Raw genomic sequence first — 57,671 nt, forward strand, 5'->3', positions numbered from 1 at the left:
AAAAATTTCTGCTAAGTTGAATTCTGTATAAATTAAGCCAGATTCTATTTGTTTAACACCATTGGCATGATCCCAAGCTCTAATCTCGTCTTTTGGAGCGCGATCTTCATCAAAAACATCTTTACTGCACAGGGCAATAAACTCGTTTTTAAATTCGTCCAATTGGTAATCAATACATGATGTTGCTAAAACGCTGAGCAAATAACGATTGGTTAAGCTCAGATTTGTTAAAAAGGTGCTTTTCCAGTACGACACATATTCAAACAGTTGAGATCTTGAAACCGCACCAGCTTCATATTGGGCAAATACCACCTCAATTGCCGAACCTTTGCCATACATAGCCAAGTGACTATCTAAAATGTAGTCAGATAATATTTCGGGATTTCCGTCGGCTAAAATATAAAATACGCTTGGGATCAATTCTGTAAGGGTATCGCCAAAAACACTTTCAATAGGGGTTAAAAAGGTATCTTGGCAGGAAAATAGCTCAAGCACTTTATCTAACGCTTGGCTATGTTTCATTTCCGCAAGTAAAAAGGTGCCATAAAATAAAGTACTTTGTTGTTTTGTGGTTAACAGAGCAGGATCTGTAATAAAAACATCAATTGTATTGAGAATTTCTGGGCACACAACTGACCAATGCGCTTTTGCTTGATTGATACCATCTATTGGCAAAGAGTCGTTATCTGTATTTGCTAAGGCGTGTAAAATTTGTTCTAAGTTCATCTGTTTAGTTTAGTGTGCACTCATGTGCTGGATTATAACCTATTGCGCGCACCACTGCAGTGTTGGATTAGAGCCTGTCGTGTTTGAAAGATTTTACATGTCTGTCGTACATCACAATCGAGCTACACACACCCACATTTAACGAATTATCCATAGCTATTTTTACAAAATCTAAATGGGCTGTGTGTTTATTGCCAGCTAAATGCTCAGCTGGTATATCTTTGTGTAACTCAGCAAAATGTTGTTTTATGCTGTTAAGTTCATTCTGGCTAAAACCTTTTAACTCTGGGCCAAAAATGTAAGTGGCGTTTTCTGGGTGTTGATAGCTTTCTAAGTATTTAGCTTGCTCTTCCATTTCAACCACCACCAAAGTGGTTTTAGCGGGTAAGTGTTTTAAGAAATCTTCAAGCGTTGCAAAATACAATACGGTTAAGTTAGACATACCGTCTTGTGTATCCATTTGGTGGGTAAATTTATGAATATTGCCTTTGTATTTATCGGCAATAAAACCGCCTATTACAATAACTGACGATACTGAAAAGTTTTGCCCGCTGCGCATAACAGTAGCTAAATTTTCACGGTTTCTCGGATTCAACAATACAAAATTACACACCATAAGTAGTTACGCCCAAAGCAAGAATTTACAACGCCGCGAATTTAACCCCAGCCGATACTAGAATGCAACCTCAGTGGCTTATACCGCCAATTCATTAATCTAAAGGATAAACGTACCTGTTCAACTTTTGTTTCTAACAATTGAAGCACCACAAAATGAAACTAATAGAAAAAACAGCAAATGCTTAAGTCTTTTACTGATTGGGCAGCTGCGGCTGTCTTTTGTATATGCGAGAAAGGATTAAATTGATTTTTATCCATTAACACTTTATGTTCTGTTTGCTCAACTTTGTCTAGCGAGTTAAGCAAAGTAGAGAAATTGTGAGATGTCATATCCACAGGAAATATAAATAATTAATAATCAAGGAATATAAAATGTTTAAAACATTAAGAGTGATTGCGGTTGTACTAGCAGCTGTTGTTATGAGTGGTTGTGCTGGCCTAGGTACAATGAAACAAGTGCAATTTCAAGACAACGCTAAACCAGACACTGCAATGGTTAACATTGTACGCCGCGCGGTATTTATGGGCGATGGCGCAAAAGTTGAAGTATGGGATGGTGAGCAATTTATTGGTACTTTAGGTGCTGGTGAACTTTTACAATACGAAGCAGAGCCAGGCGAACATACATTTATGGTTTATGTTCAAGGTTCATGGGGAGTTGCTAAAGGTGAATTAAAAGCGGGCAAGTCGTACTTCTTGAAATTTAATATGTCTGGTTTTGGCCCTGTCAGTTTAGGTGTCGCTGATTCATATGATCCTAGAATTGCAGAATGGAAAACAATGAAAACAATCACCATTGATAAAAAAGCTACGAAGAAAGTACCAGAGAAATATATTGAAGGTGCGAGAAAAATCTTAACTCGAGTTGAAAATGGTCAAGCTAATGTAACTAAAATAGCAGACGGTCACGCTCTATAAATCAAATTAATTAAGCGTCTGTTTGCAGCTCAATACAGGCGCTTAATTGTTTAGGTTTGCCAATCATGAAAGATTTTATCAAGCAAAAATTTAATGCCATTCAAACACAAACAGCTCATAGCTACGCTGAGTTAATATCAGAAATTAACGCTAAATTATCTGTTGTTACAGAAAGTGTCAATGGCCTACCATTTATCGCGTCAGCAGAAAAATCAGCTATCAGTCAGTATGACGAAAAACATTATTTTGTCGTGCCGTACAAACTTTCCGAGCATGGCATTGCCTTGCACACCATGCGCTGTTTACCTGACGGCGTACCAGAAATTAACGACCTCCCCAAAAGGCGTGTATTTCATTTTATTAATCAGCATAGTGAACACCAGTTAAAACAACTCTTGTTAGAACAAGCTGAAGAAACGGTAACAGCTCAGCATCAAGGGCAAACAAGTGGTTTAGAAAAATTAGCCAATGATATTGATAAACTAGACAATAAATTAACTTATGGACTTTTGTTAGTGGGTGGTTTGTCTGCTTTAGTCAATCCGCTGCTGGGCGCTTCTATCGCCGCAAAAGCTATTCTGCCGAGCGCGTCAGGTTTGCTCAATAAGCATGGTTTACGGCCGCTTGGTGAAAAACTCACACAATCTCAGCTAAAATCACAAATAGACCAAGCAAAAACTCAAGTGCAGCGTGAGTTTGCTGCTAGCAATACGCTAAAAATTTATAATCCAATTTTGCAAGAGTTATACTTAGCACTTAACACCAACGAAGCTGAGCATGATCCCTTATTTGATTTTGACTTGTCGTCATTGGCAATAAGCTCTGAAGACAGCGGTAGTTGGCGCAAACTGACTATCACCGCGCTAGCGCATTTATACAAAGATATTATTAACGACCCTAAAAAACATCAAGCCGCCCGACTGGGGCCTGAAGATTTAAGATGGCTGAAAGTACTATTTGCTGAAATTGGTGAAAGTCAAAAACAAGGCAAATAGCTAAATATGGTTATACGGTTGAATCCATACTTTATGGTAGGGTAGGTTGCAATATCAAAGGCGGCTATGAGCGAGAAGCGGAAACTCGCTCAAACACGTTTTTGGACAATACCGAGCTAGCTAATTTGCATTAATGGTAGAACTTCGGGTTAAAACTTCATCGCTAACGCCACCTCACATGCTAAACGAAGACACAGATAAAATTGTATCCATTCCTGTTTTGTGGTCTTAGAGGTGTTTCCCCATGTGAGCCAATTTGAATTGCTTTCGCTCATATTCGTCGTATGTCTTGAGCCCAAAGTAGATTCTAACGGGATTGCCTTTACCGTGAGGTATAGGCTGTCCATTGTCCTTGTTATCAATTTTTAAGTGATATTCACAATTAATTGTTTCGTTTCCGCTTGGGGTAACTAATAGAGGCTTTTTGAAGATGGTAGAAACTTTATTACTTCCTTGTCTTGAACATCCCAATCTTTTCCCTAATCTGTGCGTATATTCTGCAATTATGTTGAGATCTGCTTGGTTTTGGTTAGCATCGGTGGAGATTAAGTGATATGCCTGATTCAACGCATTTAAGCCGTGTGATAGCTGCTCTTTATAGTCAAGATAGGTACCCACTTTGATTGTTGACAGTGTGTTTATTAAGTTGGGATGAAAATCGAGATATTCATAGTTCATCTTTGACCATGAAATAAACTCGCCAATGTTACTGTTATGGTCTGAAATAAACTTGGAGTTTTTGGTGAGAGTGTCAGTCCATGAATCAGTGTGTAAGTCAGCAGCAACATTTGGCCATTGGTAAGAGTCAGATATCACAAATGAATAATGTCTAGGGAGATTAAGCTGCTGATGATTAATTAAGGAAATCAATCTTTGTGTATCGTTGTTTTTAACGAAGTTTAATACGACTTTATTTAACTCACTATAGGCTAATTGGTACAGATCCCAGTTGTCGTTCGCAATATCTAACAGCCTGTCATTTAATGAAGAACCAACTTCACCGAAGTCGAAAAAATCGGTTGGGCATTCAACGTGCACATTGTTTGAACGCTCATATACTGTAAGATATTCTCTTAGACATTCAGCTACACCCTCAATATCTTCATAAATGTTGGCTGAATTGAGGCTGTCGACGCTGTATAAAGATAAGTAAACCTTGGCAGCATCACTCATTTTCGTCTCCCTAAGTCTGTTACTTCTTCTCCTTTCATTAATGTTTTTAGGTCGTAAGCCTGCTGATCGAAAAATCCATCTGGCCATGAAGATAGTTGACCATTCTCACCTATGCTGATTTCTTCCACGGTACTTTCACTATCTTGGGCTCCTGAAACATAATAAACCTTGAAGCTGCCAGCTTGATAATCATCATCTAAGCGAGCTCCAACACGGATGCCATTAAGTAAATGGTCACTGTGTGTTTCTATAATGACTTGAACTCCAGCTAATGCTGCTCTCGCGATTAATCGGCCAATGTAGCTTTGTCCTCTTGGATGCAAGTGGGCTTCAGGGTTTTCTATGACTACTAAGCCACCCGGTTTTGTTAGTAATAACGCACAAACAATTCCTAACGAATAGCTTAGACCAAACCCCATGTTTAAAGGATTCGTTTTGCGGGAGCCATAAGCCTGAAACTGAGCATGGCTAATTTCGGCATTATTTACTGTATCGGCTTCAAAGTTAAATCCAGGCGAAATTTCTGCCATCCAGTTAATGATATTACGTCTGACAGTGGGGCCTTCATCTTCTTTCAATATTCGCTTATCGGTTGGAGATAAGCGCTCCCCATTATTGGTAAGATCAGTAAGCACTTCATAGGTATACTCACCCTGAGCTCCTAACCAATAACGAATAGATTCATCGTGACGGTTTTCTAAATATGAACGTGGGCCAAACCTCTCAGCTTGTAAAAACTGAAAACCTTTATCTAAAAAGTAGTGCTCTGATAATTCTGAAGCAGTGACATCCATCTGTTTGTTTAATAAGTGATTTTTTAATGTTCCTTGTTCAGCTGCATTGTCAAAACCCCAAGAGCACTTGTTTTCATCGAAATATACAGAGAGTTTTAAACTATTATCTTCCCCTGCATGCGCAGAAAATATTTCTCTTACCGTGCCGAGTTCAACTAAATTATCATTGAGTTGGGCTTGATGATTGAACTTACTTTGAAAAGGAATAGCCAAAGCTTGGATTGCCGTACTTTTCCCTACGGAGTTGTTACCGCAAAAAACAGTTAAGTTCCCTAGTTCTTCGAATTTACAATGTTTGTAACATTTGAAATTTGTTAATTCTATTTTTGTTATCATGATTTATGTTCCAACCTAGCTATTGGCTTTATATCGATTTTGCAACCAGTAGTTTGCTCTAGAATATTCATAATCGATTCAAAACGGTAGTTAATAGTAACTTTCTTACCAGTTGAAGTAGAGAGTGCATAATGTAATCCTCTATCTGATTTTGCATAAACTGGACTTAACCATTCAGCATATTCTTTTGAATCATTATTAATTGCCTCATACAAGCACTGAATAAAATCAGCTTTCTTCTCTCTTATTATTTCTTTTTGCTCATTATTAATATTGGCAAACAGAGTGACCAGAACTTCAAAGAGAGGTTTACTTATTGGTTCTTTTTTCTTTGGGTTGTGAATTTTCTTGAAAGCACTTTCCCCGAATAACTCTAAATTGAAGTTAAGGCTAGATTCAAATCGAGATGTGAGAGACACAATTATTTGGGAGTCGGATTTATAGTCGACTTCATTATTGTCGTTAGTTACTTTTTGGAAGTCTTGGTCATTAATCCAATTCATAGTTTTATTTAAAAAATCATCATATTTTGAATTTCTAAAGTCTTTGTACCCGAAGATTAAAAAAGCTAACCCGCTTAAACATACTTCCAAATCTTTTTGGCGTTTTGGATTGACAGTATCATTTGTCGCTGAAATAAATGTGTTACTAGATGCAAGGAATTTTAGATAAAAGACACTGCTACCAAAGTTAATTGCGGAGCGAATTTCTTGTTCACTTAGTTTTACACCATAAGTATTTATACGGTGGAAAAGTTCTATAATGAATTGATTTACTGTACCTTTGTTTTTAGGTTCTTCTTCCATATCAATAACATAGGCAGTAATCTCAAATTCATTGATTGCGCGAGTTAGTTTCCTGTCAACAAACTCAGTAAAACGCAGCCCGTTTGCTTCATAAACGGGGGAATCTTTATCTAATTTTAATGGGAAGTCACCCATCATAAAGTCTTGGACTGTAGTGATACGTTGTAGACCATCAATAACTACCCAATTGTCATTTTTGCGCTCACCAAAATAAAAAATCGGGAGTGGCAATCCCATTAAAATTGATTCAATGAGTTTAGATTTCTTTTCATCATTCCATATTCTGTCTTTGCGCTGGTAATCGGGCTGTATTTCGATCTCTTCGTAATTAAGACGTTGGTAGAGAGCGTAAAGGCTTGGGGTTTGACGTCTAATATTGGGAACGATGAGCTCCAAATCGTCTTCATCATTTTTAGGCTCATCATCAGAGTCATCTTCGTCATTAGTTTTGTTCCCATCGTCAACACCGGTTACAGAAGATAGATCCACAAGGTCTGACATATCAAACTCATCATTCCTAGCTAGATCTGTAGAACTTTCATTTTCCTCGCTATCGTTTTCACTAAAAGAAATTGTAGCCGATTGAATAGATTGATTGATTTTATTCAGGTTTGCTAAGACATCGCGAATATTCGTTTCAACAAGGAAACCGGGTTGTTTAATGTGTAGCGACCTAATTTCGTTGTCTAGGTTAGTTAGCGTTTCATCAAGTTCTGCAGCTAACCGCCCTAAGCTAAAACTTTTATTGAAAGCCAAAGTTTTACGAATTTGGCGTTGCTCTTTTAAAGGCAGTTCTTGAGTTTCGCCTATTGGATGGTAAAAGCCTTCTCGAAGGACTAAATGTTTACGTCTCTCAAACTTAAAATATTGAATATAAGGAAGGTTAGCAAAAATTGTTTCTGGTTGATGTCTGCTTGTAAATGAACCTTGCAAAGCTTGCTCTACATTACAGTATCCATCTTTAATTAGGCTGGCATAGATCGATTCTAATTCACGAATGTTTCGTTTTAATTCGCGCTTTGAATCCTCAGACTTTACAACATATCTACCAGATTCTCGGTCAATTGAAAGAATTGTAATATCCGCCGTGGTTTCGGTGATAGCTTTCAATGGAAGGTTAATAAGCTGTTCTATATCATTGAGCACGTTGTCAAAAGTCATGAAGCACCAAGTAGCTGAAAGGTATTGGTGCTATGTTAGCATAGCGTGTCAATGCGTGTCATATGTATCCCAAGGCACGCAATAAAGTTTTGCTTAAGAATCATAGAGTTTTCAAGAAATCTTTGATTGTTTTGGCTATAGCTTCAGACATTAAAAATGGCACACCATTCCCAATGGTCTTAAACATATTTGATAAAGTCATATCTTGAGGTAGTTCAAATTCTTTAGGTAACGACTGTATTGCAAGCGCTTCTGATGCTGTTAGGCGGCGAGATTTATATGGATGCAAATGAACTTCATTGTTGCCATATGCTGCTGTTGGTGAATACCTCCATCGGTGCAACCTTTTAAAAGACTTGCCACTTACATCACCCTCTTCAATAGTCTGCATTTTTGGCAGACCTGATTTTGGTTTGAAATGATGTTTCGAGTTCGGATGGTTATAAACGTCATTTTTTCTAAACCAATGCTCAATAGTTAATGTCTCTAAGTCTTTGAGGTAACTTGGAGCAGGTAGGTTGCTATCAAGATCGTAAGGCGTAGTGTTCGGCCATAAAGATTTTTCAAGAATGGCAGTACTATCAAACTTTAGATATTTATTCCATGTGAAATTCTGAGTCAGTTTGTTTTTTTGGCTACGCTTCACTTTAGATTGTTTAATACCAAATAGTAAAATTCGGTCTCGATCTTGAGGACAGCCAACTTCAATGCAATTGATCAATCTGTCAGTGAGTAGATATCCGGCCCTTTCTAATTTTCCTTTCATTTCCTGATAGAATACAGAATGCTTTTTGTTGGTTAGCAAACCTTTTACATTCTCGACCAAAAAGAAATCAGGCTTAAACATGATAATTGCATTGATATACGATTCCGTTAGCTTACCGTGATCACCATCGCGCCCACGGTTTTTACCTGCAACGGAGAAATCAGGGCAGGGGGGGCCACCAATGAAACCTACTAGACCATCTTTTTTAGCGTCAGTTAAAAATTGCTTTAGCCGTTTTTTGGGAGGGCCGGCTAAGAATTCATCGATGCTTCCAAGATGGTGCTCATATTGAGGCTCAGGAAGGTTCATTTTTTTGCGAGAATACTTGTATGCATCATAAAAAGGTTTATAAAATTCATTTACAAACCTTATATCAAAGCCAGAGCGCTCGAATCCGAGATCTAAAAATCCAGTACCTGCAAAGAACGAAAAAATAATTGGCTGTTTGCGAGTTATAGTATTAGCTGTATTAGAAGTGGTTAACAAGCGGTATTTCCTTAGTCTTGTATTCTAATCAATCAGTATTTTTGGACTGAGTTGATAGAAAGAATCCCGGATGATAACTTATCCAGCATGAGTTGATAAAGCTAAATTTATATGGAGTAAAACTGCCAACTGAATCGTCACTAGTTATGTTATCACTACGCAGCCATAATAAAATTGGTCAATACCGCAATGGTGGTATTCATCCAACCTCAAATTATTGACTCATAGTGGGGCAAAAGTGAGTTAGAGTCGAACGTCCGAAAATGGCACGCAGTCGATATTAGGTACTATTGCAAACCTGTTTTAGGTCGGCGATTTAAAAAACTAGCAGCTAGAAAGTTACAGTTAAGTTCGTTTTTCTTATCAAGTAATAAAATTAATATATACTCAGTTTACAGGCGAAGGAAAAGGTGCCGGAATGAGTAAATATATCGTTAAGTCAACAATGATGATCGGGTTGCTGCTAACATGCTGTAGCCAAGCATCCGAACCATTCAATGATAACGAAATAGAGAGAATACAGGTTGTAGCTCGAAAAAAACTTGAATGGATTCAAGATGTGCCGCTACCAGTTACGGCGATTACACATCAGCGCATGAAAAGTTTTGGCATACGAGACATTGCTGATTTACCTGCGCTTATCCCCTCATTAAAAGTCACTTCAAATGCAAACCCTTTTACTGCAAGTTTTAAAATTCGTCGTGTTGGTAATGAAGGAAATATTCCCGATTTCGAACCAATAGTCGCGCTATTTGTTGATGGCGCTTATCGTCCACGTTCAGGATTAGGTTTGGGGGATTTAGTTGACATTGAACGTATAGAGGTTTTACGCGGGCCTCAGTCTACTTTATATGGAAAAAATGTTTCTGCTGGGGTTGTAAGTGTGATTACCGCAAAGCCAACAGCAGAATCTATTTCGTTTGCCGAGCTGACAACTGGCTCTGACGATTTAATCGCTTTTAAAGGTTATGGAAATGGTGCATTGAATTATGATGTTAATGGAAGAATAAGTGTTTCTGCGACTAAACAAAATAGTCGAGATATAAACCTAATTGGTACAGATTCTAATAATCTCAACCAACACTCAATAAGAGGCCAACTGTTAATCACTCCGTACAATAATCTACAAGTGCGAGTCATCGCAGCTTATGTCAACAGGGATATGCTACCAGCGCAAGCGGGGATGTTCTATGGCGAGCGTTTAGTTGAATTAACCAACCAAGTTGTAGCTAATCCACAATCGTTTATTGATAACGGCCAAGGTTTAATTGATGGCGTTATCAACCCCAGTGCACAATTCATCTTAGACAATAATCCAAGCAATCGAATTGGTCAGGCTTTCGATACATTAAGTTTTAAGCAGCGTGCTCATGAGTTAATTACAGATATTCAATTTGATGCGGATAAATTTACTGTGCATTCAATTACAAGTTTTGATCAGTATAACTTTATCCAAAGTTGGCGGGACGCTGCACAATTGGGGTTAGATGTACTAAATTATCGAGATCGCCAAGCTGCAAAATCTTACAGCCAAGAATTTCGTTTGGAGCACAAGATTGGAGCTGATATCGATGCTGTTTCAGGTTTGTTTTACTACCAAAGTGATTTTAGACGCGGTGACCACAACCACGCTGAATTTACCCTTGGTTCAGCAGCTGATGAAGTCGGTGCGGCGCTAGGATATCTTTTGTTGCCTGCGGACAATAGCAATTTAGGTTTACCTATTCTAGGACTACCTGGTGATACAGGGAATTACCATCAAGTTGCCAAAAGTTATAGTTCAGGCATTTTTAGCCAAGCGTCGTGGCAATATTCAGATGCTGTTTCACTAACTTTGGGCATACGTTTTATAGATGAAACAAAGCAAGTTTCACTTGAAAACCACTCAACTACCAATATGCCAGAGCATTTAGTCAGCCAGTTACCTGTATTGGTAGATCGCTTAACATCTCCACAACGCTCATTTGTTGGTAAAGATAGCTGGCAAGCGCTAACCGGTAACTTTACTGCAAAATATAGGTTGGATGTTGATACTATGTACTACGCAACTGTGGCTAGTGGTTTTAAAGGTGGTGGTTTTAATGGCGGATTTGGCAATACACCCGCTGAAAAAAGACCTTTTGAGCCAGAGCGTGTTTTGAATTATGAGTTAGGGATAAAAAGTAATGTGCTTAATGATTCATCCCTTAACGTTAGTGCTTTTCAGACCGAATACTCAAATTATCAAGCCGCTTCATTTATCGGATTACAGTGGCTAGTTAATAATGCCGAGCAGGTTAATATTCGTGGTGTTGAAGCGGAATTTCATGCACCTATTAATGGGAACTTCACTGCAGATATAGCTGCGTCATATGTAATTGCTAAATATGCACGTTATACACAAGGGTCTTGTTACACCAACCGCTTGCCGACCGATGAGGTTACCGGTGGCTGCGACCTGAGCGATGACACCTTACCATATGCGCCTAGACTGAATGTTAGTTTTGCTGGACGCTGGCAGCAAGATCTGAGTTTTGCTTCTGTTTATGCCAATTTAGGCATACATTGGCAGAGCAAACAAAATGTGACTGGCGAATTAGACCCTAAACATGGTGTTGAACCGAGTTATGCTGTAACAAATGTTCGCTTAGGGCTGAAAAGGCATAATTGGGAGTTTGCGCTTTGGAGCAGAAATATAGCTAATAAAACATACAATATACATAAATCACAATCAAACTTATTTGCTTCATTACGAGATGGCACCTATCAAAGTTATCTTGGTGAAGCGCGGGCTATAGGTATATCACTGTCAGCGCAATTTTAAATCTATTGGCTGTACAGTCTACATTGGACGGTAATCAAACATATGCAAAAATTTGAGTTTAATCTAGGAAGTGCAGGTGCATCTTTAGCTGTATTAGTCGCAACTTGTTTAGTGGTGCTTGTGGTGTTAAATGCAGCACAAGATAGAGCAGTGTCAAATCAAATGGACGCACAGTTAAACGGCCTAGTTGCAACGATTAACTTAATGCAAGATAGCCAAGTTAATTTAGCTAAAGTGACTGCCAACACCCCTCAAATTCTCGAATTATCCATCAAAGTATTAAATGAACCAGACAATTTATCTGCACGTGAGATGCTGGAAAAACAATTAGATTTTGTTGCAATTCGTCATGACTATGTTGCTTATGCTTTGGTGTCTCCCGATCTTAGGTTTGCAGCTATGGCCAATGAAGAAGTGGTAGGCAAACCCTTGTTAAACGTATACTCACGGGAGCATGCCCAAAAGGTTATCGAAACAGGAGAGACAATTTCGACTCGACCATTATTCTCAAAGTATCACCAGACTTTTAAGTGGGGAGTGTATCCCGTCGGTACCCCCTACCAAACAACCTGTGCTCCAATCAGTCACAGTGGCGTTACTTATGGCGCTTTATGTCTTATTTTATCTGCAGAAAAATCACTGTACAAATTGTTAGAGGTGAGTAAATCTGGTAGCACAGGCGAGGGTTATTTAATTGCTGAAGACGGAAGAATAATTTCACCTACACGTTTCATCAGCGCCGACAAACCCAACAAAAAATTTATGTTAACTTCAAACGTCTACGCACGCGTACCTACCGAACAATCTGATGCAAACGAACCTGCCGCTTTAACTTTGGTTGCGCAAACACTGTTGAAAAATCAGGGGGAACCGACGAAATATCTTAAAGACTATACTGATTATCGCGGCATAAATGTTGTTGGCAAAGGCATTTGGTTACCTGAATTTCAGATGGGAGCAATTGTTGAAAAAGATTTAGCAGAAGCTTATTACGTCAATAAAATCGCTACATTTGTAGTGATTGGCTTAACCGGAGTTGCGGCTCTGCTTATATTGACGTTGAAGCTAAAAGCGGACCAATCTAAACGAGAAATCGCGCGCGAAGAATATTTGGGGAGGGTTTTCCGCGAGCATACCCCAAATGGTATTGCGATGTGGGATCTGGAGGGGAAATTACTGCTATGTAACTCAGTTTATAAGGACATGCTTAATCTCAACCAAGTTGAGTTGCTAGGGGCTAATATTTGGGAAGCTTTACCAACTGAATTGGTTAATTTATATAAATCATTACAGCAAGTAATGTTAGACAAACAACAAAAACAGCAACAGCATTTCCATATTAAACAGGCAAATGGTGAGACATTAACCGTAAATATCACAACTTTCCTTGTGAGAAACGAACAGCATGGACCAATTGTTGGAATAGGCACAACTTTAGTAGATATTACATCGCAAATTAAAGCACAACACGCGTTGGAAAATATCAATCGTGAACTTGAAGAGCGAGTTGCCACTCGTACACATGAACTTTCTGTCGCGCGTGATGCGGCTGAATCAGCCGCACAAACAAAATCAGACTTTTTAGCGAATATGAGCCATGAAATTCGCACCCCAATGAACGCGATTATTGGCATTTCGCATCTAATGCACAAAACGACTCTTAATGCCCAACAAAATGATTATCTAACTAAAATTCATAATTCGGGCAAACACCTACTCGGTATTATCAATGACATCTTAGACTTTTCTAAAATTGAAGCTGGAAAGCTATCAATTGAACACGTTGATTTTGAGCTAGGCAAGGTGTTAGATAATGTCGCTAATTTAATAGCCGAAAAAGCCAATGCCAAAGGTTTGGAATTTGTATTTGATATAGACCCAAATGTACCTTATCACTTAAATGGTGATCCTTTACGTGTAGGGCAAATTTTAATTAATTATGCCAATAATGCGGTTAAGTTTACCGACCACGGCGAAATCATTGTTTCAATATCTGTACTTGAGCATAAAGAAGACAAATATCTCCTTAAATTTAGTGTGATTGATACAGGGATAGGTCTAACCCCTGAACAGAAAAACAAACTGTTTCAATCTTTTCAGCAGGCTGATATGTCAACGAGCCGTAAATATGGGGGAACCGGACTTGGCTTAGCAATATCAAAGCAACTGGCCCAGCTGATGGAAGGTGACGTTGGGGTTGAAAGTGAATACGAGAAAGGCAGCACGTTTTGGTTTACCGCTTGGTTAGATAAAAGTAAACGTCATTTTAAGTCTTTAATACCAGAGTTTTCTTTACAAAATTTACGAGTTTTAGTTGTTGACGATAACGATGTAGCCCGAAATGTCATTGAATCGTTATTGGTCAACATGATGTTTAAAGTTGATCAAGCAGATAGCGGTGAGCAAGCACTGAAGATGATCAAGCAAGCAGAGCAAGACAATGATGCTTATGCTGTCGTTTTATTGGATTGGTGCATGCCCAAGTTGGATGGAATCGAAACCGCTCAAGGAATTCATGCGCTACAGCTTCAGTCACCACCACAATTGATCATGGTCACTGCCTATGCCAGAGAAGAGATTGTTCAACAAGCGCAGGCTGCGGGTATAAAAGAAACACTACTCAAACCTATAAATCCTTCCGGTTTGTTTAATGTGTTAATGCGCATACTTGGTGGACATTATCAAGAAGACAATCAGCATTCTAGTGATGATTGGGACTTAAACGCAAAACTAGATTTAATTCGCGGAGCATCCGTATTGGTAGCAGAAGACAATGAATTAAACCAAGAAGTTGCGATTGGCTTATTAGAAGACGCTGGTTTTGTTGTAACAATAGCCAATGATGGCAAAGAAGCCCTTGCCTTGTTAGCTGAACATAAATTTGATGTTGTATTAATGGATATGCAAATGCCTGTGATGGACGGGCTTACCGCGACCCAAGAAATACGAAAAATAGAAAAATACAATATGTTGCCCGTGATAGCTATGACTGCAAACGCAATGCAACAAGATAAAGAAAGATGCACTGCGGCTGGTATGAACGGACACATTGCAAAACCAATCGACCCTGAAGAGTTATACAAAACTTTATTGCATTGGATTCAACCGAGTGGAGATAGAAGCCTTAATCCAAATACAAAACGCGTACCAATAAATGCTAAAGACATGGATGAGCAGCCGCTACCTGATATAGTTGGATTGGATGTGCAATTAGGACTAAAACGCGTGCTAGGCAAACCGGCGGCTTATATTGCAATGTTGCGAAAATTTGCAACAACACAAAGTGATACTGTTACTAAATTGGATAATGCGTTGAGCGCACAAGATTTTGTAACCGCTTCTAGAATTGCTCACACAGCCAAAGCTGTCTGTGGAAATATCGGGGCGTCTGAATTGCAACAAATTGCCCTCAAAATGGAGCAGAATCTTAATCAAAATGAGATTGAAGATATCGCTAGTTTAAATCATTTATTTGCACAAAAACTTACGAATTTGCTTTCTGAATTACAAAGGTTTTTACCAGAAGAAAATCATCCTGAAAGCGTGGATGTCGAGTTTGCTCAAGCACAAAAAATTGTCGATAAGTTGAAGAATTTGTTAGCAAATGATGACAGTGAAGCGTGTGATGTATTTGATGAAAACAAAGCTGTAATCAAGAGTATATTAGCGAGTGCGTCTTTTCATAAATTCGATAATGCGATGCAGCAATTTGATTTTCAGCTTGCGTTAGTCGAGCTTAATCAGTTGAAATTAAAAGTGGGCGGTAACTCCCACAGCCTTGAAGGAAACGGGGAGTGAGCATATGAGTAGCAATAATTTATTGGTTTTACTCGAAAAACGCCGACTGTCGACCAAGTTATTTTTTGGTTTTGCAACACTATTAACCGTCGTTCTGTTTGTCGGTATTAAATCCATTTCGAGTGTTCAACAAATGAGTGCGGATACTCGCGATTTATATGAGCAAAAACTGCTTGGGATTTCACATGTAAAGGAGGCCAACGTAAATTTAATTTTAATGGGCAGAAGTGTAAGGCAGATGGTACTTGCTCTGGATCAAAATGAACGTGCAATCGCTAAACTTAAGCTCGAACAAGCTGCCCAAAATGTACAAAGCCAATTAGATAAAGCGCGCGCGAGTATTTTTCTTGAACAAAATTATAATTTGTTAGACAAATTTGACCGAGAGTTCGCTGAATATAAACGCAATATCGACCAAGCTGTTTCTTTAATAGAAGCAAGCCCATTAGAGCAAATTACTGCTAGAGAATACATCTCTAGTTTACGTTACAGTGAAGTTGGTGATGCGGCTGATACAACATTGGACAAAATTGTTGATTTGAAAGAACAAGCTGCGAGAGAAATGGCAACCGCTATGGCTGACAGACAACTGCAGACGGAGCAATTCCATATTGCCTTCATGTTAATCAGTTTAATTTTTGGCATACTTATCGCGTTGTCTGTAACTTGGTCGATAACCAAACCTGCAAATAAACTGAGACGAGCGATTGATCAACTTGCAAGTGGCAAGAGTGACACAATCATCCCATATACCGACTATCCAAATGAAACAGGCAAAATCGCTCAAGGTGTTGCTGTCTTAAAATCACTTTATACACAAATGGATGAACAAAAGTGGTCAAAAACCCACTTATCAGAGATAGCGACATTATTACAACAAGCAGATAATTTTCCTCAATTAGCACAAGAATTTTTATCCAAATTATGTCCACTACTTAACATTGGTTGTGCCGTTATGTACCACCAAACCGAACAAAAGCTTAAAGCTATTAAAGGATATGGCTACCATACTTTGTCGCAACAAGCTCAGAGTATCGAGCTTGGAGAGGGGTTAGTTGGTCAGTGCGCGTTGGAAAAGTCAGCTATTACTATAGTTGATCCGCCAAACGACTATATGGTTATTGAATCTGCGTTAGGCAGTGCCAAACCTAACCAAATTATAATTCTGCCAATTTTGCACAATGAAGAACTGCTAGGTGTATTAGAGCTTGCTACGTTCCAAGAATTTAGTGCGAAGGAATTAGATTTACTCAATCACTTAATGCCAATTTTAGGCATGAGCATGGAATTATTAGAACGTAATCTACATACGCAAGATTTGCTTTCTGAAACTCAGGTTCAAGCACAAAAAATGGCACAACAAGCTGCTTTGTTAGAACAACAATCAACCGAGATGGAAGCCCAGCAAGCAGACTTAATGCAAACCGAAGCTTGGTTTAGAGCAATTGTTGAAACTGCGCCAGATGGTATGTTGGTCGTAAACGCGCAAGGTACAATAATTTTATGTAACCCTAAAGCTGAAGCACTATTCGGTTATTCATCAAACGAGATGTTGGGCATTAATGTTGATAGCTTATTGCCCGAAGCCGCTAGAGCAGGCCACGCGCAAAAGCGAGCCAGTTTTATGCAAGCCGGCACGAGTAGAGCAATGGGCGCAGGACAAGATCTGTTAGGAATACGTAAAGACGGCAGTGATTTTCCTGTCGAAATCGGTTTAAGTGTGCTGCCGGATATGGCCGGTCGGGGAGTCTGTGCTTGTGCTTCAATTCGTGATATCAGTGATCGAATTGCAGCACAGAAACAATTGCAACATGCAAAATTTTTAAATGAGCAAGCGTTAGAACTAACCCAAGCTGGTTATTGGCATGTGCCTATTCTCAATTCGGATGGTTACTATAATTCGTCTGAACAAGCCGCATCTATCTTTGGAGACATCCCAAATGAAAATTGGCGTTATCATTTGATGGAACATTGGTTTGTACAGGTAGAGCTGGGAGATAAGCAGGCAGCTGAAGCTGCAAAAGCCAGCTTTGAAGCGGCAGTAACAGGTAAAGCGCCAAGATACGATGCTACATATGCTTATAAACGTCCAATTGATGGGCGAATTGTTTGGGTTCACGCAATAGGGCAAGTTGTACGTAATGAGCAGGGCGAAATATCAGACCTATACGGTGTCGCTGTAGACATAACAGCCAGTCGGTTAGCTGAACAAGCGTTACAAAAAGCCAAAGAAGTTGCCGAAGAAGCTACACAAATGAAATCTGATTTTCTAGCTAATATGAGTCACGAAATTAGAACTCCAATGAATGCTATTATAGGTATTGCTCATTTAATGTTAAAAACTGAGCTTAACCAAAGGCAAGCGGAATACCTGAATAAAATACAAAATTCTGGCCAACATTTATTAGGGATCATTAACGATATATTAGATTTCTCTAAAATCGAAGCGGGCAAATTAACCATAGAGCATACTGACTTTGAATTGGCTAAAGTGCTAGACAATGTTGCTAACTTAGTTGGTGAAAAAGCGACGGCCAAAGGATTAGAGTTAATTTTTGATATTGATGCACACGTACCCTATTTTTTAAATGGTGATGCGTTACGCATTGGCCAAATTCTGATTAACTATGCTAACAACGCTGTTAAGTTCACCGAACAAGGTGAAATAGTTATCTCAATTAAAATTGTCGAGCAAACAGACCAACAATATTTGCTTAAATTCAGTGTAGCGGATACTGGTATAGGTTTAACTGAAGAACAAAAGAGCAAACTATTTCAATCATTCCAACAGGCTGATATGTCGACAAGCCGTAAATATGGTGGCACAGGCTTAGGTTTAGCTATATCCAAACAGTTAGCTGCACTAATGGGTGGAGAAGTTGGTGTAGACAGTGAATTTGGCAGAGGCAGCAATTTTTGGTTTACTGCGAAACTGGCTAAGAGTCGCAAACGGTTTAAATCTTTAATCCCTGATTTCTCGTTACGTGGACAAAGAGTGTTAGTGGTTGATGATAATGATACCGCGAGATCTGTATTGGAGTCTTTGTTAATAGGCATGGCTTTCCATGTTGATCAAGCAGATAGTTGCGAGCGTGCAATTGATTTAATCCACCAAGCTGAACAACAGGCTCAACCCTACGCTGTTGTTTTGTTAGATTGGCGTATGCCTAATCTCGATGGTATAGAAACGGCTAAAGCCATTAGTGCATTGCAGTTAGATAGCTCTCCTCATTTTATTATGGTGACAGCTTACGGGCGAGATGAAGCAATGCAAGCTGCCAGTGCTGTTGGGATAGCAGAAGTTATATCTAAACCTGTAAATCCATCTATTTTATTTGACACCTTAATGCAGCTGTTAGGGGGCCATTATCAACAAGTTAACCAACCTAAAGAGACAGAGTTTGACTTAGAACAAAAACTTAACTTAATCAAAGGTGCTGAAATTTTAGTTGTTGAAGATAATGAACTAAATCAAGAAGTGGCAACCGGGTTGTTAGAGGATGCTGGATTTGTCGTTACGTTGGCCAATCATGGTAAAGAAGCTCTGGTTAAATTATCTGAAAAGCCGTTTGCAATCGTGTTGATGGATATGCAAATGCCCATAATGGATGGTGTGTCTGCAACTAAAGAAATAAGAAAACTTGAAGAGTTTAGCATGTTGCCTATTATTGCTATGACGGCTAACGCAATGGCACAAGATAAAGAGAAATGTTTAGCCGCAGGTATGAATGGACATATTGCCAAACCGATAGATCCAGAAGAATTATACCAAACACTATTACACTGGATTAAGCCGAGTGTTAGCACAACTGAAGCTTCCAAAACGCTGGAAAACAAAAATGCCCAACAGAGGTTGCCACAAGCGAATGAACCTAAGATACCAATTGTTAATGGTTTGAACATTGAACTGGGTTTAAAACGTGTATTGGGCAAACAAGCTGCTTATTTGTCTATGCTAAACAAGTTTGTTATGAGCCAAGCAGATGCCGCTGAACTGTTAAATAAAGCACTCGAATCTGGCGATTTTATTTTGGCCGAACGGATTGCACATACTGCTAAAGGAGTATGTGGCAATATTGGCGCGACTGAATTGCAGGATATTGCAGCGACTTTAGAAAGTCGAATTGCCAATCGGCAGCTGCAAGATATAACTAAATTACAGCAGCAATTTGGCCAAAAACTAACAAGTCTATTGTCTGAATTACGCTCCGCATTACCACAAAAGGTCGATTTTGAAATCCAGCATGTGGATATAACTGGCGCAAAAGCTATCTTTAGTAAATTACAACGAATGTTAGCAAGTGATGACAGTGAAGCCTGTGAAGTCTTCGAGCAAAATAGTTTGGTCATTCGTAAGGTGTTAGCGAGCCATGTGTACACAAGATTTGAACATGCGATCCAACAGTTTGATTTTCAACAAGCACTGGCTGAACTTAATCAACATTCCGCTGAAATTGAAGCCGTGTTACAGCCAGTTGAAAGAACCTAGTTGTTTGATTAAGAACAATTAATTTGCCATACAATGAATTTGTGGCGCATAATCAAAGTTGCCAGCGTAGGTAAATATTATCGCAGGCATGCAGTGGGAATTGAAGCAAAGGAGAAAAGTAATGGTTGAGCAGGATAACTATCCGACAAAAGCAACAATTTTAGTTGTAGATGATACTCCAGATAATCTGACCTTGATGGCAGGGTTATTAAAGTCACTATATAGAGTAAAAGTTGCAAATAGTGGAGAAAGAGCATTAAAGATAGCTCAAGCAGACCCAGCGCCTGATTTGATTTTATTGGATATCATGATGCCAGGCATGGATGGATATGAAGTCTGTCAGCAACTCAAGGCTGATATTAAAACGCGTGACATACCTGTAATATTTCTAACTGCTAAAACAGAAACTATTGACGAGACTACTGGCCTAGAATTAGGTGCAGCTGACTATATTACCAAGCCTATTTCGCCACCAATTGTACTTGCTCGAATTAAGACCCACCTTTCTGTCAAATCAGTTCAAGATTTTCTTAAAGACAACAATAAATACTTAGAGTCTGAAGTGGCGCGCAGAACTTCCGAAATCACAGCCTTACAAGATGTCACTATTCATGCAATGGCATCTTTGGCGGAAACTCGTGATAACGAAACTGGCAATCACATTCGTCGCACTCAATACTACGTAAAAACGTTAGCTGAAAAATTAAGGTTTCATCCAAGGTTTGCTCACTTTTTAAATGATGATGAAACGATAGAGCTTTTGTTCAAATCTGCTCCATTGCACGATATAGGGAAAGTTGGCATACCCGATAGAATTTTATTAAAACCGGGAAGGTTTGAACCTGAAGAGTTTGAAATCATGAAAACGCACACAACTTTAGGACGAGATGCCATTATTCAGGCCGAAGAGCATTTGGGTGTGCAGTTGCCATTCTTAACATTTGCAAAAGAAATCGCGTATGGGCATCAGGAAAAGTGGGATGGCTCAGGATATCCAGAGGGACTATCAGGTGATGACATTCCAATATCTGCACGTTTGATGGCTGTTGCGGATGTGTATGATGCATTAATTAGTCGTCGAGTATATAAAGACCCTATGCCTCACGACAAAGCGGTACAAATTATTATCGATGGTAAGGGCAGCCATTTCGACCCAGATATGGTTGATGCGTTTATTGATCTAGCTGATGAATTCAAAAATATTGCCGCTCGTTATGCCGATAGCGATGAAGATATGGAGAAAAAAGCAGACTATATGGCCAGTGCAACGGGTAAAAACGCCTAAAAATTTTAGCGAGTAAAAACGGAATCTATGAAACTTACTAAAGACACTAAGATATTGATAATCGACGATTTCGATTCAATGCGGCGTGTGACATGCTCCCAATTACGCAGTCTTGGCGCAATGAAAATTGTCCAGGCCAAAGATGGTAGCGAAGCAATGAGTTTGTTATTAGAGCAATCCTTTGACTTAATACTGTCTGATTGGAATATGCCTGTGATGAGTGGTTTAGAACTGCTAAAAGCAGTAAGAGCTAATAAAACTTTGTGTCATATCCCGTTTATTATGCTAACTGGTGAAGCTGGTCGAGAGCGGGTGATTGAGGTTATCGCTTGTGGGGTCAGTGAGTTAATTGTCAAACCATATAGCACAAATTGTTTAGCTCAAAAAATAGATAAAGTTTCTCGTTGGAAACCTCGTAAACCACCTAAAAAAGAGCCAGAAAAAACGACTCATGAGCCTGTTGAAGCTATCGTTCCACCAACTGAAGCCACTAAAGTTATCAGCTATAAACCCACGATTCTAGTAGTCGATGACAACTCAGACAATGTGGCCTTGTTACACCAACTATTTAAAGATGAGTTTAGGGTATTAATCACCTTAAATGGCAAGCGAGCCTTAGAAATTTGCACTTCAGATAACCCACCAGATTTGGTGTTGTTGGATATCATGATGCCTGACATGGATGGATTTGAAGTCGCAACTAAAATGCGTGAACACCCAAATGGTGAAAATATTCCAATCATATTTGTGACAGCAATGGAAGGTGTTGAGGCGCATAGTAGAGGGTTAGCATTAGGCGCAGTAGATTTTGTGACCAAACCTATAGAGCCTAATTTGTTGGTTCCCAGAGTACGCAATTTTTTACGTTATGTGCGTTTACACAAACAATTGCAAGACGATTACGACACTTTGCAAGAAAATGCACAGCTGCAAGAACAAGTGGAATTTACCTCTAGACATGATTTAAAAGGTTCACTTGCTGCTGTGATTGGTTTAATTCAATCGCTTAGTGAAGGGAGTTCGCTGAAGAGTAAACAGCTTGAACAATTGCATATGGCTGAAGAGGCTGCATTGCAGACTCTCAATATGGTTAACTTGTCTACCGAATTATACAAAATTGAAAAAGGTAACTATCAACTTAATGCCCAGCCTGTAGAAATCGGTGAAATATTACGACGTATCGTCACTTTAACCCGCAATACGTTCGCAACCAAAAAGCTGACAATTTTGATTGATACAGATGTCACTGGGGATGAGCATGCCCCTCAAATATTAGGGGATGAGATGTTCTGTTACTCCTTATTTCAGAACCTAATTAAAAATGCCTGCGAGGCAGCGCCTGAACAGAGCAAAGTAGAAGTGGCTCTTCACAATGAATCGCCATTGTGTGTAACTATTCGTAATTTTGGGGTTGTGCCAGCAGAAATTAGGGCCAATTTCTTCGATAAGTTTGTCACCCATGGCAAAGAAGATGGAACAGGGTTAGGGACTTATTCGGCTAAATTATTAACTGAAGCTCAAGAGGGGCAAATTGCACTTGATGTTTCAGATGAAGATAACAAGACGACTATATCAGTGCGCTTACCTAGAGTGTGAGATATAGAAGACTAGTATACTAGCTAGCCTGCTAGTCGTATTTAGCATTTTCAGTTCGAACTTCTTTCGCACCTGCAAACGCCTTATACAGCTTCTTGTGTGCAGCTAGTGAAAAGGTATCGTCTCGATTCGGATATTGTTTAATCCATTCAATCAGCATAGCTAAATTATCATCTTGCGCTTGTTTGCTTGGGTATTTATGCGGCTCCCAAGGGCGGTTTTTTGCATTGGTTATGCAGTCAGCCACAGCTAAGTTTAAAAATATCAGCTTGTTTACTTGTGGCATTACATATTCAAGTAAATCAGCATAACAACCTTCAATCACCCAGTTGCTATTTTGCTGTAAAAAGTCATCGATAAACTTAACCGATTGTGCCATCGGCATACGCTGAGGCGGTGTCGTATCTAACCAAGCAATTGTGTCTAAATCTAAATGTGCTAACCCTTGGGTATTTGCTAATTGTTTTGCTAGGGTTGATTTACCTGAGCCTGAATTTCCAAAAATAATAACTTTATTCAAAATAGTTCCTTATCAAAGCGTGTTGAGTTAGCGGTTATATATCACAGGCATTTGCATTTTCCATCTATCCCATAGCTCAGCTTGGTTGATTAAACTTAGCATAAAATGTGCAACGTTAATTCTGCTGGTTGTGCCCGCATTAAAAATAACATTTCGAATGGGTGCTGGGTATATATCGTATGCACTGTCGCTTATTTCATTTATTAAGGTATCAGGCCGCACAGCGACCCACTCAATAACATTCTGTTGTTGAGGGTAGTTTGTTTGCAAGTAATCAGCGGCGGCTTCGTTGTCGGCATGTGGTGGGATTAAATAGCGAATAATACTTATGGCTATTGCTTGTGACATAGGTATTTTTTCACCAGCTTGTTGATTTTGCTTGCCCGATGAATTCATTAAAATAAATTTGGTTGGCACATCGGCATTTTCTTGTCGAGTGTGCTCAATAGCTTGGCACAATCGCTTAACTGCATTGGTTACAAGGCGACGAGGCTGGCCATAAATCCCTTTAAAACTGAGATTGTGCCCTAAACAACAAACTACCGCGTGACAGCCTTTTACTTGAGTTTGTAATTCTTCATCAGTTAAATCAAGCAGGCTTGCTTGTGTTATGTTTAACCTTGAATTTTGTTTCTGGCTATTGGGCAAATATTCAGTTGAGCGAACAATAATTTTAACCCTTTGACCTTCAGCCAGCAGTTTTTCAACGACTAATCTGCCAGTAGCACCACTTGCACCTACAACTAAGATTGTCATATATCTCTCCATATCGTTATGTACTTCGGCTACTTTACCTATACAATAATTAAATTAATACGCTATAAAATGTATGGTTGGTATACAAAAACGCATGAACTGGAATTCAATAAAATTCGATTGGAACCACATTCGCTCATTTTTAGCCACAGCGGAAGAAGGTTCCTTGTCGGCTGCTGCCAAAGCGCTTGGGTTAACTCAACCTACACTAAGCCGGCAAATTTATGCATTGGAAGCTGAGCTGAAACTTATGTTATTTGAGCGAGTCGGTCAGCGTTTAGTATTAACCGAAAGTGGCGTAGAGTTATTACAACATGCCCGTTCAATGGGCGATGAAGCGCTAAAATTTTCACTAGCAGTAACAGGGCAATCACAACAACTTGAAGGAAGGGTTACGCTTTCTGTTAGCGAACTAACGGCAACTTATGTATTGCCAAAAATTTTGCGCACGATTCGCCAGTTAGAGCCCGGTATACGCATTGAAGTTGTAGTAACTAATAACACCAGCGATTTAAAAAAGCGTGAAGCTGATATCGCAATTAGAAGCTATTATCCAAAACAAAATGACTTGATTGCTAAAAAACTTGGCCAAGAAGTTATTTGGTTATACGGCACAGCTGAATATCTACAAGGCTTTTCTGCTGCCAGCAAACTATCCGAGTTAACGGATATTCAAATAATCGGATTTGACGATTCAAACACAGTAATTGATATTCTGAATCAACAAGGCTGGGCACTTAGCCAGAAAAATTTCTCATTATTAACTTCGTTTCAACCTCTTCAAATTGAGTTGTGCAAACAAGGACAAGGTTTAGTTTTTATGCCAGAAGATATGGGCAACCGTGAGCCAAACTTAGTCAAAGCTTTTGCGGATATGGGCGCAACCATGACATTGGATGTTTGGTTGGTAAGCCATCAAGAACTGCGCACCAGCTTAAGAGTGCGCAGAGTTTTTGATTTAATCGCACAGCAATATAGCAGTGCGGTTATGGACAAAAGTTAAATACTTGTAAATTTTCATTGTGTGCTGTATTGTTTAAACAACGTTGTTTTTCTTTTGTTCAGCACCATTGGAAAATTTATGAATACAAATAATATATTAAAATTAAGCCTAGTTGCGTTGGCAACTAGTTCGTTAAGCGGTTGTATACTCGATAATAAAGCAACTATCGACGCGTCGGATGTAGAGGTTATTGGACAACCAACACCAGAGCCGACACCATCACCTGAAGAGCGTGTCGCTTTAACAGAAATGGTTTATCTAAATTTTAACGAGCAAACCGGAAGCACAGAAGCTATAAATCAAGTTAATCAAGCTGCTTATAGTGTAAGCAATACGTTTTTAAAACCAGAGCGAGTGTTAGGTGTGCAAGGGAATGCATTACGCACCGATGGTTTTTCTACTTGGGTGACGGGCAACCCTGATTTAGCCAATTTATCTGAAATGACCATAGAGACTTGGGTTGCATTAGAAAGTTATCCGAGTGACCACGAAACCGGCCATGCGAATTTATCGCCAGCCTCGTTCATTTCAAAAATGAAAGATGGCAAAGGTTTTAGTTTAGATATTAATACATTTGGTCAATGGCAATTTAATGTATCAATTGACGGCACTATGTATAACTTACCAGCACCAGAAGTTTTCCCTCTGTATAGCTGGAACCACGTAGCCGCTGTGGTAGATGGTTTTAACGGTAGTATCAAACTTTATTTAAATGGAGTAGAAGTCGCTTCAACAGAGGCTAACCCTATTGGTGGTGAAATTGACAACGTTGATTCTAGTTTACTCATTGCAAAAAGTCATGCAACCACATCTTCTGGGCCTTTTTCAGTGATTAATGGATTAAATGGCGCTTTTGACGAAGTTAAGATATATCAAGGCAGTAAATTGGCTGAAGCATTTACCGCAAACATTCAGATAAAAGATGACAATCATCCGTTAGGTACAATCTCGTTGGAAACACCGGAGAGCCGTTTTATTGACGACCCACTTCGACCTATTTTTCACGCTATGCCGCCAGCCAATTGGGCTAACGAACCACACGGTTTAGTAGAGTTTGATGGCAAGTATCACATGTTTTACCAACGTACTCCTAACGGCCCTTTTAAAACACAAATGCATTGGGGCCATATGATGTCGGATAATTTTGTTAATTGGACACATATGCAAGATGCACTTTGGCCTGAGGTAGAACAGGGCGGTACTAACGGGTTTGATATGAAGGGTATATGGTCAGGTGATGTGGTTGTTGAAGGTGACACAGCCTATGCGTTTTACACCAATGTGAATCATACTGGGCCTTTTAACCCAGGGGTCGCGGTCGCAACCAGTCAGGATAACGATCTAAAAAACTGGACAAAGTTAGGACCGATTATTGATCGAACTGGGGTTGATGATATGCGCGACCCTTATCTATGGAAAGACGGCGATACTTGGCACATGATAGTTGGCGCAATAAAGAGCGGACATGGTGCCTTGCTGCATCTATCTACCTCTGATATTTCGGACATTAACAGCTGGCAAAGCAGTTCCTTCATGGCTGATTTTTCAGTTCTTACAGCCCCTGATGGCTCAAAAGACGGGTTAGCCAGTGTTTTATGGGAAATGCCTGTTTTTGAAAAAATTTCTGACGACAAGTATATGCTGTTAGTTAATCCGGTTGGCAATGGTTATAAGCCTAGAGGTTTATATTGGATTGGTAGTTGGACCAATGGGCAGTTTGTTCCGGACAATACCCAAGCAAAATATTTAGATTTAATTGTCGGCCATATATCCCCAACGGTTGCGCGCAATGCTGATGGCCTATTAACAGCAATTGGTATAGTCGACGAAAGACGTTCATCTGAAGCTCAATTAGCGGCAGGTTGGACTCAAACTTTTTCGGCGCCTCGAGTTTGGTCGTTAGCAGCAGACGGTGCGACAATTCAACAAGCGCCGGCAGCGCAGTTGAGTGATTTACGTTTAAACAACAGTGTACGCGAGCAATCTAACTTGGTAGTGAATGGCGAAACTTTGCTAGAGGCGAAAGGGCGCCGTGTAGAAATTATCGCTGAATTAGATGCCAGCGAAACAGCGAACAAGTACGGTGTGGTAATTGCTGCTTCTGCTGATGGCGAAGAAAAAACGGTTATTTATTACGATGCGATCAACAAAAATATTGTATTAGATAAAACAAAATCAACCACTTCTAGCAGCGCGTTTGAGTTAACCGAACAAGCGGGCAGTTATGACGAAACCGCTTTTGGTAAACCAGAAAAATTCCATATATTTGTTGATGGTTCAGTAGTAGATGTATTTATCAACGACAAAGCTGCCTTTTCTTTTAGGATTTATCCAACAAAAGATGACAGCAACAATATAGCTCTGTACTCGCAAGCAGCAGATACCAGATTTACCCAAGTACAAGTGTATCAATTGGCTGACATGCAAAATAAACGCACCTTTATTGCTGCGAAAGCTGATGCCGATGGCATTGTTGAAGAAAAAGAAGATGGTGAAATTATTACCGTTAGTGTTGCCAATAACACCTTTGCGCAAACGCTCAATATTGCTGGCTGGCAAGCTACAAACTTACCAAATGGTGTGAGCTTAGCTAGCATTAATCGCATTGACGACAAGACAGCTGAAATTACCTTATCTGGCAATTCGAGTGATGACTTTGATGCCAATATTTCTAATATCGAGCTGAGTATTGCGGCAGGTCAGTTTGTCTCTATGCCTGTTCCGGCAGACGTTAGGGGATTCGGCCCAACGATTACCGCTGAAGTTGAGGTGGTCACCTCTGCCGAGTTAACCATAGGTGGAGATACGCAAGCTAGCATAAGTGAAGGTTCTGAAAGTGGTCAGACTATTTCCGTTGCGTTAACCAATAACACCTTTGTCGACCCTGTTGATAAAGCTCATTGGACAACACAAAACTTACCAACAGGTCTAGATTTTACTTTAACTAGAGTCGCTGACAATCAAGTCGATATTCAACTTTCAGGTACTGCTGAGGGCTATCAAAACCAAGATCAATTGGTCACCTTTAGCATAGCACCGCAAGCTTTTACTCAAGTTGATCCTGAATTATTTGGTCAAGCAGCAATGTCGACTTCAATTTTGTTTAAAGCCAACAAAGTATTTAATGCAACTTTGCCTGCTGACGGTCAAAACAATTCTTTGGTGATTGGTAGATTTGACGGCGCACAAACGACGCTTGCACAAGGCTGGTCGGCTTCTGGTGATTTTGCAAACCCTGCTACCGAAGGGGTTTGGCGTGGTACAACAGTAAATAGTGCGTCGGCACAAATAGGTGATGGCGCAGTAAGCACCTGTGAAATGAATGGTAATGCCAAAGGATGTGACCCAAGCACTGGTCGTTTAACTTCGCCAATATTTACCTTAACGAAAGACAACTTATATACCTTGCTCGCGGGTGGCGAAAACAATAGCAAGGCTGTGGGTATTCGAGTGTTAGATACAGCGGGGAATTTATTACATAACTATTCACCAGCGAGTTGTGGCCCTGCAAATATTGACGGTGATGACGATTGGACGGTAATACAAGCCAGCGTATTAAAAGGCGCGAATATTCGAGCACAATTTTATGATGAAGAGTCGGGCGGTTGTGGTTTTGTCAGTTTTGACCACTTGTTCCAAAGTGATATAGCCAAAGACGATAGCATGATTGACGGCGGCACTGTCACTTTAACTGCAGAGCAAAGTGCCAACTTAACATACGGCGTAAGTTTGCCATATCAAGATTCTGATTCAAATGTCATTGGCTCATTTGATCATGCACAAGCAATGATTATGGATGGTTGGGTTGCAACCGGTGATTTTGCGATTCCGGCATCAGCAGACGCATGGCATAGTTTAACGACCGCTAGAGCAGATGCTGCGCGAGTAGGTAATGGTGGCACAACAACTTGTGAGTTAAACGGCAATCCGTGTGATGCGAGTACGGGGACGCTTACTTCATCGTTATTTGATGTAAGCGCAGATCAATCTACCCTAGCCATGTTAATTTCTGGTGGTAACGCCGAAATGACGAATGATGTCGGCATTCGGGTGTTAGATGCAACCGATGCTGAACTAGCAAGGTTAAACCCTGGTACTTGTGGCGATGCTTACGTAAAAAACGATAGTCATTGGAAAACCATTGATTTGTCGGCGTATGTCGGCCAACAGGTAAAAGTACAAGTGTTTGACAATGAAACCGGTGGTTGTGGTTTTATCAGTGTTGATCATATTCACTTAACCTCAGGCCAAGCCGTTGACCCCAACTATGTAGATTTCAACTTTACTGCGACAGATTATGCTGAAGCAAACCCTGATGAAACATTAACCAATGTGACAGTCAATGCTGATTCGTTTACGCAAGTGATAGGTAGTTTCGACAACCCTTCAGCTATGCTCGCAGATGGCTGGGTCGCGACAGGTGATTTTCTAAACCCAACCGATGATAGCGCTTGGGCTGGCACCACTAGTTTTAATGATGCAGCTAAAGTGGGTACAAATGCGGTTAGTACTTGTGAGTTAAACAATAATGCGAATGGTTGTGACCAGCCAGTGGGTACGTTAACTTCTCCGACATTTAAAATAGATGCAGCTAGACCGCACTTGAACTTTTTAATGTCAGGGGGGAACGGTGGTGCACCTGTTGGTTTAAAAGTAATTAATCCTGCAAACGATGCTGTCATTACACAATTTACGCCAAACTCCTGTGCTGACTCGCGTATCTTAGGTGACCAACATTGGCAAACAATCGATTTAACAGATTATATTGGCCAATTTGTGCAAGTGGTTGTGTTTGATGAAGAACAAGGTGGTTGTGGGTTTGTTAGTTTTGACCATGTGCATTTGAGCAGCAGCGCGAAATAACAAAAAAGGCAAGCCATTGGCTTGCCTTTCTTCAAACAATTGTTAGCTAATATTAAATAGCAACAATGTTTTCAGCTTGAGGGCCTTTAGCACCTTGAGTTACATTGAACTCAACAGCTTGACCTTCAGTTAATGTTTTGAAGCCTTCGCTAGCAATTGAGCTGTAATGTGCGAATACGTCAGCGCCAGACTCTTGAGCGATAAAACCAAAACCTTTCTCTTCGTTGAACCACTTAACGGTTCCTTTAACTTTATTAGACATAATATATCCTAGTTCTTAAAAAAATAATGCCGTATATCGGCGGGTTTAGCTTGTGGAGACATGAACTTAAAACTGCAGAACGAGGTATTTATTACGAATAAAACAGCGAAATGTAGGATGTAAATTTGATTGCTTCTTCAAGCTGCGGAAAGTGTACAGTATCTCTGCGTAATGTCCAGTATAAAATTTAAACAATATTAAAATGTTTTTGTACTATAACAGTTTTGCTCGGTTGATTATTGTTAAAAGTTTGGCATCTGTACAAAGATTAAACTGTTTAAAAGGATTTACGATCAAACAACAAACACGGTACTTTGTAATGAGTCGGTTGCTCGGCTTTGTTGTTATTCGTTATTAAGCTCAATATTTGCGCAACGGCCATGCGCCCCATTTCATAGTAGGGAAGCGCCATAGTTGAAAGTTGTGGTTCTAATATTTCTGGAATATCGTGCCAATTATCAAAGCTGGCGACTCCAATATCTTTACCTATGGTTAAGCCTAATCGCTCCAATACTAGATATACTTTTATCGCGGCTAAATCTTTGCCACATAATACCGCATCGGGTTTGAATTCCTGTATAACTTGTTTAGCCACTTCACCGGCAATATTGACGGTGCGGCCTTCAACAACTTGTTCAATAGTATCGATACGCCATTGCTTTTCAGGAATACCATACTCTTGCATGGCTTTTAAAAAACCTTGCTGGCGTTGTTGTGCCGCCATTATTTCTGGGTTTAAGTTTAAAAACGCGATACGGCGATAGCCTTTGTACAAGAGTTGTTTGGTGACGTAATAACCCGCAAGTTCGTCGTCTGGTACTATTGAGGTAAAGTCGTTATGGGTGCTAACACAATTCACCAATACGGTCGGCAAGGTTTTAAATAATTCAGAAAATTCGACTGACTGATGATACATAGCGCCATAAATGATGCCTTCAGAGCGGTGTTGCAAACACTCTTCATACAGTTTGTCTTTGTTTGGACGTTTAGGATCTAAGTTAAACACCATAAGGGTTTTACCTTGCTCCCAAGCCATATCTTGGGCACCTTTTAAAATGGCAACGGAAGCAGGTGTGGTAGAAATTTCGTCAGATATAAAACCAATAACGTCACTTTGTTTTTTGCGCACTAAACTGGCTGCTTTATTTGGCCTATAACCCAGCTTGGCAATAGCATCTTCAACTTTTTCAACATTATAAGCTTTAACACCTGGCTCTTTGTTAACAACTCGAGCAACAGTTTTAAATGAAACGCCTGCCAATTCAGCGACTTGTTTGATCGTAACCATTGGGCATTATTCTGTAAAAACAATGGCCTATTTAACTATATAATGGGCAACGTTGTCAAAATTTACCTAGCTATTGTGCAAAAAATGCTTAAATTTTTGCTAAATTTTGTAAATTATATTTGATATAGGCCATTTATTAGTTTATAAATAGACAACGTTGTAAAAATAATTGCGGTACACAAGATAATTTACTCTACATATTCGTCTAGTTTTACTAAGCTGTATGGATGTTTAACGAGTTAATTTAAAGTTTTATAGCACAACAAAGTCATCCTTAAGAATGACAACGTTGTAAAAATAAATTAAAGAGGCTAGTAAAATGCTTAACAAATTTAAACTTAACAAGATAGTACAACAGTGCACATTATTGTCTGGGGTGGCAATTTTATCTGCATGCGGCACAGGCACTGCCGATCCGGGAGACAAAAGTGTCAATAATGACAATGTTGAAGTTGTTATTTTGCAAGAAGGGCAAACCGCAGACGATATCCTAAATCCGGGAGGCGACAACAACGGTGGCGATGATGGCGACGACGGTGGTGATGGTGGAAACGGCAGTGACATCGTTTTAACCGATACACCTGAAACAGAAGGCGCCAGCCTTTTTGTGCGTGCAAATGATGCAAACCAAAATATTGCTGGGTTTGAGTTTTGTTGTGGTGGTTACGACACATATCAAGAACACGAGTTTACCAATGCTACCGGCGATTTTATTCAATTAGATGGTGGTTTTTGGGGCGCAGATGTAGCCGGGCATATTGGCGAAAGGGTATTTTCTAGTTATGGTGATGGATACGACAACGATGATGACACCTCAGCCGCGCAAGTGGGGCCAAGTGCAACAGGGAGCATTCGCTCACCAGAATTTAGTATAGAGAAAAAATATATTAACTTTTTAGTCGGTGGTGGTAGCAATCAATATGGTACTGCCAATGCAACGAGTGTTTTATTGGTTGTTGATCAACAAGTTGTCAGAAGTGCCAGCGGTAATAATCAACACAATAGAATAGATTGGCAGACTTGGGACGTTACTGACTACCAAGGTAAAACCGCATGGATCGAATTTGTTGATATGCATATAGACGACCGTTCTGATGCTGCATTAGCTTATATTCTAGCGGATGAATTTAGAGCAGCAGATAAAGCTGCAGTGCGACCTTCGGCGAATAATATAGTTAAAACCTCAGCCACGTTAACCAGTGCTCCGGCAACAACGGGCGAAGCTGCATTTGTTCGTCAAACGGATGTAAACCAAAATATAGCGGGTTTTGAGTTTTGTTGTGGTCAATTTAATAGTTATCAAAACCATAGTTTCCGTGCTACTGGCGATATGATTAAACTCGATGGTGGCTGGTGGGCTGCAGATGTTACCAACCATGTTGGTGAACGTGCTTTTTCTAGCCGAACAGATGCTTTTGAAGCAGATGGAACCAATTTAGGTTGGCTGGGTGATGCTGCAACAGGCTCTGTGATCACGCCTGAGTTTGTCATTAATAAAAATTATATTAATTTTTTAATTGGTGGCGGTACTAACCAATATACGTCGGACAAAGCAACAGCCGTTGTATTGCGAGTAAACGGCAAAATTGTTCGCCACGCAACTGGCAATGGTGAAGAGAATAAAGTTGATTGGCATAGCTGGGACGTAGCAGCACTCAATGGCCAACAAGCTGTAATTGAAATAATCGACCAGCATGATGCAGTCGAAGATGATGGTTCACTTGCATTTGTCTTAGTTGATGAAATTCGCCAAGCCGATAGAGCCGCGGCGCAACCTATTGCATCCGCAGTGGTTACCAGTGATTCTGGCCACAATCAAAACCTAGTATTAGATTTAGGCGATCCAAACCCGTTTTATGATAATGGTGAATACTATATTTATTATCTAGAAAACCTTGGTTTTCATTCTTGGGCAATGGCCAAAACTTCAGATTTAATAACATCGAGCTTCCCACAAACAGTATTGCCTGCTTCAGGTAATGCAAGCAAAGCAGATCAGTGGATTGGCTCAGGTAGTGTAATTAAAGCACAAGATGGCAGTTATCATATGTTTTACACAGGTCACAATCGTGATTTAACTCCGGTTGAAACTGTGATGCATGCTAAAGCGACCGATAACACCTTAACAAATTGGCAGCCAATACCAGCAGACACTTTTAGTGGCTCTGATGGTTATAGCGATTTTGATTTTAGAGATCCGTTAGTTTTTTGGAATGAAGCGGAAAGCAAGTATTGGATGTTAATCACCACGCGTTATCAAAACAAAGCAGCAATTGGTTTATATACATCAGAAAACCTAACAAGTTGGAGTGCGCAGCCGCCACTTTATACTGAAACTTCAAACCTAAATTTAGAAGTGGCTGATTATTTTGAGTTAGATGGCACACCATTTATTGTTTTTTCTGACCAACGTGACAATTCACGCCAAGTTAAAGTCTTAACCAAACAAAATGACGCTTGGGTATTGGCAAATAATAGCGCATTAGACGGCAGAGCTTATTATGCAGCGCGTACAGCTGGGCATGCAGAAGAACGATTATTATTTGGTTGGGTTGCGCATAACTTTGGTCGTAAAGACGGTGCAAATCCTGACTGGGGTGGCGACTTAATGGTTCACCAAGTTAAATTAAAAGACGGTGAACTGGCCGTTGAGCTACCGGAAAAATTACGTACAGGTTTAGCCAAAACAATGGTAACAGATTCTGTATTTAGTGAAGGTTCGGCCTCGGCAACCGCAACAGGTTTTGATTTACAAGCGCAAAGCTTAACCACGCTTGCAGCTTCAGATGTTAAAAATCGTTGGAGCTTTAAACTATCAAGCTCGAATGCAGATGCTAAGTTTGGTTTAGCGCTGGTCAAACCTTTAGCTGAAGGTGGTGATAAACGTGCGTATGTTGAATTAGATGCGGCAAACAATCAGGCAAAATTCTATTTTAATGCGGATGAAAACAATCAATTTAATCCTAAAGTCAGTTTGCCGTTAGACGCAGCCAGTGGCATTGATTGTGAGTTAATTGCTGACCCTGAAGCCGGTGTTGCTGCGCTATACTTAAATGGTTATAGAGCCTTGAGCTTCAGATTGTATGAACTTAAAGACTATCAAATTGGTTTTTATAGCACAGCCGATGGCGTTAGCGTTACCGATTTAAACCGATATTCACGTTAATTTAGTGCAAAAAGTTTTCTGATCCCCATGATCAGAATTGGCGCCACCAGTCAGTGCTGAGTCTGGTGGCGCTGCTTTCTTTACCTTTTTATTGAGTTGTATTGTTATGAAGCTTAGAAAATTAACTTGGTTAGTTGCACTGTCGATGACTGCGGGGTTAACCTCCTTACCCACGGCGGTTAACGCAAATCGAGCAGTTAAATTAACCACATCAAAACCTGAATACTTTCAACACCATAGATTACAATTTCACTTTTCCCCGCAACAAGGTTGGATGAACGACCCCAACGGCATGGTTTATCACAATGGTGAATACCATTTGTTTTTTCAACATTATCCAGATGGCACAAAGTGGGGGCCGATGCACTGGGGTCATGCGGTTTCTAAAGATTTAGTTCACTGGCAAGAATTACCCATAGCGTTATTTCCTGACGACAAAGGTTGGATATTTTCCGGCAGTGCAGTGGTAGATACACACAACACCTCAGGTTTAGGTACAGCAGAAAACCCACCGTTAGTTGCCATATTTACCTACCACAACAAAGTTGCCGAAGCTGCTAGAGCGGAAAACGTGCAAACACAAGCATTAGCCTACAGTTTAGACAATGGCCGCAGTTGGCAAAAATACGCGGGCAACCCAGTATTAGAAGGTGGCAAAATTGCCGATTTTCGTGACCCAAAAGTATTTTGGCATGACGAGTCAAACCAATGGGTAATGGCATTAGCCGTGCAAAACCGCATTGGCTTTTATGCATCAGCCAATTTAAAAAACTGGCACCACCTAAGTGATTTTGGCGCAGAATACGGCGCGCATGGTGGTTATTGGGAATGCCCAGATTTAATTAAAATGCAGGTTGAAGGTTCAACCGAAGAAAAATATGTGCTGTTAGTTAGCTTAAACCCAGGAGGGCCAAATGGTGGCTCGGGCACACAATATTTTGTTGGCGACTTTGACGGTAAAACCTTCAAAATGGACTCACAGTTTAAAGCTGAAGTAAGCAAAATTCCGGCTGTATTCCCGCAAGACTATATATTCGAAGACTTCGAAGGCAGTTTAGCTAAATGGCAAAAACAAGGTGACTCGTTTAAACAATCGCCTATTCGTGCAAGAGAAAACGAATTTATCGGCCGTTATGGTATGCAGCTTGCCAACTCGTTTAATACTGGCGATGCATCACGCGGCAAACTTATTAGCCAACCATTCAGTATAGAGAAAGCTTACATTAACTTTGTGATAGCTGGTGGTAAATATCCAAAAGATGCGGCCATGAACCTAATTGTTGACGATGAAATTATTGCATCAGCTACCGGCAAAAACTCAGGCAGTATGTCTATTGCCAGTTGGGACGTAAGCAAATGGCAAGGCAAACAAGCGCATTTAGAAATTGTCGACAACGCAATTGGCCCTTGGGGACATATTTCAGTAGACCAAATTGCATTTGCCGACGCGCCTGCAAAATCAGCAATAGAGCCAGCAGTATGGTTGGATTATGGCGCAGATAATTATGCCGGTGTAACTTGGTCGGGCATTGAAGATGGCCGCCACTTGTTTATAGGCTGGATGAATAACTGGGCATACGCCAACGAAGTACCAACCGACCAATGGCGCGGTGCAATGACAGTACCAAGAGAACTGAAACTGCATAAAACAGCCAAAGGTTACCGTGTAGCCTCAGTACCTACTGCAGAATTAGACGCCTTGCAACAAAACACTGCTAAAGGTAGTAACTTAGCAGTAAAACAAACAGTTAGCTTAGACAAAAAAGCAAAACTGACCACTGAGTTGGCCGATATTTCGCTTGAAGTAGATATGCAACAAGCGAGCGAGTTTACCATAGTGTTAGCCAATAATTTAAACGAACAAGCAGTTATTAGTTTAAACAAAGCAACAGGTTTGCTGTCGGTAGACAGAACCCAAGCAGGGCAGCAAAGGTTTGATGAAGACTTTCCTATGGTACAAACCGCACCAATTGAAACTAAACAACAATACTCAGTGCGCATAGTGCAAGACGTTGGTTCAATTGAAGTATTTGTGGATGACGGTAAAGCAACCATTACCTCGTTGGTTTTTCCAAACAAACCATTTGAGCAAATTCAATTGCAATCTGATAAAAGCAGCTTAGTAACAAGCTGGCAAATTAGTCAGTTAAAGTCTATTTGGTAGTTCCTCTATAAAAAATACCTATTTGGCGCAGTTGTGAAGATTGCGCTGAATGGGGTTTTTCCTTCAATTCTTAGTTCTTCTGAAAATTACTAAGCTGAAGTTTTTAGTATTAAAAAATCATTATGTTAACTAAGCTTGTTCGCTCAGTTCGCCCCTTACTTTCCTTGTGAAAAATAAAGTTGCAATCGGAGGCCCAATTGGCTTAAATTGATGGAACTCAACGCGTAAATAGGCTTTTGATGGATTTATGAAATGCAAATGACAAGGAAAGAATCTGGTAGACCAATTAGGCTTGAAAAAGCAAATTCCTATAGCATAACTCAAACCAAAGAACAGCTCCGTTTGCCCCTTCACAAAATGATTCATTCACGCAAAATACGTGTGAATGAATACTAAAACGTTATGCATAAAAACGAATCAATATGAGTATGGACGTTTCTACAATACTGGCAGACCTGATATCAGAGTCTTATAAACGAAATCCTAAGCTTACGATCTTCGGTATATTTTTCAGCATTACCCTTGTAGTTGTAGCTGTTTCCACCACTGAATACTTAAAAGATCGTGATTTTAAGAAAAATGCTCCAAAAGATGTTGTGGTTCAAATTCAAGAGCTGGAAAAGCTAGACGAAGGCTTAACTAAGCTATCAGCATTTATACAGCTTCAAAAACAACAGCTGAACGAGAAGCAGGCTGTAATTTCTTCGCTTGAGAAAAAACGCTCTGAACTTGAGCCTATCGTTAATTCTCAATCAGAGGTAGTCGAAGCTATTTTCAAGGTTCAGGAGCAGCGGGCTCAACAAAATAAGTGGCTTGATTTAGGTATTGGTTTTGCTCTTGGTATCTTAGGCTCACTTATCGCATCAGTAATTTTTAAACTCATTGATCGTAGGCGCGGCAATATATGACATGCGCAGGCTGTCGGAACGTCTTTCCGCTGTGTTCCAAATTTGCCGCAGAGTGCGGTGTTAGGCTATTCATCGGCCAAGGGGTATAGATGGGCATTGAAAATGAATTAGCAGAATTTCTAGAAAGCAGCATCAAGAATGGAGCCAATAAGGCAAGGGATGTTGAAATTGTCAAATTTTACTATGGCCTAAATGAATCGCCTTGGCCTACATTAGAGGAAACTGCAAACCGGTTTGGTGTTGGTAGCAGAGAAAGAATTAGGCAACTGCTTAATTCCAAGTTCAGAGACAATGCCACCAAACATTCTATTCCTTCTTTAAATGATTTTGTTCAAATTTTGCAGTCCAAAGCGTTCTGGCTTTTCTCAGATCTTGAAAAGGAAATATATCAAGCTGAACTAATCGATAGGGGGCGTCATTTAAAGGGGATCTTTAATCTAATTGATGATGTAAACCTTGATTGTGATTTTGACTTTTACACTCCAGAATTAAAGCCCGCCACGAGAAACTCGATTGAAACCAACAAAAATTTGTTCTTAATTAGGGATTCCATTGTTAAGGATATTCGGAAGTTGCTTAAAAAAGCACAAGGTTTACCTGGTCGTTGTGGTATTGCGAACTTAAATTATTTAAGAGATGAGCTTGGTCAATATTATTCGCTCATTGCATTATTAAGAGATGAGCTTGGTCAATATTATTCGCTCATTGCATTATTAATTGAAAGCTCGCCTACGTCTTGGGTTCGTGTAATTAGCGATGACTACTGGTATATTTTTGAGAACAGAGATAACACTATTATCAACTATAGCGAAAAAGTTTTTGGGATTATTGAATATTGCAACCCAACTAGGCTGGCTGAAACGTATAGAAATGCCCTTGATGGTAGGAGCTACAAGTATCCGTACCCACCCGCGGAAATTATTGAGGAATACTTAAGAAGTTCTGTATACATGGTTAACACAGATCTTGGATTAAAATTTATAGGCGAAACCACAACGCTTAATAAAATAGAAGAGGATTTGATATCTTTTTTTAACTATGGGCAAAGCGCATCATTTCCAGAGCTCGATAAATACTTAGATAATAAAAATTATGGAAGACCACATATACTAAAAACGACAAATTTTTCACCTTTAGTATATGTAGATAAGACTAAAGGTCGAAGGCATCATGTATACAGCCTTATTGGTAATAGAGGTGCCGTACAGGGTGATGATTTAGATATTGATGCCTATGAAAGTTATCTTCGTAGACTAAGAAAGCTTTTAGAATCAGGGACGGATGAAACAAGAGAACAAATAGCAAGAAGAGAACAGCACATATTACAAGAGTGGCTATTTAAAGATAAAACGCATGAAAACTGCGCTATTTGCGGATTAGAGTTCAGCGTAAATACATTAGTCGCCGCTCATAAAAAGCTGAGAACAGATTGTAATGATGCAGAACGACTAGACCCGTATATTGTAATGCCGGTGTGTTTGATGGGGTGTGATTATCTTTATGAAAATATGTATGTCTATATCTCGGGTGCTGAGATAAAGCGTGGACTGTCTTTTCCGAATGCAAGTGCTGAATCTAGCGTTATTGAAAAACTTGTTGGTCGGACAGTTGATTCAAAATGGCTATTAGGCAATCAGTCATATTTTCGTTCGCCTAACAAAGCATTGCGGCGCATGAACCGATGAAGGAGGCGTAAAACTTGTTGTTTCGTATTTTGATTAAGTCCGCTAAACTAGTTAGCCGATGCATAATACCCTACAGCTAAGCTTCTGCCTCTGCAACACAAACACCAAACCAAACACCACTAGGTAGCCAAAACCGACTACCTAGTTTATTTATCACCTAATCTACAAACCAATTCGAACCATTTCTTTTACTTCAAACATTCCTTTTATTGCTTCAAGGCCAACTTGGTAATCTTTGAGTTGGTATAACCTAAAGCTTAGGGCTTTGTCTTGGTTGATATAGAGCGAGCCAACGCCCGATTGCGGATCAGAATACAGTTGTAGTTGTATATCTTTTTTCGGGTCAAGTTGTACTGCAACTTCAGCAATCATATTTTGCTGGCCATTAATCTCTTGCAACAACATCGCTTTATTTTGGGCGCTGTTAAGCAGTATTTTGTACTGAACAGAGTGTTTATCGCTGCTTAGTAGCACTGCCAATTTTGCATTGGTGTTTTTGCTGACTACCGACAGTTCAATCAAGTTTTTATTGCTGGCTGCAGGTAACAAAAATTGTCCTTTCGGCAGCACAAGTAACGCTGAGTTTGCGAAACGACCCTTATTAAAACTGCGTACACCTTTATTTGCTTGTAGGTTATCTACTGGCATTTGTTGGCTCATTTGCTGTTTTAATTTTTCCGGAAATTTAACTGCTAACTCGCCAGTTGGTTTTTTGTGCAATTGGTGCATCAGTAAATCGCCACCCCAGTTTGGCGCAGCACCATCGTTGCGGCCATCTGTGTGCGGCACCCAACCAAATAATAAACGCTCATTTTCTGGCCCAGCTGAGCGTGCAGCATAAAAGTATCTGCCGTCTAGCGCATCAAAACTTGGTTTAATCCACTGATTATCTTGGTTAATTAAATATTTAACTACGGGCGATTCGCTGCGTTGGTCGGAATACACAATAAAAGGTGTTTCGGTTAATTTAAAATACTCAGGCACTTCTAAATTTAATGGCGAACTTTCGCTATATAGCGGTGCTTGCGCAGTCCAGTCGGCTAAGTCGGTAGATGTATACAAACCAATAGCCGCTTGGTTGTTGTAGCGTGTGGTAATTAGCATCCAATAGCGTTGCTCGTCTTCATTCCAAAATACAAATGGGTCACGAAAATCATAATCGCTATAGCCGTTGTTACCGCTAAAAGTATGCTGGCCAATGGTTTGCCAATTTTTTAAGGTATTGTCTGTGGCAACAGCATGCATTACCGCTTCAACAGGGAAGTGGTTTTTATTGTGGCCGGTATAAAATAAATGATATTGACCGTTTTGGTCTTTCATTACACTGCCTGAGCCAGTCCATTGGTCTTGCGCTGTATGGTCGCCCGATGCGGCTAACACTTCTTCAGTAAAAGTGCCGGCTAATAAATCATCTGTTTTAGATAAATACCAAGAATGATAGCCCGAGTTTTGTAAGTAGTAGATATAAAACTCGCCGTTTTCATAATATGGGTTTGCATCACCCATATTCAGTTGCAGTGGCACTTTATGGCCTTCAACTTGGCTGACAATTGATGAGGTAAGTGGCGTGGCCGCTGCTTTATCTGCTTGGCGAATTTCATCGACTAAAATAAACGGCAAACTGCCATCGTTAACTGTATTGTCGTGTTGGTCGATAATTTCAATTACCGCTTGTTGGCCGACTAATCCGCTGGTATCCCAACTCGTCCAGGCAAGCTCTGTTGCTAAGCCGTTGCCAGTTGCATGGCGAACAATTTTGCCGTTAACGCGTAAAACAATTGCAGTTGGGTTAGCTGTGTCAAACTGATTGGTGCCGCCGCCTGTTAATAAATTAATGTAAGCTTGGGTGATGGTAAATTCAGGCGAAATTAACTGGCCGGTTGCTTCACCACCGTACCAACGGCCAGTCGCGTCTGTACTGTTCGCATAACCTTGGCCGTAACTGGCAAAAATACGATCACCGACGTGGTTAGTTATGTCAGCCGCCCATAGTCCACCGTCAAACCGGATAAAATCACCAGTCGCACGAAAGTTATGTTGATGGTAAGCATCATAACCACCACAACAAAATTCAAAGCCTGCAATATGTTGTTGCGGGTAGTTTAAACGCGAAAATGCCGCTTCGCCAGCAAGTTCTGGTGATTCAATTATTTGCGCCGCAGCTAGGTTAACCACACTGTCTGCAATTGGGGTAACAACTGGGCTATCAGCGGCACGAAAGTGATCTGCTAATAGAAATGGTAGACTACTGTCTGATTTATCATCTGGGTGGAAATCTATAAATCTGAGCTGCGCTGTTTTACCCAGAAGCTCACTAACATTCCAACTAGCCCAGTTCAGTTTATTTGTTTGGTTATTGCCGCTGGCGTGTCGCACTATTTGGCCATCAACCATTAGTACAACTGAAGTTGCGTTGGCCGAGTCAAAGCGGTTGCTGCCACCGCCAACTAAAAAATTAATAAAATTATGCTTAATCGTAAATGTTGGGCTGTCTATTGTGCCGGTTGCTTCGCCGCCGAGTTGGGCGATATTACCTAATTCGTCAATTGCACCGTCGCCGTAACTTGAAAATACTCGCTGGCCAATTGCGCCGTTTATTTCGGCTGCCCAAAAACCACCGTCTAGTTTATTAAAATCGCCAGTTGCATTGGTAAATCCGTGAGCTGTGTATGTGCCAGCACCTGCGCAACAAAATTCGAAATCAGCTAAATGGTCTGGGCTAAAAAGCGCCACGCCTGAATAAGCGGGGTTAACCCAATTTGCGATTGAAGGTTGGGTGGCTGCCACATCATCGGCTCTAAATTCATCTGCCAATAAATAGGGCAGGGAAGTGTCTGAGCCATCTGCCGGGTGCATATCTAAAAATAAAACATAAGCTGTGCTGCCAATAAATTCGCTTACATGCCAAGTTTGCCAGTTTAGTTGATTGGCAATGTTTTGCCCGCTGGCATGGCGTACCCATTCACCATTTACAACTAACACCACCGATGTGGCATTGATATGGTCAAAGCGGTTGTTGCCACCGCCTATTTTAAAGTTTATGTAGTTGTGCTCTATGTTAAATTCTGGGCTTCGTATTGAGCCAGTGGCGTGCCAACCAATATGTTCGGCGCTGTTGTCCCAACTGCCGTCAAAACCGTCGCCATAACTGGCAAAAGCGCGCTCACCAATAGCACCAACTATATCAGCCGCCCATTGGCCGCCATCTAGTTTAATAAAGTCGCCGCTGGCTTGCGTAAAACCATGTTGCTGGTAAGAGTTAAATCCCCCGCAACAAAATTCAAAGCCTGCGATGTTTTGCCAAGGTGCAGATGGCCTAATAAATAAGTTATAGCCCGATTGCTCTGGGTTTTCAGTTATGGGTACGTCAGCAATGGCTAAATTTGTATACAAGCTACTGCCAAATAGAATGCCCATTAATAAGTGTGTGTTGTTTTTTATCATGGTTATTTCCGGTTTGTAGTTGCAGGAATTAGGTGTACAAATCACCTAATTCCTGTTTGAAGGGTTATTCGCTATAACGTGTTAAGCCTGAAGCTGTTGTTGCACTATTTTCGCTAAATAGACCTATTTGATATTCAGCTAAATCGTATAAACGGAAGCTCAATGCTCGGTAGTGGTTTAGGTAGATTGCGCCTACACCCGATTGAGGATTTAGCCATAAATCAACATGCACACCTGATTGCATGTCTAAATTAATATCTATGCTTGGGTTAGTGCTATTTTCTTCGTCACCGTCAAAATAGAACTTGGCATTGCCATTCGTTGGGTCGAGTTTTAAATACGCGAGTTTGTCAGCTTGGCCTGCTACAGGCATTCTAAATTGAATACCGGTAACCGCGCTGGCAGATGCACTTGATATATTAAACTGCAGTCGATTAACTTGGCTGCTTGCTGGCAAAGCAAATGCACTATTGGCCTGTAAGCTTGCGCTATTTGTTTGTAGTTGCACACTGCCTTGCGTCCAAGTTGGGCTGATAGGCATAGCTGAGTTTAGTTGGCTAATTACTTTATCTGGCATTTTTACTGCAAGTTCACCACTTAGGTGTTTATGCAATTGATGCACAAGTAAATCACCACCCCAGCTTGGCGCTGCACCATCATTGCGGCCGTCTGTGTGTGGTACCCAACCAAACAATAGGCGCTCATTTTCTGGCCCAGCTGAGCGTGCAGCATAAAAATATCGGCCATCAAGTGCATCAAAGTTTGGTTTAACCCATTGGTTATTTTGCTTAACTAAATATTTAACCACTGGTGACTCATTGCGTTGGTCGGAATAAACAATAAAAGGCGTATCGGCAAATTCAAAATACTCTGGTACTTCTAAATTTAATGGCGAAGTTTCTGCGTATAGTGGCGGCTGTGCCGTCCAGTTGGCTAAATCGGTTGAGGTATATAAACCAATAGCCGCTTGATTGTTGTAGCGTGAAGTTAGTAACATCCAATAACGCTGTTCATCTTCATGCCAAAATACAAATGGGTCACGAAAATCATAGTCGCTATAGCCGTTGCTACCTGTGAAAGTGTGCTCGTTAATGGTTTGCCAATTTTTTAAGGTATTGTCGGTTGCTACTGCATGCATTACCGCTTCAACTGGATAATGGTCTTTATTGTGGCCGGTATAAAATAAGTGGTATTGACCGCTTTGGTCTTTCATTACACTACCTGAGCCAATCCATCTATCTTGTGCGTTAACGTCGCCAGATGCTGGGATAATTTCTTCGGAGAAAGTGCCGGTTAACAAATCATCTGTTTTAGATAAATACCAAGAGTGATAAGCCGAATTTTGTAGATAGTAGATATAAAACTCGCCGTTTTCGTAATATGGGTTTGCATCACCCATATTGAGTTGCAATGCCACTTTATGGCCGTCAACTTGGCTGACGATAGATGAGGTAAGTGGCGTAACTGCCGCTTTATCCGCTTGGCGAATTTCATCTACTAGAATGAACGGTAAGCTGCCATCGCTAACTGAATTGTCGTGTTGGTCGATAATTTCTATTACAGCTTGTTGGCCGACTAATGAGCTGGTATCCCAAGACGTCCAAGTAAGTTCTGTTTCTGAGCCGTTACCAGTTGCATGGCGAACAACTTTGCCGTTTACACGTAAAACAATTGCAGTTGCGTTGGCTGTATCAAAGGTATTGGTGCCACCTGCGGTTAACAAATTAATGTAAGGCTGTGTGATGGTAAATTCAGGCGATAGTAATCGCCCAGTTGCTTCCCAACCATACCAGCTGCCAGTTGTGTCGGCATAATTTGCATAACCTTGGCCGTAGCTGGCAAAAACGCGATCACCCACATAGTTGGCTAAGCCGCTCGCCCATTGGCCACCGCTAAACCGAACAAAATCACCATAGGCTAAAAAGTTAAATGCATGATAGGTGTCGTAGTTGAAACAACAGTTCTCAAAACCTGCAATGTGTGTTGTTGGAAACTTACTTGAACTAAAGGCTGCTTGACCTTCTGTTGCTGGTGAACTGGTTATTGGCGCCGCTGAATAATCAATTTCGCCTGCAATATTTTGTGTTGCAGGAATATCTGATGCACGGAACTGATCAGCAAGTAGATACGGCGTTGCTGCGTCTGAATTGTCGGCTACATGGTAGTCTAACAAACGTATTTGTGCAGTTTGGCCGATAAATTCTTCGACATCCCAGCTATGCCAACTTAAGTCTGTTGAGTTGTTGCCACTGGCCTGACGAACAATTTGATTGTTTATTATTAGCAGCGCGGCTGTTGCGTTAGCTGCGTCAAACAGCTGGTTGCCACCGCCTAATAAAAAATTAATGTAAGATTTGCTGATCACAAATTCAGGAGAATCTAAGCTGCCAGTTGCTTGCTCGCCGATAGGTTCTAAGCTGGTGTCGTTGATATCTTGGTAGCCATCACCTGCGCTAGAAAATACTCTGTCACCAATTGCGCCGCTGTAGTTTGCCGCCCATTGACCACCATCTAATTTAGCTAAATCACTTACAACGTTGTCAAAATTGTGTTGAGAAAAACTAGCATAACCTGCGCAGCAAAACTCAAATCCAGCAATGTCTTGTGATGGATTACTTGCATTAATAAACAAAGGTTCACCAACTAGCTCTGGTTGAACATAATCGCTGGTTGTAGGCATTGCTGCTGCGAGATTAGCAGCTCTAAATTCATCCGCTAATAAGTAGGGCAGAGCACTATCTATGCCGTTATCTGAGTGATTGTCGATTAAACGAATGCTTGCCGTTTGGCCTTGTAAATCGCTAACATCCCAACTGTGCCAAGCCAGCGTATTATCAAGGTTTTTTCCGGTCGCATGGCGCACAACTTGGCCGTTAATCAATAATACCGCAGCTGTTGCATTGGCTGAGGTGTACTTGTTGTTACCGCCACCAATTTTAAAATTAATGTAGTTAGTATTTATGCTGAACGTTGGGCTATCTATACTGCCGGTTGCATCGTAGCCAAAGTAACTGCTGCTGCCGCCTTCAGATGTATAGCCTAAACCAAAGCTGGCAAATAGACGATCGCCCACCACGCCTGCAAAATTGTCTTTCCAGTGGCCACCATCTAAATACAATAGAGCGCTAGTTGCGTTGCTAAATGAATGTTCTTGATAGGTATTGTATTGGCCGCAGCAAAATTCGAATCCGGCTATATTTTGTGTTGGTGTATTGCTGTTGGTAAAGAGTGCAGAACCTTCTGTTTCTGGTTGTTGAGTAAGTTGTGGTGCCGCAATAGTGCTGTGTGTTCCTGCTAGTAATAGCGTTAGAAGTCCCGTTCTCGCTAGATATTTTGTGTGTATTGGTTTCATTTTAGACTCTCTAATTAAATCTGTGCCAATTACATCTAGGCGTAATCAATAGTTTATTTTTTGTAAAGCTTAATTTTCTACTTCCTCCTTTGCTATTTTTAGCTATTTATTTACAACGTTGTCAAAAAATATATACCAAAAACATTTTTTTAACAATGGCCAAAATTGAAATATTCGTAATTAATAAAATTTGCCATCTACAGATGAATTAAATAGTAAATGCAATGAGTCCATTAGGCTTTAACACCAGTTTTTACAGGGTCTTAATACATTAAGTTTGGCGACCCCATATTTATAATTTATTAAGTGTTTAATTATTTGGATAAAAAATTATGTGTTGATTTTATTTTAAAAATATACTTTAATTTAACTTAAACGATTAAGATGAGTTTTTAATTAGAGTTTTTAACTAACCTGAGATCCCTATGAAAAATAATGTGCAACTAATTACCTATGCCGACAGACTTTCCGGCAGCGACTTAAAAGGACTAAATTCGTTATTAACCAATCAATTTGAATCGCTGTTTGCTGGCGTGCATTTGTTACCATTTTATTATCCAATTGACGGTAGTGACGCTGGCTTTGATCCAATTGATCACACACAAGTAGACAGTCGTTTAGGTAACTGGAGTGACATTGCCAACATAGGTGACAGTTTTGACACTATGGCTGATTTAATTGTTAATCATATGTCAGCTCAATCAGAAGCTTTCCAAGATGTGTTAAAAAACGGTCGTAATTCAAAATATTGGGACTTGTTCTTAACCAAAGATAAAGTTTTTCCGAATGGTTTGTCTGATGAAGACAGAGCAAAAATATACCGTCCACGCCCTGGTAGTTGTTTCACTGAATATACTTTGGCGGATGGCACAACTTGTGAATTTTGGACCACTTTTACCTCCAATCAAATTGACATTGATGTGCATTCAGCTGCAGGGAAACAGTATTTAACGGATATTTTAACTAAGTTTGCTGAGAATAACGTCAATATCATTCGTTTAGATGCTGCGGGTTACGCAATTAAAAAAGCTGGTTCTAGCTGCTTTATGCTTGAGGAGACTTTTGAGTTTATTAACCAATTGGCTAAACAGGCAAGTGAACTCGGCATACAGACTTTGGTTGAGATCCATTCTTACTATAAAACACAAATTGAAATTGCAGAAAAAGTAGACCGCGTATATGACTTTGCATTGCCACCTTTGGTGTTGCACAGCATATTCAGCAAAGATTTTTCTGCGTTGGTCAAATGGTTAAAAGTTTCACCAAGAAACTGTATTACAGTGTTAGACACACATGATGGCATTGGCATTATTGATGTTGGCCCTATGGCGGGCAAAGCTGGCTTATTGAATGAAAATGAAATTGATCAGCTGGTTGAAAAAATTCATAACAATAGCCAAGGTCAAAGTCGATTAGCTACGGGCGCGGCCGCCAGCAATGTCGATTTATACCAAGTAAATTGTACTTATTACGACGCACTCGCGCAGAATAACTTTGATTATTTACTTGCACGAGCTATCCAGTTTTTTGCACCTGGTACACCACAAGTTTATTACACAGGCTTGTTGTGCCATGAAAATGATATGGCTTTATTGGAAAAAAGCAAAGTTGGTCGGGATATTAATCGCCCATATTTAAATACAGCTAAAGTTGATAGTTTAGTTAACAAAAACATTACTCAAGCTTTGTTTAAGTTAATTAAAATTCGAAACAACAGTGAAGCATTTAATGGTGAGTTTGTGATGCAAGCTGATAAATCTAAACTGCAAATGTGTTGGACAAAAGAGCATGCCAAAGCTGAACTAACGGTTGACTTAACCGACAACAGTGCTGCGATTTTCTTGTCTGATATTGGCAAAGAAGAAGTATTTGATTTACAGCAAATACTAAATCAATAACTTTTTTATTGCGCTTAAATAAACCACAGCTAAAGCTTAAATAACTTTAGCTGTTTGCTTTAACCTTCATACTAGTTCGCTACAATTTAATTGTTTATCTATTGGTGACAACGTTGTTTATCTTGTTTATACTCATTGAACAATTTTTTAACAAGTGCATGAAAGGTGGGTATACAATGGGTTATAAAAAGTTAACTAATCATTTTTTGCTGATAGTCGGCTTATGTATTTTGGCATATAGCCAAAAGTCGTTAGCAAATTTAACCGTTGGCGTGGCGATCAACGACCTGAGTAATCCATTTTTTTTGCAGATAGTTAAAGGTGCTAAGCGCAAGGCGGATGAATTAACCAATGGCACGGCAAATATATTGGTGGTTGCAAGCGACTATTCGTTAGATAGACAACGTTGGCAGTTAGCACAGTTAGTTGAACGCAACGCAGATATTGTGGTGATAACCGCCGCAGATCAGCAAGCTTTAGCACCTGATATAAAACAAGCAATTAAACAAGGTACTCAAGTTATCGCGGTGGATGTTGCGGCTGAAGGGGTTGTAGCAACGGTCGCCACTGATAATGTTAAAGCCGGATTTCAGGCATGCAAACATCTAATTAGTCAACTTGGTGGTGTTGGCAAAATCGCGATAATTAATGGCCCAAATGTATCTGCTGTAGTTGATAGGGTAGAAGGATGTAAACAAGCTATTGCGCAAGCTAGCGGTATTCAGCTGTTACAAATAGAAGCGCAAGGTCAAGGCAGCCAAGCAGGTGGTGAACAAGCTATGAAAATAATTTTAGCTAGCTATCCTGATGTAAGTGGTGTGTTTGCAATTAACGACCCTAGTGCAATCGGTGCTGAGCTTGAAGCGCAGAATCGTGGTAAACGTAGTTTGGTGATCACATCGGTTGATGGTGCACCTATCATGCAGGATGCGTTAAAAAATGCCAATGCATTGGTCAGTGCTACTGCTGCTCAATACCCTGATTTAATGGCTGAAAAAGCCGTTGAGTTAGGTTATCAACTTAAACAGGGTAAAAAACTCTCACAGCAAATATTTTTAATAGACCCAAGTTTAGTTAATAAAAACAACCTGATGCAGTACAAAGGTTGGGCGGAGTAAAAACTATGACATTACAATTTAAAATCACCAGTGTTTTTAGTTTTTTAGCTTTGGTCATACTAGTGGTGATAGCCGCGGGTGTGCAAAATAGTCAAACGATTAGCAATAGATTTGATCAATTTTCCGAACACGCAACTGAGCTATTACTCAATTTAGCTGATATGCGTGAAACCTTTCAGCAGTTGGACAATAAGGTTTTACAACACTATCTTGCTCGCTCAACTCATCAACAAAACGGCTTAGAGCAGCAGCTCAAACAAGATGATACAAATTTGCAGCAGCTAACGCGCAAACTGCTAAATAAAGCTGAGTTGCTATTTACTAACAATGATATGCAGTTATCTGATGTTCAGCCAAATCTAAACGCGCAGCAAGCACTGATTTTAGTTAATCGACAAGCTTTATCTTTGGATGTGCAATTGCAAAACAAACAGGCAGATTTTTTACAACATTGGTTACAAGTGAATGAGCTGGTTGAGCTGAAGCTGAAAAACTTAAACAGCCAAAGTTTTATTTGGTTGTCGTCATTGATGGCGATTAAAGATGGTTTAGATCGCATTCGTGCCTTAACTGAAATGGTGGCGGTTACCCAAGATCCGGAAGTGTACCCGACACTGATACCAACGGCGTCAGATACAATGAAAACACTGCAAACCAATTTGGAGATTTTGACTTATCAGTCGATGTTTTCGGTCAGTGACTTGGCACTATTAATCAACAAGATGGAAAAATCTCTGCTGGCACAAGAGGGTATGTTGCCAATTGCGGTAGATTATTTAACTGTGCGTGACAAACAAGTTGCACAGCTTGAGCAATACCGTCAAGTGTGGCAAATGGATTTAGCTAAGATTGATAAATTTGCCGATTGGATTAACCAGCAAACTTCACAAAACGCACTGCAAAGTAAACAGCAAAACGCATCGGCCACCCAATGGTTGATTATTGCAGGGGGGATCTCTGTAATTGTTACGGCAATCATCAGTTTTGTTATGGTGATGGGGATACGCCGTCCAATTAAGCGCTTAACCAAATTTAGCCAAAAAGTCAGTAGTGGCGACTTAACGGAAAATATCTCAAAAACGTCAAGTGATGAGTTTGGCACCATAGGCAAAATGCTCAATAGCATTTCAGAACATTTAAATGCGTTGGTGGTGGAAGTTATTCATACCAGCCAAAGTGTTAATTCGGCGAGCGATAATTTGCTTAGCAATAACCAGCGCAGTTTAGACCGAGTTTTTAAAATTAGCAGTGATATTGAAACCTTGTCTGCCGCGTTACAAGAGCTTGGAACTTCGGCCGTGCATATTGAAGAGCGCACGATCAATACGCAAAAAGAAGTGGACAATATAGATAGACTGATAAAACAAAGCCGTGATTTATCTAAACAGAATGCAGACAAGTTAACCGAGCTAGGCATTCAAATGAAAGATGCTTCAAATATTGTGCGCTCACTGCGCCAAAGCAGTGAAGACATTAGCAGCATAGTCGCGATTATCCGCGCGGTAGCAGAGCAGACAAATCTACTTGCGTTAAATGCTGCGATAGAAGCGGCGAGAGCAGGTGAGAATGGTCGAGGGTTTGCTGTGGTTGCTGACGAAGTTCGTGAACTAGCGGCTCGAACACAAAGGTCAACTGAAGAAATAGAGAGTATTGTTAGTCGATTGCAAGGTGAAAGCCAAAAAGCGGAAAGTATGGTCGACATAGGTGCAGAAATTACCTTGGCCAGGATTGAGGATGCCAATGATCTGTCTAAGGACATGCGTTTAATTGGTGATGCCGCGGCGATTATTAAAGATATGAGCGCATCTATTTCGACGTCAGCAACAGAACAAGGCACTGTCATTCAGGATATTGCACAAAATATTGCAGCACTAGCGGAGCAGATTAACGACAATAAAGCTGAATTTAATGACAATGTAAAACAAACCGAAGACTTGGTTGAGAGAGCACATACTTTACGTGGTTTAACCGCTAAGTTTACCACCCGTTAATTGACGGAAGTTTGTGCTAGGTGTTGGTAAATGGCTTGGCAATTAGCTTCTGGCAGCTTTTGGATAAAGGCGTAATCGATAAAAATTGGTTTAAGGTATAAGCTAGAAAGTGTGGCTTTAGACTCAATATTACTGATGAGTTTAGCCGCACTAGCATAGCCAATTTGAAAGGCATTTTGGCTGATAAAGCCGAGCATTTTATTATCTGTTGTTGCTTTAATCAGTGCTGGGTGGCAATCAAAACCAACTTTAATATTGGATATTTCTGCGAGATCTTGATTAATGGCTAAACTGCCTAGCTCATTGGTAGCATATATCACTTGTGCTTTGCGAATTAACGCTTTTTCATGAAAGATGATTTCTCTAGCGGTGCCGACAGACCGACCAGAATGTAAGTGTTTGATATTAACTGAACTGAAGGTTTGTTTTAATTGATTGGTAAAACCAAGGGCGCGTTGATTTAAATGTGCTTCGGTTTGATTGTTGATTACAATGGCTAAATCAATCGTTTGTTGCGAAAGCTCGATAAGTTGTTTAGCTGCTAATTCGCCAGCAAAATAGTCGTTTGTTTTTACCACTGGCAGTTGGCTATGCTCGGGTTTACGATCAATCAGAATTATCGGTTTATCATAGTCTTGTATAAGTGCGTCAACAACTGATTTTTCATTTGGTGCGAGGATCAGGCCTTCGCACGCATAGTTTTTGAAAAAGTTAATAATGGACAGTTGTGCACTGGCAGTGGTGGACTCATAGGTTCCTCTTGATATGATCTGGTAACCATAATCGGATGCAGCTTGTTGCGCGCCTAAGGTTGTTGCACGCCAAAAGGTATGGCCACCACCTGCGGTTACCATAACTAAGCATTTACTCTGAATATTACACGAGAAGATAAGGGCACACACAGCGATTAAAACCGTGAAGTTTTTGGTCGAAGCTACTATCCTAGATGCAACAGAGAGTAGAGGTGACATGTGGTGGCCTGATAGTGTTTGAGCAAATATTACTCTAAATATTAGTTGATGGAATGTGTTTTTGTAAGTGCGTAAATAACGTTGTTTTTTCGCTTGATAACACTTGGTGGTAAATCTAAGGCAGTACTTTGACAAAACTAACATTAAAAAACATATCTAAGACCTATGCTTTGGGTGAAAACAGTACGATAAAAAATATCGACCTAGAAATAACATCTGGCGAGCTTATTGTTTTTATCGGCCCTTCTGGGTGTGGGAAAACCACTTTGTTACGGCTAATTGCAGGATTAGAGCCACTCAGTGACGGGGAACTGTGGTTTGGACAGACCTTGATGAACCAAGTTATTCCGAGCGAACGAAAAATCGGCATGGTTTTCCAAAATTATGCTTTATACCCGCAGATGACTGTTTTTGAAAATTTATCTTTCGGCTTAAAACAAAAGGGGATAAATAAAAAACTTATCGCCAACCGGGTAAACAAGGTTGCAAACAAACTTGAAATTGCACATATATTGCAGCAGAAACCTGCTAGTTTATCGGGTGGGCAGCAGCAAAGAGTCGCGATTGGCCGCTGTATAGTGCAGCGACCACAGTTATTTTTGTTGGATGAACCTTTAAGTAATTTAGATGCTGATTTAAGAAGCAAAACTCGAAAAGAGATCAAACAATTGCATCAGTCGCTGGGCACAACCATGATTTATGTTACACACGATCAGCAAGAAGCCATGACGCTCGGAGATAGAATTGCAGTATTTGCTCCGTTATCGCTCGCAACCGATAGCAATTTGCAACAGGTTGGTACGCCGCTTGAGTTATATAACCAGCCTTGTAATCGCTTTGTAGCGCAATTTTTGGGTCAACCTAAAATCAATATGCTAGCTGCATCGGTCACAGCCATATCTTCTGAAAACATCTCGATTAGATTAACTGCGAGTGAACAGTTGATAACATTAGCTGTTTGTTCCGTTAAGGAACAGCAAGAAGTTGAATTAGCCTTTCGCCCCGAGCATGTTCAACTTTCGCTTGAATCTTCGGCTAAAAGTTATTGTACACTTGAAGCTGAGCTGACTTCATATGAGCAGCTTGGCAGTGAATGTATATTATATTTTGACTATGCTGGCACACAAATTATTAGCAAAGTACAAAAACAGTTTGATGCTGAGGCACTAACGCCGGCAACTTGGTTATTGTATATAGAAACCAGACATTGCCACATTTTTGATAAGGCAAGCGGCAGCAGGTGTAATTAATTTTACGTCAGTATTAGATTAATTTTAATTTTTAATATCTAACTTGTTAAATAAGACAACGTTGTTATAATGGTTGGAGTGTAATTAAATTGAGAGTAAATGTATGCCAAAACTACTACTTTGGTCGATAACAGTCGCGGTAGCCGGGTTTTTATTCGGTTTTGATACTGCGGTTATTTCTGGTGCGGAACAAAAAATCCAAGCTTTGTGGAACTTATCTCCTATGCAGCATGGGTTACTGATTGTTTCTTCAGCGCTGTGGGGCACTGTAATTGGTGCTTTGTCAGGCAGTTATCCATGTGACAAATTTGGCCGTAAACCAACCCTTATTTTTATTGGTATTTTGTACGCCTTGTCTGCTTTCGGCTCTGCAATTGCGCAAGACCCTTATACATTTGCCATTTTGCGTTTTATCGGTGGGGTTGGTGTTGGTATATCGTCGGTTGCCGTACCTGCTTATATATCTGAGGTAGCACCTGCTAAACGCCGTGGCCAGTTAGTTGCTTTGTATCAATTCCAAATTGTTTTCGGCATTTTAGTGGCTATGTTGTCTAATTATTTTATCTCTGGTGTAGCCGACTGGGATTGGCGTTTAATGTTGGGTATAGAAACCTTACCCGCCTTGTTATACCTAATGTTTGTCAGTCGAGTACCAGAAAGTCCACGTTGGTTGGCGATTCATCGTGACGATATTAGTCAATGCCGCAAAATTCTCAATGAAATAGGCGAAGAGAATGTTGAGCAGATCATCAGCGAGATACAAGCATCAAAATCTACTAAAGCCGATTTAGCCAAAGCAAAAAATGCCTTGTCAGAGCTAGAGCATCACAATGTTGAACAAGAAGTTGAAGACATAGTTGAAGAAAAACAATCTGAGCCTAAAAAGTTATTTAGCTCAGTGTATCAATTACCCATTTTGTTGGCGTTTTTAATTGCCTTTTTTAACCAGCTATCTGGTATTAACTTTATTTTGTATTACGCGCCGCGAGTGTTTTCTATGGCAGGGTTAGACTCTAGCAGTGCATTATTGTCTTCAGCTGGCATAGGTTTAGTTAATCTCATATTTACTATGGCAGGTTTGTGGCTCATTGATAGAGCAGGGCGGAAAAGCTTAATGTATATAGGCTCATTAGGTTACATTATTTCGTTAGCTGTGGTGGCTTGGGCATTTGCCAACAACATAGGCGGTGCGGTTGTAGTATTTTTTGTCTTTATGTTTATTGCGTCGCACGCTATTGGTCAAGGTGCGGTTATTTGGGTGTTTATTTCAGAAATATTCCCGAATGCGGTACGAGCAAAAGGGCAAGCTTTGGGGTCAGGTACGCATTGGGTATTTGCTGCATTAATTAGTTTATTAATGCCAACAGCTCTGGCTGCATTTGAAGCATCTACAGTGTTCTACTTCTTTGCATTTATGATGTTGCTGCAGCTAGTTTGGGTGAAATTTATGATGCCTGAAACTAAAGGTAAGTCGTTAGAAGATTTAGCGCTTGAGTTAAAGCGCTAAATCGTTTCGATTAAAGCTTCTCAAACATTAAGTCCCATACGCCATGTCCAAGTCTATGACCGCGCTGCTCAAATTTAGTTAGCGGTCTATGCTCTGGGCGTGGCATATAATCACCGCTTGGTGATTGGTTTTTGTAGTTTGCTTGTGCCGACATCACTTCCAACATATGTTCTGCGTAATTTTCCCAGTCGGTCGCCATATGGAAAACCCCACCTGTTGTGAGTTTTTGCGCTAACAGTTGGGCAAATTCTGTTTGGACAATACGGCGTTTGTGGTGGCGTTTTTTATGCCAAGGATCAGGGAAAAACAATTGCACACAACTAAGAGAGTTGTCAGCAATACAGTCTTTTAAAATTGCGACTGCATCATGGTTGATTAAACGTAAGTTTTTTACACCTTCTGTGGTCGCATCTTTTAAACAGGCGCCAACACCCGGCAAGTGCACTTCAATACCAACAAAGTTTTTTTCTGGAGCATTTTTGGCCATTTCAACCAAGGATGCGCCCATGCCAAAACCAATTTCTAATACCACAGGGTTGTTATTGCCAAATATAACTTGCCAGTCAAACGCACCTTGTTCGTGAGTTAAGCCGTATTGATCCCAATATTCGTCTATTGCCGCTTGTTGGCCTTTGGTTAAACGCCCTTGGCGGGTTACAAAACTTTTAACTTCACGAATAAAACGGCCTTTTTCTTTGGCTTGTTCGAGTCTGTCTTGCGGCTGGTCGGTCATGGGATTCAGAACTTTTATTGGTTTAAATATCAAACCGCACATTATTGTGATCCAGCAACTGAGTGCAAGTAGTTTATTTATTTGCCGATAAAAACTTGTTGCTTTTGCTGCTAGCTTATAAGGGCTTAAACGTTTAAAATTGCTCTTTATGAATATAGTTGAGGTTTTGATGGACAACTTAGTTCACAAATTTGTTTTATTATGGGCAGTAATTGACCCCATAGGCACTATTCCTGTGTTTATTGCAGTAACAGCTGCATTAAAAACCACCGCAGAAAAAAACAAAGTCGCAATAAAAGCTATTGTTATCGCGGCATTGGTGTTGGTGTTTTTTGTTGTGCTTGGTGAAATATTACTTGATGCGATGGATATCCCATTGCCAGCATTCCAAGTCGCTGGTGGTGTTGTACTGTTTTTATTCGCACTGACAATGATTTTTGGTGATAGCAAACCGGAACAAGAATTAGGTCTGGTAGATAAAGCACACAATGCCGCAGTGTTTCCGCTGGCTATTCCTTCAATCGCTTCGCCTGGTGCTATGATGGCAGCTGTGCTCCTGACAGATAATCACAGATTCTCACTGGTGGAACAAACAATAACCACCGGCATTATACTCGTTATTTTGTTGATTACTTTAGTACTAATGCTAGCAGCCAATAAGATTGTTAAATTAATTGGCGAAACCGGTGCGAGTGTAATTAGTCGAGTAATGGGGCTTATATTGTCGGCAGTTGCTATGAACGCCGTGTTATCAGGTTTATTCACTTACTATAGTTCAGTAAATGGTTAGTCTATCTTATGTGCTCTAGACACTCGGATAAGTCCCACAACAAAGTGACCAACATTGCGCAATTGGCGCAGTTGGTTGACTATTCCTTGTTAGATTTTTTAACTGCAGATCCAGAGGCAACAGAATCTGGTGATGATTATAATCCCCGTGAGGTCTTTTCTGGCCATTATGTGCCGGTTAAACCAACGCCGCTTGCTGATGCTGAATATATAGCGCACAGCCAAACGCTATTTGCAGAATTAGCGTTTGACGATAGTTTGGCGCAAGATCCTGATTTTGTCCGCATGTTTTCTGGTGATCTTTCGCAAATGCCACAGGCGATGTCGCCAGTTGGTTGGGCGACTGGTTATGCACTGTCAATTTATGGCACTGAATATACTCAGCAATGCCCGTTTAGAACCGGCAATGGATATGGTGATGGTCGCGCTATTTCTGTATTGGAGTTAGTCAGTCAGGGCAAACGCTGGGAAATGCAATTAAAAGGTGCGGGCAGAACACCTTATTGTCGCGGTGGTGACGGCCGAGCTGTGTTGCGCTCAAGCGTGCGCGAATTCCTCGCGCAAGAGCACATGTATGCGTTAGGCATTGAAACTTCTCGTTCACTGAGTTTGTTTGTGTCTAAAACAGAAAGGGTTGATCGCCCTTGGTATTTTGAAGGTTCACATTCACACGATCCTGAAACTATGGTGGCTAATCCAGTAGCCATTTCTACCCGAGTTGCACCGTCGTTTTTGCGCGTTGGTCAAATAGAGTTATTCGCCCGCCGCGCTCGCGTGAATGAATATGATAAAGCATTAGAAGAACTTGAGCTGATTATTCAGCATTTAATTGACCGCGAATACAGTCAACAAATAGACCCGAAGCTTGAATTTGCCGACAAAGTGCTGCTACTGGCCAGTGAGTTTCGCGAGCGTTTAACCGCGTTGGTTGCTAACTGGATGCGAGTTGGATTTTGCCAAGGTAATTTTAATGGGGATAACTGTGCAGCCGGTGGTTATACGCTAGATTACGGCCCCTTTGGTTTTTGTGAATTGTTTGAGCCCATGTTCCAACCATGGACAGGTGGTGGTCGTCATTTTGCCTTTTTCAATCAGCCTGTGGCAGCAGAAAAGAACTTTGCCATGTTCTGTTTAAGCTTAGAGCAAGTTTTGCAAAATCAGCCTGATGCGCGAGAAAAACTCGCAGAAGTTCAAGCAGGTTTTTCGCACCTAATGCATCAAAAGTTGGAAGCCATGTGGGCTGCAAAACTAGG

The 57,671-nt window shown here is 40.4% G+C and carries 34 protein-coding genes (1 of these 34 only partly in view); 20 read left to right on the forward strand and 14 right to left on the reverse strand.

Features of this window, described 5'->3' with window-relative positions; genetic code table 11:
- Positions 1 to 726: DUF1186 domain-containing protein (locus tag WSC_RS0118975; protein WP_016957535.1), on the reverse strand; the 726-nt coding region annotated here is incomplete at its 3' end.
- A gap of 67 nt (positions 727 to 793) precedes the next feature.
- A complete protein-coding gene (locus WSC_RS0118980) occupies positions 794 to 1,342 on the reverse strand; it encodes a TrmH family RNA methyltransferase (RefSeq protein WP_016957536.1) in 549 nt (182 codons plus the stop codon).
- 374 nt (positions 1,343 to 1,716) lie between these two features.
- On the opposite strand from WSC_RS0118980, the gene WSC_RS0118985 reads away from it, so the two are divergent.
- Positions 1,717 to 2,262, forward strand: a complete 546-nt coding sequence (locus WSC_RS0118985; RefSeq protein ID WP_016957537.1) for a hypothetical protein — start codon at positions 1,717 to 1,719, stop codon at positions 2,260 to 2,262.
- A gap of 65 nt (positions 2,263 to 2,327) precedes the next feature.
- On the forward strand, positions 2,328 to 3,257 hold the full coding sequence (locus WSC_RS25390; protein ID WP_016957538.1) for a hypothetical protein: 930 nt from the start codon (positions 2,328 to 2,330) through the stop codon (positions 3,255 to 3,257).
- A gap of 228 nt (positions 3,258 to 3,485) precedes the next feature.
- On the opposite strand, the gene WSC_RS0118995 is transcribed toward WSC_RS25390, so the two are convergent.
- The 4 genes from WSC_RS0118995 to WSC_RS0119010 form a co-directional block, all read right to left on the reverse strand.
- Complete coding sequence (locus tag WSC_RS0118995) at positions 3,486 to 4,430, reverse strand: hypothetical protein (RefSeq protein ID WP_016957539.1); 945 nt, start codon at positions 4,428 to 4,430, stop codon at positions 3,486 to 3,488.
- Complete coding sequence (locus WSC_RS0119000; RefSeq protein ID WP_016957540.1) at positions 4,427 to 5,560, reverse strand: DUF3696 domain-containing protein; 1,134 nt, start codon at positions 5,558 to 5,560, stop codon at positions 4,427 to 4,429. The genes WSC_RS0118995 and WSC_RS0119000 overlap by 4 nt, the downstream gene beginning before the upstream one ends.
- A complete protein-coding gene (locus WSC_RS0119005; protein WP_016957541.1) occupies positions 5,557 to 7,527 on the reverse strand; it encodes a DUF262 domain-containing protein in 1,971 nt (656 codons plus the stop codon). The genes WSC_RS0119000 and WSC_RS0119005 overlap by 4 nt, the downstream gene beginning before the upstream one ends.
- Positions 7,528 to 7,627: 100 nt before the next feature.
- A complete protein-coding gene (locus tag WSC_RS0119010) occupies positions 7,628 to 8,779 on the reverse strand; it encodes a DNA cytosine methyltransferase (protein WP_016957542.1) in 1,152 nt (383 codons plus the stop codon).
- 418 nt (positions 8,780 to 9,197) lie between these two features.
- On the opposite strand from WSC_RS0119010, the gene WSC_RS0119015 reads away from it, so the two are divergent.
- From WSC_RS0119015 to WSC_RS0119035, 5 genes are all read left to right on the forward strand, one after another.
- Positions 9,198 to 11,582, forward strand: coding sequence for a TonB-dependent receptor (locus WSC_RS0119015; protein ID WP_016957543.1), 2,385 nt, complete (start codon positions 9,198 to 9,200; stop codon positions 11,580 to 11,582).
- A 42-nt stretch (positions 11,583 to 11,624) separates the two neighbouring features.
- Complete coding sequence (locus WSC_RS24450) at positions 11,625 to 15,380, forward strand: response regulator (protein ID WP_016957544.1); 3,756 nt, start codon at positions 11,625 to 11,627, stop codon at positions 15,378 to 15,380.
- Between the two features lie 4 nt (positions 15,381 to 15,384).
- Entirely contained in the window at positions 15,385 to 19,869 is a 4,485-nt protein-coding gene (locus WSC_RS23425; protein WP_016957545.1) for a response regulator, read from the forward strand.
- Between the two features lie 121 nt (positions 19,870 to 19,990).
- Entirely contained in the window at positions 19,991 to 21,154 is a 1,164-nt protein-coding gene (locus WSC_RS0119030) for a response regulator (protein WP_016957546.1), read from the forward strand.
- Between the two features lie 27 nt (positions 21,155 to 21,181).
- On the forward strand, positions 21,182 to 22,750 hold the full coding sequence (locus WSC_RS0119035; protein WP_026016952.1) for an ATP-binding response regulator: 1,569 nt from the start codon (positions 21,182 to 21,184) through the stop codon (positions 22,748 to 22,750).
- Positions 22,751 to 22,781: 31 nt separating this feature from the next.
- Here the strand turns inward: WSC_RS0119035 and WSC_RS0119040 are convergent, their stop codons facing one another.
- Together WSC_RS0119040 and WSC_RS0119045 are read right to left on the reverse strand one after the other, a co-directional pair.
- Positions 22,782 to 23,270: an AAA family ATPase gene (locus WSC_RS0119040; protein WP_016957548.1), complete on the reverse strand. Its 489-nt coding sequence runs from the start codon at positions 23,268 to 23,270 to the stop codon at positions 22,782 to 22,784.
- 27 nt (positions 23,271 to 23,297) lie between these two features.
- Complete coding sequence (locus WSC_RS0119045) at positions 23,298 to 24,026, reverse strand: NAD(P)-dependent oxidoreductase (RefSeq protein WP_016957549.1); 729 nt, start codon at positions 24,024 to 24,026, stop codon at positions 23,298 to 23,300.
- Positions 24,027 to 24,120: 94 nt separating this feature from the next.
- Here WSC_RS0119045 and WSC_RS0119050 point away from each other — a divergent pair, with 94 nt between their 5' ends.
- Both WSC_RS0119050 and WSC_RS0119055 read left to right on the forward strand, forming a co-directional pair.
- Entirely contained in the window at positions 24,121 to 25,029 is a 909-nt protein-coding gene (locus WSC_RS0119050; RefSeq protein WP_026016953.1) for a LysR family transcriptional regulator, read from the forward strand.
- A 78-nt stretch (positions 25,030 to 25,107) separates the two neighbouring features.
- Positions 25,108 to 29,892: a GH32 C-terminal domain-containing protein gene (locus WSC_RS0119055; RefSeq protein ID WP_016957551.1), complete on the forward strand. Its 4,785-nt coding sequence runs from the start codon at positions 25,108 to 25,110 to the stop codon at positions 29,890 to 29,892.
- A 52-nt stretch (positions 29,893 to 29,944) separates the two neighbouring features.
- Here WSC_RS0119055 and WSC_RS0119060 read toward each other — a convergent pair whose 3' ends face one another.
- Positions 29,945 to 30,154, reverse strand: coding sequence for a cold-shock protein (locus tag WSC_RS0119060; protein WP_016957552.1), 210 nt, complete (start codon positions 30,152 to 30,154; stop codon positions 29,945 to 29,947).
- Between the two features lie 277 nt (positions 30,155 to 30,431).
- A complete protein-coding gene (locus WSC_RS23430; protein ID WP_016957553.1) occupies positions 30,432 to 31,442 on the reverse strand; it encodes a LacI family DNA-binding transcriptional regulator in 1,011 nt (336 codons plus the stop codon).
- A 319-nt stretch (positions 31,443 to 31,761) separates the two neighbouring features.
- Between WSC_RS23430 and WSC_RS0119070 the strand changes: the two genes are divergently transcribed.
- From WSC_RS0119070 to WSC_RS0119085, 4 genes are all read left to right on the forward strand, one after another.
- Positions 31,762 to 34,608, forward strand: a complete 2,847-nt coding sequence (locus WSC_RS0119070) for a glycoside hydrolase family protein (RefSeq protein ID WP_016957554.1) — start codon at positions 31,762 to 31,764, stop codon at positions 34,606 to 34,608.
- Between the two features lie 106 nt (positions 34,609 to 34,714).
- Positions 34,715 to 36,772, forward strand: coding sequence for a glycoside hydrolase family 32 protein (locus WSC_RS0119075; protein WP_237716338.1), 2,058 nt, complete (start codon positions 34,715 to 34,717; stop codon positions 36,770 to 36,772).
- A gap of 422 nt (positions 36,773 to 37,194) precedes the next feature.
- Positions 37,195 to 37,680, forward strand: a complete 486-nt coding sequence (locus WSC_RS0119080) for a hypothetical protein (RefSeq protein WP_016957556.1) — start codon at positions 37,195 to 37,197, stop codon at positions 37,678 to 37,680.
- An 89-nt stretch (positions 37,681 to 37,769) separates the two neighbouring features.
- A complete protein-coding gene (locus WSC_RS0119085; protein ID WP_016957557.1) occupies positions 37,770 to 39,365 on the forward strand; it encodes a hypothetical protein in 1,596 nt (531 codons plus the stop codon).
- Positions 39,366 to 39,527: 162 nt separating this feature from the next.
- On the opposite strand, the gene WSC_RS0119090 is transcribed toward WSC_RS0119085, so the two are convergent.
- Entirely contained in the window at positions 39,528 to 42,809 is a 3,282-nt protein-coding gene (locus WSC_RS0119090) for a glycoside hydrolase family protein (protein WP_016957558.1), read from the reverse strand.
- A 64-nt stretch (positions 42,810 to 42,873) separates the two neighbouring features.
- Positions 42,874 to 46,161 (reverse strand): glycoside hydrolase family protein, encoded by a 3,288-nt coding sequence (locus WSC_RS0119095; RefSeq protein ID WP_016957559.1) that lies wholly within the window; start codon positions 46,159 to 46,161, stop codon positions 42,874 to 42,876.
- A 425-nt stretch (positions 46,162 to 46,586) separates the two neighbouring features.
- Here WSC_RS0119095 and gtfA point away from each other — a divergent pair, with 425 nt between their 5' ends.
- From gtfA to WSC_RS0119110, 3 genes are all read left to right on the forward strand, one after another.
- Complete coding sequence (gene gtfA, locus WSC_RS0119100) at positions 46,587 to 48,059, forward strand: sucrose phosphorylase (RefSeq protein WP_016957560.1); 1,473 nt, start codon at positions 46,587 to 46,589, stop codon at positions 48,057 to 48,059.
- Between the two features lie 176 nt (positions 48,060 to 48,235).
- Positions 48,236 to 49,177 (forward strand): ABC transporter substrate-binding protein, encoded by a 942-nt coding sequence (locus tag WSC_RS0119105; RefSeq protein WP_016957561.1) that lies wholly within the window; start codon positions 48,236 to 48,238, stop codon positions 49,175 to 49,177.
- Between the two features lie 5 nt (positions 49,178 to 49,182).
- Entirely contained in the window at positions 49,183 to 51,168 is a 1,986-nt protein-coding gene (locus tag WSC_RS0119110; protein ID WP_016957562.1) for a methyl-accepting chemotaxis protein, read from the forward strand.
- On the opposite strand, the gene WSC_RS0119115 is transcribed toward WSC_RS0119110, so the two are convergent.
- A complete protein-coding gene (locus WSC_RS0119115) occupies positions 51,165 to 52,139 on the reverse strand; it encodes a substrate-binding domain-containing protein (RefSeq protein ID WP_157447357.1) in 975 nt (324 codons plus the stop codon). The genes WSC_RS0119110 and WSC_RS0119115 overlap by 4 nt on opposite strands.
- A 128-nt stretch (positions 52,140 to 52,267) precedes the next feature.
- On the opposite strand from WSC_RS0119115, the gene WSC_RS0119120 reads away from it, so the two are divergent.
- Together WSC_RS0119120 and WSC_RS0119125 are read left to right on the forward strand one after the other, a co-directional pair.
- Positions 52,268 to 53,389: an ABC transporter ATP-binding protein gene (locus tag WSC_RS0119120; protein WP_016957564.1), complete on the forward strand. Its 1,122-nt coding sequence runs from the start codon at positions 52,268 to 52,270 to the stop codon at positions 53,387 to 53,389.
- 103 nt (positions 53,390 to 53,492) lie between these two features.
- Positions 53,493 to 54,896: a sugar porter family MFS transporter gene (locus tag WSC_RS0119125; RefSeq protein WP_016957565.1), complete on the forward strand. Its 1,404-nt coding sequence runs from the start codon at positions 53,493 to 53,495 to the stop codon at positions 54,894 to 54,896.
- A 10-nt stretch (positions 54,897 to 54,906) separates the two neighbouring features.
- Here the strand turns inward: WSC_RS0119125 and trmB are convergent, their stop codons facing one another.
- Positions 54,907 to 55,629 carry a tRNA (guanosine(46)-N7)-methyltransferase TrmB gene (gene trmB, locus WSC_RS0119130; protein WP_016957566.1) on the reverse strand — a complete coding sequence of 241 codons (723 nt, stop codon included), beginning with the start codon at positions 55,627 to 55,629 and terminating at the stop codon, positions 54,907 to 54,909.
- 169 nt (positions 55,630 to 55,798) lie between these two features.
- Between trmB and WSC_RS0119135 the strand changes: the two genes are divergently transcribed.
- Positions 55,799 to 56,419, forward strand: coding sequence for a MarC family protein (locus WSC_RS0119135; RefSeq protein WP_016957567.1), 621 nt, complete (start codon positions 55,799 to 55,801; stop codon positions 56,417 to 56,419).
- 8 nt (positions 56,420 to 56,427) lie between these two features.
- Positions 56,428 to 57,671, forward strand: the 5' portion of a protein-coding gene (locus tag WSC_RS0119140; RefSeq protein ID WP_026016956.1) for a protein adenylyltransferase SelO. 460 nt of this gene lie beyond the right edge of the window; 1,244 of the gene's 1,704 nt are visible here — the first part of the coding sequence; the start codon lies at positions 56,428 to 56,430; its stop codon lies beyond the right edge, outside the window.

Origin of the sequence: Catenovulum agarivorans YM01 (assembly GCF_000281085.1) — a bacterium.
Lineage (GTDB): Bacteria > Pseudomonadota > Gammaproteobacteria > Enterobacterales > Alteromonadaceae > Catenovulum > Catenovulum agarivorans.

Bases quoted from the DNA above. Each gene is read 5' to 3' on its own strand.
- WSC_RS0118980 (WP_016957536.1), bottom strand. From the start codon at position 1,342: ATGGTGTGTAATTTTGTATTGTTGAATCCGAGAAACCGTGAAAATTTA.
- WSC_RS0118985 (WP_016957537.1), top strand. From the start codon at position 1,717: ATGTTTAAAACATTAAGAGTGATTGCGGTTGTACTAGCAGCTGTTGTT.
- WSC_RS25390 (WP_016957538.1), top strand. From the start codon at position 2,328: ATGAAAGATTTTATCAAGCAAAAATTTAATGCCATTCAAACACAAACA.
- WSC_RS0118995 (WP_016957539.1), bottom strand. From the start codon at position 4,430: ATGAGTGATGCTGCCAAGGTTTACTTATCTTTATACAGCGTCGACAGC.
- WSC_RS0119000 (WP_016957540.1), bottom strand. From the start codon at position 5,560: ATGATAACAAAAATAGAATTAACAAATTTCAAATGTTACAAACATTGT.
- WSC_RS0119005 (WP_016957541.1), bottom strand. From the start codon at position 7,527: ATGACTTTTGACAACGTGCTCAATGATATAGAACAGCTTATTAACCTT.
- WSC_RS0119015 (WP_016957543.1), top strand. From the start codon at position 9,198: ATGAGTAAATATATCGTTAAGTCAACAATGATGATCGGGTTGCTGCTA.
- WSC_RS24450 (WP_016957544.1), top strand. From the start codon at position 11,625: ATGCAAAAATTTGAGTTTAATCTAGGAAGTGCAGGTGCATCTTTAGCT.
- WSC_RS23425 (WP_016957545.1), top strand. From the start codon at position 15,385: ATGAGTAGCAATAATTTATTGGTTTTACTCGAAAAACGCCGACTGTCG.
- WSC_RS0119030 (WP_016957546.1), top strand. From the start codon at position 19,991: ATGGTTGAGCAGGATAACTATCCGACAAAAGCAACAATTTTAGTTGTA.
- WSC_RS0119035 (WP_026016952.1), top strand. From the start codon at position 21,182: ATGAAACTTACTAAAGACACTAAGATATTGATAATCGACGATTTCGAT.
- WSC_RS0119045 (WP_016957549.1), bottom strand. From the start codon at position 24,026: ATGACAATCTTAGTTGTAGGTGCAAGTGGTGCTACTGGCAGATTAGTC.
- WSC_RS0119050 (WP_026016953.1), top strand. From the start codon at position 24,121: ATGAACTGGAATTCAATAAAATTCGATTGGAACCACATTCGCTCATTT.
- WSC_RS0119055 (WP_016957551.1), top strand. From the start codon at position 25,108: ATGAATACAAATAATATATTAAAATTAAGCCTAGTTGCGTTGGCAACT.
- WSC_RS0119060 (WP_016957552.1), bottom strand. From the start codon at position 30,154: ATGTCTAATAAAGTTAAAGGAACCGTTAAGTGGTTCAACGAAGAGAAA.
- WSC_RS23430 (WP_016957553.1), bottom strand. From the start codon at position 31,442: ATGGTTACGATCAAACAAGTCGCTGAATTGGCAGGCGTTTCATTTAAA.
- WSC_RS0119070 (WP_016957554.1), top strand. From the start codon at position 31,762: ATGCTTAACAAATTTAAACTTAACAAGATAGTACAACAGTGCACATTA.
- WSC_RS0119075 (WP_237716338.1), top strand. From the start codon at position 34,715: ATGAAGCTTAGAAAATTAACTTGGTTAGTTGCACTGTCGATGACTGCG.
- WSC_RS0119080 (WP_016957556.1), top strand. From the start codon at position 37,195: ATGAGTATGGACGTTTCTACAATACTGGCAGACCTGATATCAGAGTCT.
- WSC_RS0119085 (WP_016957557.1), top strand. From the start codon at position 37,770: ATGGGCATTGAAAATGAATTAGCAGAATTTCTAGAAAGCAGCATCAAG.
- WSC_RS0119090 (WP_016957558.1), bottom strand. From the start codon at position 42,809: ATGATAAAAAACAACACACACTTATTAATGGGCATTCTATTTGGCAGT.
- WSC_RS0119095 (WP_016957559.1), bottom strand. From the start codon at position 46,161: ATGAAACCAATACACACAAAATATCTAGCGAGAACGGGACTTCTAACG.
- gtfA (WP_016957560.1), top strand. From the start codon at position 46,587: ATGAAAAATAATGTGCAACTAATTACCTATGCCGACAGACTTTCCGGC.
- WSC_RS0119105 (WP_016957561.1), top strand. From the start codon at position 48,236: ATGGGTTATAAAAAGTTAACTAATCATTTTTTGCTGATAGTCGGCTTA.
- WSC_RS0119110 (WP_016957562.1), top strand. From the start codon at position 49,183: ATGACATTACAATTTAAAATCACCAGTGTTTTTAGTTTTTTAGCTTTG.
- WSC_RS0119115 (WP_157447357.1), bottom strand. From the start codon at position 52,139: ATGTCACCTCTACTCTCTGTTGCATCTAGGATAGTAGCTTCGACCAAA.
- WSC_RS0119125 (WP_016957565.1), top strand. From the start codon at position 53,493: ATGCCAAAACTACTACTTTGGTCGATAACAGTCGCGGTAGCCGGGTTT.
- trmB (WP_016957566.1), bottom strand. From the start codon at position 55,629: ATGACCGACCAGCCGCAAGACAGACTCGAACAAGCCAAAGAAAAAGGC.
- WSC_RS0119135 (WP_016957567.1), top strand. From the start codon at position 55,799: ATGGACAACTTAGTTCACAAATTTGTTTTATTATGGGCAGTAATTGAC.